Genomic DNA, 57,671 nt, shown 5'->3' with positions numbered 1-57,671 from the left:
GTCGCCGACACCGGTGATGTTGGTCATCGAGTCCCAGTTGGTGCCGATCTGCACCTTGGTGGCGCCGTTGTAGTTCGGCCCGGAGTAGCGGTACAGGTTCCCGGTCTCGGTCTCCACGGCGATGATCTCGGCCACGCCGTCACCGGTCAGGTCGCCGACGCCCACGATCGTGGAGTAGATGTTCCAGCCGTTGCCGATCTTCACCCGGCTTCCGCCGGCGTAGGAGGGGCCGGAGTAGCGGTACAGGTCGCCGGTGCTCTTCTCGACCGCGATCAGGTCGGGATGGCCGTCTCCCGTCAGGTCGCCGACACCGGTGATGTTGGTCATCGAGTCCCAGTTGGTGCCGATCTGCACCTTGGTGCCGCCGTTGTAGTTCGGCCCGGAGTAGCGGTACAGGTTCCCGTTGGTCGCGTCGACGGCGAGGATGTCCGCCACGCCGTCGCCGGTCAGGTCCCCGGCGCCGACGATGTCGCTGATCGAGCCCCAGCCGTACCCGATCTTCACCCGGCCCGAGCCGCCGGTGTAGGACGGGCCCGAGTACCGGTAGAGGTCGCCGCTCGCGGTCTCGACGGCCACGATGTCGTTCACCCCGTCACCGGTGAGGTCGCCGACCGCGGTGACGTTCGTCATCCCCTTGTCGGGCACGGTCACCGGGCTGTCGGCGACCTTGTTGTACCGGTAGGGCAGGAACCCCTTCGACGTGATGTAGCTGCGGGTGTAGGTGCTGCGCCGGGCGTCCGTGCCCGGGCGGGCGTGTTCGATGATGTTGGCGACCGTGTGGCTGGAGTCGGTCCAGCCGGCGAACAGCACCACGTGCGTGTTGATGTCGTTCAGCGCGTCGCCCGGCTGGAGGTCGTCGAGGCTGCCGAGCTTCGTGGAGTAGTTCGGCAGGGTCCAGGTGGTCGCGCTGGCCGGCAGGTGCCAGGCCATGGACACGAGTCCGGAGCAGTCCGTGCGGTACAGCCGGCCCTGCGGGTCGCGGTACGAGGCCCGCTGGCTGTACGGAACGCTCTGGTCGACCCAGTACTGCGCCCGGTCGATCATCTCGGCGCGGGCGATGGAGCCGCCGACGGAGGAGGTGGCCGTGGTCGTCGCGGCGGCCGCTGCGACGGGCGCCGGAGCGGCCTGGCTCGGGGCCGTGACGCCGAGGACGACGGCGGCGAGGGCGGCGACGGTGGCGGAGCGGACTGAAGTGCGCATGCTGAAGTTCCCCGTGTGGGTGAGTGGGTGAGGGGGTGTGGGCGAAATGGGCGGCAGGCGGACCGGGCGGGGCCGTGACGGGCCCCCGGTGGCGCCTGAGGAGGCCGGGTGCCCGGTGCGGAGGCAGGCCGCCGAGCGCGCGGGAGGGCGCGGCGGGGCGGCGCCGGAGCGCGCGGGGCGGGATGAGGGGCGGCCGCGGGGGCCGTGGTCGCTACGCGGGCAGCGAGGCGGTGAAACCGTGGGCGGCGATGGGCTCACGGGCCCGCAGCATCAGGCCCCGCGCACGGTGGAGGGCTGCCTCGTCGGAGGGGGCCGTGAGGAAGAGGACGGCCTCCATCCCGTACGGGGCGGGCCGGATGACGATGTGCTGGATCCCGTCGCCCGGCGCGGAGTGCGCCCAGAGGAGGTCGTGGATCAGGTGGGTGCCCGGGACGGTCGTCGCGGTGTCGGGTGCGCCCCTCAGGAGGGCGTGGACGATGCGCATGGTGCGTACGGATCGGGTGGCGCGGCCGGCGGGGTCAGTCCCAGCCGATGATGTCGGCCGGCTGCGCGTCCCACCCGATGACCGGGGCCGGGCCCTGGGCGATGGCCGTGCCGCCGGGGTGTACGTCCCACCCGATGCCGGATTCGGCGGCGAGGGAGCCCACGGCGAGGGCGAGAGCGGCGGCGACGACGAGGCGACGGATGGGCGTGGACATGACATGTTCCTTCCGGTGGGGCACCGCGGGGTGCCGGGGTGGGTGGGCCGTACCGCCGAGCGGGCCGGTGCCGGCTGCCTATCGGCGCCGCGTCCCTCTCGGTGGTCACCATCCTGTGCCACCCCAGGCGCGGACTGAAGGGTTCGGCCCCGTCACGAAGGTGCCTGACACCAAGGTGACACCGGCCGCACCAACACCATTCCCGGGTGCGGACGTTGCCCGGGTCAGGCGGGCCCGGCCCCGGAACCCTGAACGCGCGTCACCGCACCGCGCCGGAAGGAACGGCGGTAGGCGGCGGGCGTGGTGTGCACGGCGGGCCTCAAGGCGGCCCGCCGCGGCCGGATCTGACCAGCCGGACCCCCCCGCCGCCCGGTCACGTCGTGGCGCAGGCCGGCAGTCCGCGGCCGCCGGACGAGTCCCTCCGGCCGGTCGCCCGGCGATGGGCCGAGCGGATGAGGACGGATACCAGGGCAGCCAGGTCTGCCGCGCCGGCGGCGTCGTCCGCGTAACGCGTGGTCTGCAAAGGGCCCACCTGATCCAGCCGGACCCCCTCCAGCTCCAGGACGTAGGCGAGGACGAGCATGGCCAGGCGGGCGTTGCCGTCCGGGAAGGGGTGGAAGAAGGCCACGTCCAGGTAGGCCCTGGCCGCCCGGGAGGCCAGGGGGACTCGCGGGTCGGCGCTCTCGCGCAGACAGTGCTCGAAGTCCCGCCGGGTGTGCGGTGTGAGGGCGTAGCGTTCCCGGCCACCCTTGGCGAAGGCATCGCCCCGCCGGAACGCAACCTCAGGCACGCCGAGGACGAGCCGCTGCCATTCAGCCAGGAGCGCGCAGGTGAGGGGGCGCTCACGAGAAGCGTCCGCACGCGACTGAGCCAGTGCCGCGAGCAGTCGGTCGCCTCGCGCCGGATCCGAGTACCGGCCTCCCGCATCGCACCAGACGCCGAAGCCGTCCACGGCCGCCTCGACCGGGGCCGGTGTCTCACCGACCGCGGAAGCCCAGTCGATCCGCTTCCTGATCTGGCACCAGGCGGCCAAGGCGTCAGCGGTCACGGTACGGCTGCTCCCCGGTCAGGCCTACGGCAAGGTCTTCTCCCACGGCGCCGACCAAGGTCCGCGACGGCGTGGTCCAGCTCTTGAACCGTCCGCCGACCGCGGCGTCGACCGCTTCCTTCGCGCTCTCCGGCCCCATGCCCGTGGACGTGAGGAACCACGTCAGCACCGTGCGGCAGAGCCCGTACCAGCCGCATTCGGCACCCGTGCGGTCCACGACCACCGTCACGAGTCGGGTAGCGGCCCGTTCCAGGTGCCAGCTGCGCTCCTCGGCATCCGCCCCGGCGGGCGGCGCCAACTGCGCGAACCGCTCGGCCAGCTCCTCCAGCCAGTCGCGCCACTCCAGCAGCGAGGCGACCACCTTGGCGGCCGTCGCCGCGGACTCGCCCACGGAGTGGGAGGTGCAGCACCAGCTGGTGACGACGCCACCGCCACCGCCCTCGCCGACCGCCCAGTCCCATCCGCAGGCCCATCGGCCGTATCGCGCCGCCAGGAACGCCGTGACCTCGGTGGTGAAGCGATGTCCGTCCTCCCACCCGGCACCGGCGGCAGGAACCTTCGAGGCGATCACCGCGGCGACGTGCGAGCCCTCCTCGTCGTCCCAGTCGAAGGCGATCAGGTCGGGATCGACGGCGGACCACGGCAGCCAGGCCGGAGCGAGCTCGTAGTTGACGGCCGTGACGTTCCTCCAGAATCAGGCAGGGGCAGGACAACTGGGCGATCGTGCCAAAGGCTCACGGCTTTGTCACATGAGTTTGCGCCGACGCCACTCCCGGGGTCGGCGAAGGAAAGGGGCAGGCATGGCAGGCCGAGTGAAGGTGTCGTTGGCCGAGGCGTATCCGGAGGTCGCCGCGACGTGGCACCCGACCCGCAACCGGCCCGTGACTCCCGATCAGATCGGGACGGGCGGCGGCATGATGTGGTGGTCGTGCCCGGCGGGGCACGAATGGGAAGAGACCGTGGTCAGCCGCAGGTCCCTGCCCAAGTGGAAGGCAGGGGACATCGCCGCCTGCCGGGAGTGCTCCGGCACGGCTCCCTTCGTGCGGACGTTTCCGGGGTGCGGGTGCACGAAGAAGGTGCGCCCCGGGACCAGGGAAGCCGAGCACGGCCGGTGCCATGCCTGCCGGACCCGGGACTTCGAGACGAACGCACCGCGCGTCAAGGAGGAACTGTCGAAGGCGGCGAAGGCGGCGGCAGGGCGTGCGGGCCGGCTGCTGGACACGGTGGCGATACCGGATGACGTGCCGGCCCCCTTGCTACTGGAGTGGCGCTGGTGGGCGTCCAAACACCTCCAGGGCGCCATCGCCGCCGAACAGGTTCTGGAGCGGACGGGAAAGGTCGAGGCGGCACTGGCCCGCGCCGCTCACATGGCGCCGCGGTTGACACCGACTCCGGGCGACATCGCTGCCGCGGCGGCCCGCGACGGGGTTCTGCGCCTTCTCGAAGCCGCCCACTGGGCCGAGGGCTGGGGCCATGCCCTGTCGGGCGAGGACGCCCGCCCCGTGGACCCCGGCTTCCTGGCGGACATCGCCGCCGAGCTCTCCGCGTGGTTGTCCGACTGGGCCGAGGGCGTACGGGAAGACCGGACGGCCGGGCGCCCGGTACCGAGCGGCACGGCCGGGGTCACCCGTGCGCTGACGGGCGTGATCCAGGAATTCCTGCGGGCCGCGGTCGAACCGCACGGCCGGGTGTACCGGGAACTGAGACTGCCCGTCCTCCCGGACGGCGCCGTCCGCTACGGACGCGTGGACGTCGCCGCATGGTCGCCGACCCCCCTCCCCGACTTCGTGGTGGAGCTCGACTCCGCTCCCAACCCGTCGTCCGTGCGGAAGCTGGAGTTCGTCCGGGACGCCGGAGCGGTGCCGCTGTGGGTCCGCTTCGGAGCCGGACCGGTCGAGGACATCACCGGAGTGGGCATCGTGGACGCCCGGGACCTGGTCCGCACCGCCCTGGCATCCGACCTGCCGTGACGCCATCGCGGTCGGCGTCACGACACGTTGGGCGCACTCTCCCGGGCGGGATCCTTGACTGCCGTGTCATCCGGACCCTCGGCCGGGGCGGCGGCGGCACACAGCGCCGCTTCGACCTGGCGGTTGCTAGTCATGGACGCCGTGACGGCCGTCATCGCCAGGAGCAGGCCGGCGGCAGCGTAGAGCGGGGTGCGTACGTCGTACGCGGTGGCCAGCCAGCCGCCCAGGAAGGCGCCGAACGGGGCGGCGCACATGGAGAGCATGCGGGAGGTGGAGGCGACCCGGCCCATGAGGTGGGCCGGGACGATCGCCTGGCGGAGGGAGGGCCCCAGCACCATCGTGGTGCCCATGCCCGCCCCGCAGACGGCGAGCGCGAGCCCGGCCACGTACGGATTCGGGGCGGCGGCGAGCCCCAGGATGGCGAGTCCCTCGACCACGGTCGTGCAGGTCAGCGCGGTGCCGGTGCCGAGCCGCCGGCCGACGAAGGAGGCGATACCCGCGCCGAGCAGACCGCCCGTGGCCTCCGCCGTGAGGAGCAGGCCGTAGCCGAAGGTACCGATGCCGAGACGGTCGTGCGTGAAGAGGGCGAGTACGGTCTCCACGGCGAGGAAGGCGATGTTCCCGATCGCCGGACGGAGCGCGAGCCCGAGCAGCAACCGGTCACGGAACACGTACGCGGCCCCGGCCCGCGCCTGCCGGAGCAGCGACTCCCGAACCTCCGGAACGGGCCGGGGCAGGGCCGGCAGCGACCGGACGAGCAGTGCCGAGATCATGAACGACACCGCGTCGGCGAGCAGCGGCACCGACCGCCCCAGTACGAGCAGCGCACTGCCCGCGGGTGGCCCCGCGAAGCCGGACATGGCGGTCTGGGCGCCGCGCAAGCGGGAGTTGGCGCGCTCCAGGAGCGCGGGGTCGCGGCCGAGCAGATCCGGCAGATAGGCCGTGGCGGCCGTGTCGAAGAAGAGTCCGCCCAGGCCGAGCACGAAGGCGACGGCCGCCAGCAGCGGAATGCTCAGCACGTCGAGCGCGGCCGCTGCCGCCGGTATCGCGAGCAGCACCGCACGCGCCACGTCCGCGACCCACATCGTGCGCCGATGGTCCCAGCGGTCCACCAGCGCACCGCCGAGCACCCCGAAGAGCAGCCACGGCAGCGTTCCGGCAGCGGTGACGACGGCGAGCGCCATCGGATCCCGCGTCAGCGTCAACGCGATCAGCGGCAGCGCGGCGTGCGACACCCCGTCACCGAGCGAGGACACCGTCTGCGCGGTCCACAGCCGTCCGAACCCGGTCGGCAGCTTCCGAACGTCTGAGGTCACTTGGCGTCCCCTTCGGCCTGCTCGCCCGCTGCCGGGTGGAACAGTGCGAAAACGAGTGAGGCGTCCGGCAGCGACGGATCGGACAGTTCCCGGTACTCGTCCGCCAGCGCCTGCAGCCGCGCCCCCAGCTCCGCGAACTGCGCCTCGGTGAGCCGCAGGTGCGCCATCCGTACGTGCCGCTCGCCATCCGGGGGCGCCGCCTCCAGGTCCGCCACCGCATGCCGCATCAGCACATCGGGGCCACCCTCGCCCGGATCCGGCAGCACGATCGACCGCGCGGCCATCGCGTAGTACCGCTCGGTGACACCCCGCACCTTCCGCGTCCGTACCACCTTCACCAGGCCGGCCCGCTCCAGCAGTCGTACGTGATAGCTGGAACTGCCCTTCGCGAGCCCCACCCGCTCGGCGATCTGCGTGATCGTCGCGGGCTCGAAGCGGAGCACGGCCATGATCCGGTGGCGCGTGAGGTTGGAGACGGCGCGCAGCTGCTCGTCAGTGGTGACGTGAAACGTCTCGGGAAGATCATCCGTAGGCATGCGAGCAATGGTCAACGACTCTTGACCATTGGGCAAGGGAATTGCGGGGTTACGGGTTCCGTACGGGCACCGTGACCCCGTGGGCCGCGTACGCCTCGATGTGGGAGAGGTACTGCTCGGCGGTCAGGGTGTCGCGCTTCCAGATCGCCTGCGCGGTGTGTGTCGTGCGGGAGATGGCTGAGCGAAGCCCTCCGGGGCGTCCGGCGCGCAACTCCCCGGCACGCGGGGCGAACGCGTCACGCACCTGCTTGTTCAGCGCGCTGAACTGAGACGCGGAGAGCGCCGGCACGGTGGTGTGCCAGCAGGCGTCCGACGCCGCCGCCACGGCAGCGGCGTACCGGATCTCGTCCAGCACCGCCGCCGTCAGCCGTGACGCCTGGGTGACGAAGACCGCCACCTCGGGAGGAACAGTGGACATACGGGGCTTCCTCAAGGGGAGTTGAGCAGGCGGCCGCCCGGCCGCCCGGCCGGCCGCCGGCCACCACGCTACCCGGCGGCCCCGTCCGAGCCGGACTGTCGAACCTGCACACCCGAGGGCTCCCGAGCGCCGGCCTCCGCCCCTACCATCACGCACATGTCGATCACTTCTCCCACACCCGTTCTCCACGCCGACAAGGAAACCGTCGTGTTCGTCGAGAACGATGCGCTGCTCGTGCGCCGTCCGCACGAGCAGACGCACATCCCGCTGAAGGCCATCAGTCGTGTACGCGCCGAGGGGCAGTCCGTCACGATCGAGCTGACAGCCGCGCCGACCACGGACAAGACGCACGTCCACCGGGTCTGGGACGTGGCCGACACCGCCGCAGCCGTCGCCTTCGCCGACGCCGTGAACGCGGCTCTGCCAGAGCGCACCGAGGAGACGGAGACGATCGACGGCGCGGACCTCGTCTCGGGCGAGCGCCTGTACCAGCCGAGCTACCGGAACTGGCTTCGGGCGATGAAGCGCGGCGCGCTCGTCGCGACCCTGGTGGCCATCGGCTCATGCGTGCTCGTGGGCTTCACGCCAAGCCCTGCCGCCATGGTCCTGATCATCCCGTTGAGCTTCTTCGGGATACTGATCCTCATGCTCGGCGCGTTCCTCGCCTACGCACCGGTCGAGGAACAGTACTTGCGAAAGCACGGAGTCCGGACGGCCGCCATCCGGCTCCGGGACGAGCCCGGCCGGTACGCCTACACAGACCCGGGCGGTGTGGTCCGCACCGTGCGGCACTCCATCCCAACCTGGAGCATCGAGGCGGCGTACGACCCGCGCGACCCCGGCCGCGTCCTTCCGCTGCAGTCGCGGGGCCGGCGGATCCGGGCCGCCGTTCTGGTTGTTCTCATCCTCGCCATCGGCCTCGTCTTCGCCGGCGGGGCCGTCACGGTGGTGGTCGGCGCCTTCCTCGGCAAGTTCGACAGCCTGACCTGAGTCGCACCACGGTGACGGTGTCATCTGCGGGAACAGGCTGCCGGCCACCGCGCTCACGAGCGCGGTGGCCGGGAGGAGCCGGTGCCCACCTCACCCCTTACCCGAGGGCCGCGCCGCCCGGACGGGTCGCGACACCCGTTGGGCGGTGAACCGTACCGTCTGGGCCCGCTGGGCCGCGGGGGTCAGGGGGTCAGGCGCTGGCGAGGCTGATCTGGTCGTTGAAGACCGCCCAGTTCTGCCCGGGGTCGGCGGAGTCGCAGGCCTTGGTGGAGATGTTCGGGGTTCCCCAGGTGTTGGCGAGGCAGTAGGCCGGAGCGAAGGTGAGGGCGATGTGCTGCCCGGTGACGGTCCAGTACTGGCCCTGGTCCTTGGGGTCGCAGGGCTTGGTGGAGATGTTCGGGGTTCCCCAGGTGTTGGCGAGACAGTAGCCCCGCGCGTAGGTGAGGGAGATCTGCTGGCCCGAGACGGTCCAGTGCTGGCCCCGGTCGGCGGTGTCGCACGGCTTCGTGGAGATGTTCGGGGTGTCCCACGCGTTGGCGAGGCAGTAGATGCCGGGAGCGCGCAGTGCGGGGGCGGCGGTGTTCGCGGCCTCCGCTCCGACAGCCGGCAGGAGGGAAGCCGTCAGGGACAGCGCGGCGATGGCGAGCGTCTTGCGGAGTGCGATTGCCATGGGGGAGTCCGTTCTCGCTGAAGGGTGTGTGATGCGCGCACGACCGCGAAGTGCCTGGTGGACGCGGGTCCGGGCGCAGGGCAATTGGTAGCACCGGACGGTGGTTGGCCAACGGTTTCTGCTCGGCACGTTCATTCGAATGCGCAGAAACGAGTGATGATCGGACACGTGCCGGACCGCGAGGTGTCCGTGGCGCAGCAGAACCGTCCTCCGGCCCCGACGGCCCCGTTCAGACGGTGGAACTTTGGCGGGCACCGGGCCGGCCGGACTTCGGCCCGTCCGGATTCCGTCGCGTGAACCGCTGACCGCTGGTCAACGACCGCTCCCGTTACGGCTGTTCGACGGGCGCGCCGCCAAGTACCCCGGCTCGACACCCGAGTCGGACTGCGCCTCGCGCAGGCGGTCCGGCAGACCGAAGAGCGGGAAGAGGCGGTCGGTGTCACGGTAGGCGGTAATGCCGCTGATCCGGTCGCCGTGGAACTCGACGACCTGGAGCGCCCAGGGCACGTAGCCTCCGCCCGGGTGGGGGCGGTACTGGCCGAAGGCGGGGGAGCCGTTCGCCACGGTCGGGACCAGCCGCGAGCCACGGCAACCGATCGCTGGGCCGGTGAGCCACGCGTGGATATCGGTGAGACCGCGCATCCACTTCGCGTACGGGGGCAGGCACAGCGTGGCGTCGACGTGGAGGAGCATGTTCAGCTCCTCCACGTCGTAGCGGGAGAAGGCCGCGGCGTACCGCTCGGCCAGCACCCGGCGGACGCTGTCGTGGGAAGGCCGGGCGGCCGGCCCGTCCGTCGCGTGGCGGCGGTCGGCCAGCGTGGTGCGGGCCCGCTGCAGGGAACTGTTGGCTGAGGCGACGGTGCAGCCGTGCAGGTCGGCGACTTCGCGTGCCGAGAAACCCAGAACGTCCCGCAGGATCAGCGTCGCCCGCTGGCGCGGCGTCAGTGCTGCAGCGCGGCGACGAACGCCAACCGGACCGACTCGCCCACCGTCGCGGCCGCCTCCGGATCACCGCCGGGGCAGGGCTCCACCCACAGGACGGAATCCTGCGGGGGTGCCGGCGGGGTGCCGCCCCCGCTCGGGCCGGACAGGTCCATCGGCAGAGCCCGCCGCCTGCCCGACGCGAGGGCGTCCAGACACACGTTGGTGGCAATGCGGTACACCCACGTCCGTACTGCCGAACGGCCCTCGAAGCGGTCGATGTTCCGCCACGCCCGCACCAGAGCCTCCTGCACGGCGTCCTCGGCCTCGGCGTACGACCCCAGCATCCGGTAGCAGTACCCGATCAGCTCCCCCCGGTACTCCTCCAACCCCTCCGCCCCCGAGCCGGACGCCCCGCTTTCCCCCATGCCGCACCCCTTCGACGAGACAGTCCCAGGCCGCTGACCTGGCGCTCCACAGTAAGGGCCGGATCCATGGCCGAAGCAGGGGCCTCCTCCCCGCATCAGGCAAGCGCCTGAGCAGTGCCGGACTCCTTGGCCGGAGCCACGACCTGGGCCCCGTACCAACCATCCGCACACAGGTTTTATGGCATATTTCGGACATCCGTCCTGGCGAAAGGCACCTCATGAAGTTCGCGGTCATCGGCGGTACCGGCCTGATCGGGTCGCAGGTCGTCAAGAACCTGAACGCCGCCGGGCACGAGGCGGTACCGCACGCGCAGTCCACCGGAACCGACGTCATCAGCGGCCGGGGACTGGGCGAGGCGGTGGCGGGGGCCGACGTCGTCGTCAACCTGACGAACTCCCCGACCTTCGACGAAGCCTCCCCGGCCTTCTTCCAGACCTCGATGGACAACCTTCTGGCCGCGGCCCAGAAAGGCGGCGTGGGCCACTTCGTCATTCTCTCGATCGTCGGAGTGGACCAGGTGCCGGAGCTGGACTACTACCGGGCCAAAGTGCTCCAAGAGGACATCCTCACGGCGGGGCCGGTGCCCTACTCGATCGTCCGTGCGACGCAGTTCATGGAGTTCATGGACGCCGTCCTGTCCTGGACCGCCGACGGCGACACCGTCCGGCTGCCCGCCACGCCGATCCAGCCGATCGCCTCCAAGGACGTGGCCGACGCGGTGGCGGAAGTCGCCGCGGGCGCCCCGCTGGGCGGCATTCGCAACATCGCCGGGCCCGAGGTCTTCTCCCTGGACGAGCTGGGCCGGATCACCCTCGCCCACCAGGGCGACGGCCGCACCGTCGTCACCGACCCCACCGCCGGCATGTTCGCCGTCGTCAAGGGTGACGTCCTCACCGACGAGGACGCCCACCTCGCCCCCACCCGCTACGCCGACTGGCTCTCCTGAACCGCTCGCGGAACCGCGCCGGCCTGAGCGCCGAGCAGGCCACGGCCGCTCTCGATGTCGGTGAGCACGCGGCACGCAAGCTGACGGCCCGCTTCGGCGGTCCGAGCCGCTACCGCTGAAATGCCGCTGACCACACCCGCGGGTGGCCGGTTTCCGGGGAATCCTGCGGAGTCGGCCTTGTGATCGTTAGGGTCATGCCCAGTCCGCGCCGACATGGGTGCGCGGGTCAGGGCCGGAACCCAGAGCGCTCTGGGGCACGACCGGACCGACCATCGGCCCCCGGCATACCGCATCCTGCGGGATGCCGGGGGCCGCGTCCCCGCCCCGAGGGTCGAGCGTGGCCAATGGATCCCTTCGGAAGCCGAGCCCGAGTTCGCCCTCGGCTGGCCCCTCGCCACCCTCCAAGCCGAGAACGGGCTCCTGGCCTGGCACTCTCCACCCTGCGCTGCCCCGGGCGGACTCTTGCAGTCCACCACGTTCGATTACCTCCTCGCCCACGGCGCAAAAATCTATGCTGGCCGGAGTAGACATTGGGCTGTGGTGTGGCTATGGTTTCTCTCGTAGCCAGAGAGACCGCAAGGCCCGGCAGAGACGAACTGCCAGGCAGCAGTACAGGTAGTTGCAGTTCAGCAGTGCGGTGCGGCGGTGGAGTTCCGGAGCCAGGGTTGTCGAAGGACGGCGACGGGACTGACGGTCGGACCGGGTGGCCCGCAGGTTCAGGGGCTGCCATCAGCAGTACCGCAGTTGACGCAGTGGTGAAGTTGGCAGTACCCAGCAGTGAAGTGAGTGAGTGGTACCTCGGTGAAGGCGTCGGCTGCGGGCGCGCGCACCGGGAAGTTCGGCAGTGGGGTTCCAAGCCAGAGCAGACGCAGGATGGGCGACGGGGCTGGCTGCCGGAGCGTGGCGCTTGGACAGGTCACGAGCAGTGCCAGTGGTTGAGTGAAGGATCCCAGAGGGAAGAACGGAGGAGCCGAGCGCCATCAGGATCGCCCGGGCGGAAATTTTGGGCCCGGGTACCGCAGGACATCGATAGTGAGGTGGTCTCCGGTCAAGCAACCGCGATCCCCGCACCCCGGCCGGCGTATCGGTCGGGCTGGCGGAAACAGAAGGCCGGCGCAGTCTCAGGGCCGGCGGATGGTGTTGTAGTTCCTTCGGGGCCCTGGCGCGATAGGCGCCAGGGCCCCTCGACGCGTTTCCACCAGAGAGGTCTCATGACAGCAGAAACCCCGGCCGGCCCCCTCGGCGGCCACCTGGACGACGAAGACTTCCCCGCCTACACCATGGGCAGGGCCGCCGAAATGCTCGGCACCACCCAGGGCTTCCTCCGCGCCATCGGAGACGCCCGCCTCATCACCCCGCTCCGCTCCGCCGGCGGACACCGCCGCTACTCCCGCTACCAGCTGCGCATCGCCGCCCGCGCCCGCGAACTCGTCGACCAGGGCACCCCCGTCGAGGCCGCCTGCCGCATCATCATCCTCGAAGACCAACTGGAGGAAGCCCAGCGGATCAACGCCGAGTGCCGCCGCGCCGCCGCGGAGGCGGATCCCCGGACCGCGGCCTGAGACGGCACGGACCCGCCACCTCGAACGGACCGTGCGAGTGTGCTGCCCGTACCGCCGCCAGGCGAAGCCGCACCGGTTGCCGGACCGCCGGCCTCCTTCCGCGTCTGCCAGGCGTAAGCCCGTGATCGCCGGGGCAGGTCTGTGCGCATGCCTGAAGAACCTGCCCACCTCGTCGATGCCATCGAAGTAGCCGTGCGGGACGGGGACGATCACCGGATCGCTCTCCTGCTCGACCGGTTCAGGCACGTGGCTGATCTTTCAGACCTGATTCGGCTGAGGTGCCGGCTTACCGGCGCGACCGGCCGGCCCGACGCATGCCGGGCCTCGCGTGCCGGCGACTGTGCCTCGGATGCCGGAACGGGTGTGACGTCGGGCGGTGCCGGATCGTTCCAGCAGATGTGAATGTCAGATTCCGCTTGTCGGGGCTCAGCCCCCGTGGTCCGGCCCGCTGCCTGCCCAGCCGGTCTCCGTATCCCGCAAACAGTGCCCGCGTCCCGGTCGTGTGCGGGGAGGCGCCGTGATCGCCCGGTCCTTCTACTGGTGCCGGGCGTGCCGCCAGCCCCTCTACGCGACCAGCTCCCACTGCTTCCCGGCCGACCGGCACTGGGAGATCGACCACCAGCAGCAGTCCGGCCACTGCGCCAACAGGCACCTGATGCCCCTGACCGGCACGGCCACCACTCCCGAAGACCTCCCTAACGCCCCACGCGTCCTACGTGTGTTCGGATCCTGAGTTCACGCGGCCGCAGCTCCCTGCCCCCGGCCGCCCCTACCGACGGGCCGGGAGCGCGGCCGGTTGCGTACGGGCGGCCGGACGGCACCCCTGCGCCTCAAGCTCGCCGGCACCCGCATCTGGATCCGACGCTGACCGAAGAGGCAGGGCCTAGCCGTGCTTGGGCCAGTTGGGCCCCTGGTCGGTCCAGGTGACACCCTTGTTGCGGCAGAGGCAGAAGGGGTGGCCGATGGGGTCGGTGTAGACGCGGAAGCCGTAACCGTCGGGGTCGACGCAGTCCCGCTGCAAGGTCGCGCCGAGGATCAGGATGCGGCGCTGTTCGGCCTCGATGTCGTCGACTTCGAAGTCGAGGTGAAACTGCTTGGGGTGCTCGCTGTCGGGCCACTGCGGGGCCCGGTAGTCCTCCACCTGGATGAAGGCCAGTTCGATCTCGCCGAACCGGATACCGGCCCAGTGCGCGTTGCTGCCCTCCTTGACCGGGAGCCCCGTCACCTCGGAGTAGAAGGCCGCCAGCTTCATCGTGTCCGGGCAATCGACAATGAAATCGGTGAGTCGTAGCATCCCGTGATCTTGCCACAAGATCAAATGAGTGGGACTGCGAGACGAGCCCTGGTGCTGCCACCCGTTGGGCCCACCGGATGGCCGCCCGCTTCCGGCTGCGTGGCGCGTTTCGCTGCTTGGGTTTGTTCGAGGCCGACATGGGTGCGGGCCGGAGCGGTGACCCCGGCCCGCGCCCAGTTCCGCGCGTCAGGCCACCGCGCCGGCGACTCCGGTGCGGCCGTCGGGGACGCCGACGATCGTCACGATGACCTCCTCGCGGACGGACTCGCCGAGCACGCCGGCCAGCGCGTCGGTGGTGGTGGCGACGAGGCGGGCGGGAGCGTCCGGGACCTCGGGCAGGTGGTACGCGGCCTCGCGCATGCTGAGCGTGACGAGAGGTGCGTCGTTGCCGGTCGGGTTGCCCCCGATGCCCCGGCGGTGCTGCGGGATGCCGATCAGGTCCACCCCGACGAGGCGCCGGAACTCCTTGCCGTAGACGGCTCCGACCGCGTCGGCCAGGGCGCTGATCAGCTTCGGTTCCACCGTCCCGTCGAGGGTCTCTTCGCGGATGTGCACGCTGAAGTGCGGCATGGGGCAACTCCGTTCACGTCGGTACGTATCATGGAGAGCAGCTTGCTTTGAAAGCAAAGCCAAATAACTTTGAAGCCAAAGGTAACTGTGGAGGGGTGTGCGATGTCAAGGCCCAAGGCGTGCGACGCCGCGGACGGCGGCGAGAACGAGGTCGATGACGCCGTCCGGGCCCTGTTGCTGCTCATGCCGCGGATGGTGGGCCGGGTCAAGAAGATCCCCGTGCCCGAGGCGCTGCACTCCTTCGCGCTGGCGCCGCGCCACCTCTCGCTGCTCTCCTACCTGCTCTTCGACGGTCCGATGACCGTGAACGAGCTGGCGGCCCGACTGCAGGTCGCGCCGACGACGGTGAGCCTGCTGGTCGGCGACCTGAGCCGCAAGGGGATCCTGGAACGGCGCGAGGACGAGGCGGACCGGCGTCGTCGGATCATCGCCATCGCGGCCGACCAGCAACCCGCGATCACTGCCTGGCTCGCCCCGGGTGCGGCCGCATGGCGCAAGGCGTTGGCCCCCCTGACCCCGGACCAGCGGCGGCTGTTCGTCGACACTTTGCTCGCGTACGAAGCCGCGGTCAGCGGCGAGGAACAAGGCTGAGCCGAGCCCCCGACAGCGCCGCCCCCGACAGCGCCGCCCCCGGACAGCGCCGCCCGCGGGCAGCGGAGGTCCCACGTGGGGACGGGCCGCATGCACGGGGTGTCATGCCGCCCCGCTGTCCGGGCGTTCGCCGGCGGATGGCGGTAGCCGCTGGTCGGCAGGTGCGCGAGGGCGGGAACCGCGGCCGATATCCTGGCTTCTTTTGCTGGGAGGCATGGGCCAGATGGAGTTCCGGTTGCTCGGAGCGGTGGCAGTCGTCACCGAGGCCGGCGGTCTGCCGATGGGTCCCGTCAAACGGCGCAGCCTGCTGGCCGCCTTGCTGTTGCGCGCCAATTGCCCAGTGCCGGTCGGCCACCTTACGGCTGCTCTGTGGGAAGAGGAACCGCCGGCGCGCGCCCGCGGTGTCATCCAGGGTCACGTGTCGCAGCTGCGGGCCTCGCTGAAGGGTGCCGGCGGCGCGGCGCGCGGCGTCGAGTTGGTCACCCAGGGCGGGGCGTACGTGCTGCGGATGCCGAAGGACCTGCTGGACGTGCACCGCTTCGAGGACCTACTGGCTGGGGCCCGTGAGCAGCGCGGCCCGGCTGAGGCGGTGACGATGTACCGGCAGGCGTTGTCACTGTGGCAGGGGCCCGCACTGGCCGACGTCTGCCCGAGCCAGCCGCTGCTGGCCGCTGCGCAGGCGTTGGAGGAGCGGCGGCTGGCCGCGGTGGAGCAACTGGCGGCCGGATACGCACGGTTGGGCGAGCATGCCGGGGCCGTCACGGTCCTGTGCGCCGAGGCGAGCGCCCATCCACTGCGCGAATCGCTGGTTGCCGCGCTCATGGAGGCGCTTCAGAGGGCGGGCCGCCGCTCGGAGGCGCTCGACTGGTTCCACCGCACCCGGCGGTTGCTCGCCGACGAACTGGGCGTGGACCCGGGCCAGGAACTCGCGGACGCCTACGCCGCGGCCTTGCGCGGGGCGGAAGGCGACGCGACGCGGAACGCCGCACGGGACATGACGAGGACTGCCGCCGCGGTTCCGGTTCCGTGCCCGGCCACCCCGACAGACGTTCCGCTCCCCGCCGACGTACCGGCTGCCGTGCCGCAGCCTGAGGTGCCCGATCTGCTGCCCCGCGCGCCGCGCGGCTTCCACGGGCGGGCGGCGGAGCTCGCCGCCCTGTCCCGGGCCGCCGTGGGTGAGGCGCCGGTCTGTCTGGTCACCGGGCCCGCCGGGGTCGGCAAGACGGCCCTGGCGCTGCACTGGGCACATCAGGGCCGTGCCGGATTCCCCGACGGGTGGCTCTACGCCGACCTGCGCGGCTTCGGCGACACGGGCGAGCCGTCTCTCGTGGAGGTGTTGCGCGAGTTCCTGCTGGCGCTCGGCGTCGCGCGCCACCGCATTCCGGAGTCGGCGAACGGCGCGGCCGCGTTGTTCCGGTCGCTGGCCGCCGACCGTCGGCTGCTCGTGGTGCTGGACAACGCGCGCGACTCGGAGCAGGTCAGACCGCTGCTGCCGGGCGGTCGCCGGTGCGTCACCGTGGTCACCAGCAGGCACCGGCTGGCGGGGCTGATCGTCACCGACACCGCCCGGCCCGTGGCCGTGGACGTGCTCGGGCCGAAGGACGGCACGATGCTCCTGGCCAAGGTACTCGGCACGGAACGGGTGCGCGCGGAGCCGGTGGCCGCGCGCGTGCTGGCGGAGCTGTGCGGCGGGCTGCCGCTCGCGCTGCGGGTGGCAGCGGCCAGGCTGGCGCAACGGCCCGCTTGGTCGCTGGAGGCGATGGCCGCCGAGCTGTCCGACGAGACGCGCCGGCTGAGCCTGCTGGACGTCGAGGACACCGGCGTGCGGGCGGCGCTGCACCTGACGCTGCAACAGCTGCCCCGGAACGTCTCCCACCAGTTCGCCCATCTCGGCCGCCATCCCGGCACGCACGTCGACCGGTATGCGGCGGCGGCCCTGGCGGGCACGGATCCGGCAGCCGCCGAGCGCTGCCTGGAGCGACTGGCCGTCGCGCACCTCGTCACGGAGACGGCGTCCGGCCGCTGGACGCTGCACGATCTCGTGCGGCTCTACGCGCGGAGCCTGGACGCCGGGCCCTCTGCGCTCAAGCGCGTGCTCGACCACTACATCGCCACGGCCCTCGCGGCCATGGCGGCGGCCGAGCCCGGCAACGAGCACGACTTCCCGCTGCCGGCGGACTACCTTCCGCCCGCCGCCGTACGGGAGTTCCGCGACCGGTCCGCCGCCGTGGCCTGGTACGCGGCCGAGAGGGACGACCTCACGCTGGCGGTGGCCGCCGCACACGCCGCCGGACTGCACGCCAGGACCTGGCGGATCGTCCTGCTGCTGTGGCCGCTGATCGTGTGGCGCGTGCGGGACGGCTGGGTCCCCCTCCTGGAGACCGCGCTCGCCGCGGCCAGGGACGACGCCGATGAGCACGGCGAGTCGCGGGTACTGAACGTGCTCGGCTGGGTGCTGATCGAGGAAGGGCGCACCGCGGAGGCCCTCACCCGGCTGGGAGCCGCCTCCGCGCTCGCCTCCCGGGCGGGCGACCTGGTCGCCGAGGCGAACGCGTTGATCGTCCTGGCCGTCGCGCAATCGGCGCTCGGCAGCCCGGACGAGGCGGCGCGGGGATGCGAGCGGGCGGTGGATCTGGCCCGCACGGCCGGCAACCGGACCACCGAGCGACTGGCCATGCAGCACCTCGCCCGGCACCGGGTCGACGCCGGTCACTGGCGCCAGGCCCTCGACACGGCGAACGAGGCCCTCGCCTTCGACGACCGTTCGGGCACGGCCGACGTGCCCCGGATCCTGCTGCTCATGGCGAGGGGAGAAGCACTGCTCGGGCTCGCGGAGGAGACCGAGGGAATCCGGCAGCTCGAACTGGCGGCCCGGGAGGCGGAGTCGTCCGGCTACGAGGACGGCGCGGTACGGGCGCTCGGAGCACTGCTGCGGGTATCGGCGGATCCGGAACTCCGGACACGCTACGACGCGGCGGTCTCGCGACTCACGACGCGGATCTGAACCGTCGCCCGCGACCCACATCACCGTTCGAGGGGCCGGCACTCCCTGCGTACCGGCGGCGTGGGCGGCGCGTCAGGAATGCGTGAGCGAAGCGTGAGCGGGGAGGGGGAGTCTGGCTCCTCTGCGTCGAATCGCCGGCTCGCACCGGTATCCACCGGCCTCATGCGCGCCGCAAGGGAACGTGGCGACGTCGGCGCTCTAGCGAGGAGTTGTGTTCGGAGTGAAGAGGTTGAGGGCCGCGGTCGTCGCGGCCGCTGTTGCGGCGGGTCTTCTGGTGTCCGCTGCACCGGCTGAAGCCGCACCGTGCAAGAGAGGCGGTGGGGCTCTCTACATCTGTGAGTACGGGGTGACCGAGCACACGCTGTCCCTCGGGGAAGAAGAAGAGTTTCTGATAGGCCTCGACCATGCGGTGTGGACCCGTATGACCAGGGACGGGGAATGGGGGGCGTGGAAGTCGTTGGGCGGAGTCGCCCGGAGCGGGGTGACGTTCACGGGGACCGGCTGGGGCGTGATCTCCGTGACGGGTACGGACGGTGCGACCTGGAGCAGGCAGCGGACCCACGTATTCGGGGGCTGGACCGGCTGGTCGAAGCCTCCGTGGTCGGTCCGCGCAGCGTTGGGGGCCGCTCGGGCGGGCAACGCCGAGTGCGGTGCCACACCCGTGAGCCCCGGCAGGTGGCGCCGGGACTCACGGGCGCGGGGTGTCAGCGGTCCATCAGGACGAACACGCCCCACCCGAGGTATGCGCGCTGGTACCTGGCGTGCTGGAGAGGTCAGGGCACTGAACTGTTCGAGCGGGTCCGGCAGCGAGAGCAGGTCGTCCTTGCGGGCCAAGTGACAGCCCTCGACGACGGCTTGGTCCACCCCGGTGCCGGTCACACCGTGGTTGCCCGGTGACGGGCTGATGGCCTGCCCCAGGACGCGTGTCCATCGCGTTTCCCCGGCGCATCCGCCGCCCCCGTCGACCCGGCCGACGGGGGCAGGAGGTCACTCGTCCCCGGCGGGCTCGGCCACCCGGGCGGCCTTCCGCCTGCGGCGGACCAGCAGGCCGGCGGCGGACAGGAGCGCGAGAGCTCCCGCGAGGAGCCACGGCACTGTGAGGAAACCGTCGGATCCGGAGGCACGGGTGCTGTCCGCGGTCGCCGTGACGGTGACCTCGCCCCAGCCCGCGAACGGTGCGGCGGACCAGGATTCGGAGAGCCGCACTCGTTGCCCCGGGAGCAGCTCGGCCGGTACGTCCGCCAGCCGACGCTCTGTGGGCCCTCCCAGGAACACGCCTCCGACACGGAGGGATACCTGGGGGTCGAGCTTCACGTTGCCCGTGTTGTGCAGTATGTACGAGACGGTCGACGTGCTGTTGCCGGTTCCCGGCAGGTGCGGGGTCCGTGCCGTGAACCGTACGTCCTCGACGGCGAGACCGGGCCTTTGCGGTCCGTCGACGCGTAGGTAGATCCGGGCTCCGACACCGCGCTGGACGCCGAGGTGGGAACCGGCCCCGGCCTGGACGCGGTTGTCGACGGCCACGAGGGCCCCCACGTGGTCGCCGGGGGCGGCGTCACGGGGAATCCGCAGGGTGAGGCCGACCGTCACCGCCGAACGGGCCGGGACCGTGATGACGTCCCGTTCGGGCTTGCCCCAGGAGCCCACGTCCTGCTGGGCTTCGTCGATGCCGCGCACCGCCAGTCCGCCGTCGCGTTCCGTGTTGTGCGCGTCGGCGACGTAGAGGCGGAACGTCAGGTCTCCGTCCGTGGTGTTGGTGACGACCGCGCGGTCGGACAGCGTCGTGCCGGGGTGCGCCGGGAGCTGGAACGCCGTCCGCGGCGTGATCGCGGAGTCCGCGGGTTTGACCGACCATTCCCCGTTGTCCGCTGCTCCCGCCGGTGCGGGGGAGAGGGTCATGAGGGCGAGGAGCAGGAGGGCGGCGAACGCTGTGCGCATGGCTCGTCAGCTTTCTGGGCGTCGCGTGCCGGACGCTCGGTGTCCGGCACGCGAGCGCGGTCAGAGGAGGGTGAGGGTGAGGGTCGCGGTGTAGTTCCCGACAGGGGTGTACTTCGGGACGTCGAGGGAGACGGAGGCGTTGGCGGTGAACTCACCGCCGGTCAGGTCACCGTCGGCACCGGATGCCAGGGTTGCGCCGTTCCTTCCGATGGTTCCGGCCGTTCCTGCGGTGCAGGTGGTGGGGCTGTTGGGTGCGGTGGTGCAGGTGGGTGTCCAGGTGAGGTGGTCGGCGTCGATCTTGCCGCGGGGTGTGGTGAAGTCGGTGATTCTGCCGGTGAGTGACCAGCCCGCTGTGCCGCCGCGGAAGTCCTTGACGGTGATGGGGTTGAGGTTGCCGGTGGAGGTGCCGCCGGTGCCGAAGTCGACCGGGGGGAGCTGGACGGGATCCGTGGTGGTGGCCATGGTGAGGACGCCGGGGTTGACGGAGGTGGTGAGCTGCTGCTCGGCCGCCCCGGGGGTCGGCGGGTTGGTGGGATCGGTCGGGTCGGTGGGGGTGGTGGGGGCGCCGATCTTCCAGGCCTGGCCGGCCGATCCGTCGCATTCCGACTGGACGATCCTGGCGCCGCTGGCGGTGGATCCGTTCTGGGTGTCGAGGCACTTGCTGCTGTGTTTGGCGACGATGCGTACGTGGCCGTCGGGGAGGTTCTCGAAGCGCCAGCGCTGGTTGTCTCCCCAGCCGCAGTCGTACTGTTTGACTTCGGCTCCGTCGGCGGTGGAGTTGTCGGCGACGTCGAGGCACTTGCCGCTGTGCTGGGCGAGGACGCGGACGTAGCCGTTGTTGTTGTCGGTGAACCGCCATTGGCTGTTGAGGCCGCCGGTGCAGGTTTCCCGGGTGACGGGTGTCTGGTTGTCGGAGAGGCTGCCGGGGACGGTGACGCAGGCGCCGTTCTTGCCGGTGATCGTGTTGAGGGGGTCACCGGAGCCGGATATCCGGCCGGTCTCCGTGTCGATCGAGACCTGCGAATACCACGGGAGCACCATGGTCGTGGAGTTGGGGAACTCCAGCGGAAGCCACACGTACGTGGAGTCGTTGACGTGCTTCGGGTCGGACCACACGCCCGCCCAGCGGTCTCCCATGTAGAGGAAGGAAGTGGTGTCGCTGCCTTCCACCGGCAGGACGAACGTCGTCTGCGAATGGTGCCCGATGTGGTCGCCGACGTCCTTCATCGGTGTCCACGGACCGGCGAGGTTGCTCGCGGTGGCGTACTTCTGCTGGTTCGGGTTCCAGTAGCTGGTCCCGGAGGTGAGCATGAAGTACACGTCCCCGCGCTTGAACAGAGCGGGCGACTCCCGGTGCTGACCCGGCCAGGGGTTCGCCACCAGTTCCTTCACCTGCGTGTAGTCGTCGGTGAGTTCGTAGATGTGGAGGTCGGCGTTGTGGTTGGCGGCGGAGATCATGTAGGCCTTGCCGGCGGCCTTGTCCTCGTACACGGTGATGTCGCGGGACATGTGCTCGGTACTGGAGGCGTCCTTCGGACGGAAGGATCCCTTCCAGGTGTAGGGCCCGTCGATCGTGGAGGACACGGCCACGGCGGCGCGGGCCTCCGCGTAGGAGTCGTCGGCCTCCTTGTGCATCCACATGACGAACTGCTTGGTCTTGTCGTTGTAGAGGACCTTGGGCCGCTCGATCACCGCGGAACGGACCTCGGGGTCGGCCTCCTGGGTCAGGACGTGGCCGCGGGGTTCCCAGTTCTTCAGGTCCTTGGACCGGTAGGCGGACACGTAGCGGAACTTGTTGTCGTCGCCCCGGTCCTCACCGAACCAGTAGTAGTGGTCGCCGACCTTGATCACCCCACCCCCATGGGCCTGCACCCTTTCCCCCGTGGTGTCCGGGAACTGGGTGCCCGGTTCGGTGGTGACGGGTGCGGCCAGCGCCGCCGTCGGCGCCCCGCCGAGAACAGGCAGGAGCAGGCTCAGGCCTACCAGGACGGATCTCACTCTTCGCATGCAGATCCCTGACGTCATCGCGCACGCGATGGCACTCGTCGCAAACGAGGCGCGTCCCGCCCCCGCTTTGCACAGTAACCAACATTTCTGCGCGTGAACCAACATTTGTGCCCAGAGATTGGCCCACGAAGCGCCGCAATGTCAACAGCTCGTAAACACTTATGACATGTCGTGCATGTGGCCCTGGCGGAGCGTTACGAACGGGCGCGTTTCGAGCTTCCGGGCCCGCGCCTGCCGCCCGGCCGACGCGGGCCGGAGCCCGGCGTGCCCTCCCCGTGGGGTGGGTCAGATCCTGGTGGCCAGGGGGACGGAGACCTGCTTCAGCCATTGCCCTGCCGCGAAGTCCCGTGCCTTGATGACGACGCGGTCCCGGTGCACCTCCACCTGGAGACCCTGGTTGAAGACGCCGGGGACCGTGGTCTCGCCGCCCTGCCCGTTGTCGGTGAAACCGGTCTGCACGGCCCCGGTGTTGATCACCGAGAACCCGTCCAGGTTCGCCGTGCCGGGCACGACCCGCCGTACGTACCAGTCCGACAGGGCCAGGTTCCAGTGCGTGTGCCCGCTGAAGAAGAACACGTCGCGGTGGCGCCCCAGCAGGTCGAGGAGTGCGTCGGCCTGGAGGTAGTCACTCATGTAGAGCTTGTTGCGCGTGCCCGAGACCGTGTCCGGCAGCGGGTGGTGGGCGATCACCATGACCGGCCTGCGCCGCCGGGACCAGTACCGCAGCCGGTCGTCGAGCCACCGCAACTGGGCCTCGCTCAGCCACACTTCGTCCCACAGCTTGGGGTCGTGGTAGTGCATGTAGCGCTCGGTGCCGATGGTCAGGACGGGTATGCCGCCGAACGTCGTCTCCGCGTACACCGCGTTGCGCCCCGCGAACCGGTGGAAGCTGCGGAACAGCGAGTCCTCCGCGGTGCCGTTCGGCCAGGTGGACAGCGCGAGCGTCTGCGGATCGGAGTACTTGGGGACGTAGAACTCGTGATTGCCGATGGCCCAGGCGACCTGGCGCGGCCGCGGGCCCCGCTCCAGCACCTGCCGCACCGCCGCGTACTCGAAGTCGTAGCCGCGCGGCGTGATGTCGCCGGCGACCGCGACGCCCGAGCCGTGCGGGGCGGTCGCCGCGATGTCCTTCAGGGCGACGGCGAAGTCGCCCAGGTCTCCCTGGATGTCGCTGATGACGTTGAACGTGCACAGGGGCGCGGCGCCGAGGCCCGGCTCGCGGGCCTCGGCAGCAGCCGGGAACGCGGCGCCGAGGGCGACGGAACCGGCCGTCGCCGTGATCAGGGACCTGCGCTTCATAGAGGGTCCTCCCGTAGGGCCGGGACTCGGGTGCACGAGACCCGGATCTGGACTAGACCCGTTATGTTTACGCAATCAAAACGGCCCCCGGGTAAATGCACGGCAACGCTTCGCCTCAGGCGGAGGCAGGCGGAGGCAGGCGGAGCACGGCGTCCACGGAGCACCTGCGGCCGGTGACGGACCGCACGGGCCCGTCACCGGCCGCGCGCATCACCCGGTCGGGAACTCCTGGTTCACGCCCCCGTTGCAGGTGTACTGGACGGCGGATGCGCCGTCGGCGGCCGATGCACCGCTGACGTCCAGACACCTGCCGCTGTGCCGGGCGACCAGGCGGAAGTACCCTCCGCCCGTCGGACGCACCGACCACTGCTGGTTCGGCCCGTTGCCACAGGTGTACTGGGTGACCGGAGCGCCGTCGGCCGTGGAGCCGCCGGCCACGTCGAGGCACATGCCGCTGTGCCGGACCACGACGCTGACATGGCCGTCCGTGGTCGTGCGCAGCGACCACTGCTGGTGGGTTCCCCCGTTGCAGTTGTACTGGGTGACGGGAGCGCCCTCCGCTGTGGAAGCGCCGGTCACGTCGAGGCACTTGCCGCTGTGCCGCGCGCGCAGGGCCTGCCAGTCGGCCGGGCCCGTACGGAAGTTCCAGGTCTGGTTGCTCCCCGTGGTGGGCCGGTGGACGCCGACCGGAGCGCCGTCCGCGGTGGACGCGCCCGTGACGTCGAGGAGGGTGCCCGTCGCACTGTTGACCAGCGTGTACTGCCCGTCGCCGGTGGTGGACAGCATCCACCGCAGGGCTGCCGACGGCCCGGGAGGGGCCAGGGTGAGCGTGCCACCCACGACGCCGAGGACTTGGCCGCTCCCGACGTTCGTCACACGGTACGAGGCGGTGCTGCTCCAGTCCCCGGGCACCGTCCTGGCCAGGACCCACTGCTGCGCGGCGTCACCGTGATTCGGCACGTGCTGGACGACGGTCCCTCCGGCCGTGGCGCCGGCGAGCGCCATGCCGCTGTGGGCGTTGACGAGCAGACGGGGAGCGGCGGCGGAGACGGCGGCCGCCTCGGTGTTCACACCGGATGCGCCCGGCACGACGAGGGTCGTGACCGAGTTCGGGCCGACGGTCACGGTGAGCCGTTGGCCCGTGGTGGCGAGGTCGGCCTCGCGGTGGACGTTCTTGGTCGCGTCCGTCGTGTAGCGCTTGACCGGCTGGGGGGACACCTTCCGGAAGCCGCCGAGGTCCAGCGTCACCGTCCGGGCCGCACCGGTGGGGTTGGTGTGGACCACCACCGCGCCCTGACCGCCGGGTCGCACCGCGGCCAGGGTGGTGTCGTCGTCCGTGGAGATGACGCGGGCGCCCGGCCGGATGAACCTGCTGTACTGGGCCATCGCCCAGTACTTCTTGTTCTTGCGCAGCGGCTCCTTCGCGGCGTCGGCCGGGGTGAAGTCGGCCTGGATCAGCCCCCAGTTGCTGTTCTCGTGGGCCGGAGTCATGTTCTCGTAGTCCTCGACGGCCTGCCACAGCACCCAGGCCCGGGGTTCCAGCTCCTTGAGGTCGTCGGTGATCCGGCCGGCCAGGTCGAGGGCGGGGCTCATGTCGGTGAAGCTCTGCGGGGCCCGGCCGCCGAGGTCCACCTCCGACATCCGCAGGGGGATGCCCGAGCCCTTGGCGATGTCGCGCGGCCCCGTCCGCCCGTTCGTCCCGTAGGTGTGGGTGTTGAGCGTGCCGACGGCGGAGCGGGCCGAGACGCCGTAGGCGTCCCAGTTGGCGCGGAACAGGTCCGGGTTCGTCTCGTCCATCGCCGCGATCGGCGTGCGCAGCCCCTTCGCGTCGAGCTCCGCCCGGAGGGCCGTGATCATGCGGGTCTGCGAGTCGATCGCCCAGTGGGATCCTTCCTGGCGGCCGCCGGCGCGCCAGTAGTCGGTGCTCGGCTCGTTGACGGGCGACACGGAACCGAAGGTGACACCGGTGGAGTCCTGGACGCGTCGCAGGGCGCCGGAAAGATAGGCGGCGAAGCGTTCGTACTGGTCGGAACGGAGGTTGTCGTCGTCGGGGCTGGCCGCGCCGGACACGAGGCCGCTGTTGGTCATGAAGTACGGCGGGGAGTTCGAGAACGCCTCGAAGGTGTCCGCGCCCCGGGCCTTCGCCGCCCTGAGCCACCAGCGCTGGTTGGGGTCGGCGTCGGGCTTCCAGTGGCTCGGGTCCTCGGGGTTCCACCAGTCGGGCGTCTCGGGTCCCGGCCGGTTCCAGTGGCCGGGTACCGCGGCGCCGACGCGCATGTACGGCTCGGTCTCCGGGCTGTCACCGCCGCCGATGTTGTACCGGGCGATGGTGAAGCCCAGCCCGCCCGCGCCGTAGAGGGCGTCGGCCAGCCGGTTGCGCTGGGCTTCGGGCCAGCCGCCGGTCACGTGGCCGAACCAGGCGAGGGAGGTGCCCCAGCCCTCGAACGGCTGCTGCTGGTACCCGGGGTCGAGGCGGACGGTCACACCCGCCGGCTGGTCCGCGTCGGCCGCGGCGGGAGGTGACACCGCCCCGCCGACGAGCAGCGCCGCTGCGGTGAAGGCCGACGTACCGAGGCCGGTGCGCCTTCGGCGGGGCGAGCCGCCGGAGGTTCTTCTGATGACGGGCACAGCTGCTCTCCAGTCGTGTGGGGCGGATGGGAGGGGGCGCGGATGGGGGGGAGGGTGCTGCCAGGCCGGGGCGTGATCGCGTGCGCCGGGGGAGGGCGAACGAAGGCGATCGGGCATCCCGCCGGTCGCGGGGGAGATGGGCGGAGCCGGGCACCGTTGAGTTACGGCAGCATGTCCTCCCCCTATGTTTGCGTTAACATTGCGAGGTGGGGAGAGTCTTGAAGCGGCGTCGGGCGGTGTCAAGGAAACTGACGGGTAAGGTCGGGGGCGGCCCCTCTGGTCTGGGCCATCCTCGCCGGATTCCTCCCCTGCATCCCCATCTGTCCGATGGTCGCTCGGTGCCCGGCGCTACCATCGGCGGGGAGAACTGCCAGTCTGCTTTGAGAGCCCGGTCGGAGGTCCGGTTCACATGCCGCGCGAAGTCGGAACAAGATCACCAAGGTCCCGTCCGCAACGGCAGTCGCCCTCCATGGCCGATGTCGCCGCGATGGCGGGGGTCTCGTCGCAGACCGTCTCGCGAGTGGCCAACAACCGGGACAACGTGGACGCGTCCACCCGCGAGCGGGTGCTGGCCGCGATGAAGATGCTCGGCTACCGGCCCAATACGGCGGCGCGCGCCCTGGTCACCGGAAGGTTCGGCACGCTGGGCGTCATCAGCTTCGACATCAGCGCCTACGGCAACGCCCGGACCTTCGCCGCCATCTCCGACGCCGCCCGTGAAGCCGACCTGTTCGTGAACTTCATGGGAGCCCACGCGCAGACCGGGGCCGCGGTGCGCCAGGCGTTCCAGCAGCTGATGGTCCAGTCGGTGGACGGCATCATCCTGATCGAGTCGCAGATCCTCGACACCCCCGAACTGCGGCTGCCGTCCGCCGTCCCCGTGGTGTTCGCCGACGGGGACACCGGCCACCGCTACGCGAACGTCGACATCGACCAGGCCGAGGGGACCCGCAGCGCGGTCGCGCACCTGCTCGGGCTCGGGCACCGCACGGTCTGGCACGTCGCGGGACCCCGCGATTCCTACGCGGCGCGGCGGCGGGCCGAAGCGTGGCACCGCTCGCTCAAGGACGCCGGCGCCGTCGTCCCGCCCCTCCTGTACGGGGACTGGTCCGCGGCCTCGGGGTACGAGGCCGGACGTGCGCTGGCCGCCCGCCCGGAAGTGACGGCGGTGTTCGCCGCCAACGACCAGATGTCCCTCGGCGTGATGCGCGCACTGCACGAGGCGGGGCGGCGCGTTCCCGCCGACGTCAGCGTCATCGGATTCGACGACATCCCCGAGGCCGCGTTCTTCCCCGCCCCCCTCACGACGGTCCGTCAGGACTTCGACGCGGTGGGGAGGCAGTGCGTCGCGCTGCTCCTCGAACAGATCGGCGGGTCCGAGACCACGCGGCAGGCTTTCGTGGAGCCCGTTCTGGTGGTGCGCGAGAGCACGGCGCCACCGGCCGGCTGAAACCGGCCGGACGGCCCGTGGTGCGTCGTGCGGGCACCCGGCTCCCGCCCCGCACCGACGGGCGGCACGGCGGCGCCGCGCCTCAGGACGTCCGCGCCCGGGCCGCCCGCGCCGCGCGGCGCCCCGCCGCCACGGGACCGAAGGTCTCGCGGTCGTCGAGGAAGCCTTCGAGGGCGAACGTGGCGGCGCCGAGGGTCACGGGGTTGTCCGGCACCGTGCTCAGCCGGAGGGTGAGCGCCTCCAGCGTCGCCGGCAGCGCGTGCGCCGCGATGACGTCGCGGGTCTGTCGCAGCAGTGGCTCGCCGAGGCGGTCCGCCACCCATCCGCCCAGGACCAGGGTCTGCGGATTGAAGAGGTTGAGGAGGTCGGCCGCGGCCATGCCCAGGTAGCGGGCGGTCCGTGCCACGGCCTCGCAGGCCACGGCATCGCCTTCCGCCGCGGCCCGGGCGACCGACGTGACGACGCCCGCCTCGTCGGCGTCCAGGAGCGGGCTGTCCTCGTCCAGTTCCCGTACGGTCCGGACGATGCCGCGCGTGCTGACGTAGGCCTCCACGCAGCCCTGCCTGCCGCAGCGGCACTCCCGGCCGTCGCGGATCAGGCAGGTGTGGCCCCACTCTCCGGCGCTGTTGGTGGCGCCCCGGTACAGCGCGCCGTCGACCGCGATGCCCGCGCCGACGCCCGCGCGGAGGGTGACCACGACGAGGTCGTCCACCTCGCGTCCGGCGCCGAACCACATCTCCGCGACGGTGCCGGCCTTGAGGGGGTTGTCGAGGTACAGCGGCATGTCGAGGCGCTCGGCGAGGAGGGCGCGCAGCGGTACGTCACGCCAGGACCAGTAAGGCGAGAAGACCGACACGCCGCCTTCGCGCTCGACGAGGCCGGGAACGCTGACACCGGCTCCGAGGACGTGCGGGGGACGTCCTTCCGCGGTGTCCCACAGGCCCTCGACCGCGGCCACGATGGTTTCGACCACCTCGTCCGGCCGTACGTCGGCCCGCGGCAGGGGAAGTCGTACGCTCCGCAGCACCGTCAGCGCCAGGTCGAACAGCTCGACCTGGACGGACGTCTCCGCGACGTCGATCCCGATCAGGGCCCCGCGGTCGGCGTTGACAGCCAGCCGCGCCCGCGGGCGGCCGCCCTTCGAGTCCTCGTGGCCGGCCTCCAGGAGGACTCCGGCCTCCAGCAGCTCCGCGACGAGGTTGGCCACGGTCGCGAAGGACAGTCCCGTGGCCGCCGCGATCTCCTGCCGGCTCACCGGGCCGGGGGCGGCGAAGACGCACCGCAACGCGTCGAACCGGTTGCGTCGGCGGATGTCCTGGGCGGTGCGTTTCGGCATGGGTGCGTCCATTCGCTCGGTCGTGGCAGAGACCGGTGCTTCCGTGTGATCACCCTCGGTGTGATCGCGGCCAGCTTATTCCAGGCATTGGACGATGAATATTTACATGGGTTAGAAGAAGTCCTAGAGTTTCGCCCCGGACGTAGAGGAGCGACATCATGCAAGTGACCGCAGTGCCGTGCGCACCCGAGCCGGGGCGCCTGTCGGAAGGGCCCCTCTGGCACGCCGAGCGGGGTGAACTGCTGTGGGTGGACATCCCGGCCGGCCTGGTCCACCGGGCTCCGCTGGTGGCCCGCGACGACGGGAGCGGCCTGCCGGATCTCGGGCCCAGGACCACCCTGAGCCTGGACCGGCCCGTCGGAGCGGTCGCGCTCTGCGCGTCCGGCGGGCTCCTCGCCGCCGCCGGTACGACGTTCCTGCGCGTCGACGACACCGGTGCGTGCGGGGAGTTCGCCGCTCCCGCCCTCCCCGAGGGCGGGCCGCCCCGGCGGATGAACGACGCCAAGTGCGACCCCGCCGGGCGGCTGCTCGCCGGAACCATGGCCGAGGACGCAACTCCGGGCGCGGGCGCCCTCTACCGTCTCGACCCCAGCGGCGCCGTGACGGTGCTGCTCGACTCGGTCACCATCTCCAACGGTCTCGGCTGGAGCCCCGACGGCCGGCTGCTGTACTACGCGGACAGCCCGACGCGCCGCGTCGACGTCTTCGACCACGACCCCGTCACCGGTGAGCTCTCCGCCCGCCGCCCCTTCGCCGACACGGGCGACGCCGGAGTGCCCGACGGCCTGGCCGTCGACACCGAGGGCCGCGTCTGGGTCGCGGTGTGGGGCGCCGGCCAGGTCAGGGCGTACACCCCCGGCGGCGCACTCCACGCCGTCGTGACGGTCCCCGCCTCACACGTGTCCAGCTGCGCCTTCGCCGGGCCGGACCTGGACGTCCTGGTGATCACCACCGCGGCCGAGGAACTGTCCCCCGAGCAGCTCGCGAACGAGCCGCTCGCGGGCCGGGTCTTCGTCTGCCGGCCCGGCGCCACCGGTCTGCCGGTTGCGCCCTTCGCCGACGGCCCGGCGCACCCTCCCACCACCGCTCCTCACGACCCCCGAGGTTCCTCGTCATGACGGATCTGACCACCGCCCTCGCCGCCGCGCCGACGATAGCCATCCTGCGCTCGGGAACGCCCCGGCACTTCGCCGCCACCGCCGACGCCCTCCACGAAGCGGGCGTCCGGGCCGTCGAGTTCACGCTCACCACACCGGGCGTCCTGCCCGCGCTGCGCGAGTACGCCCAGTCCAAGCCGGCCGGACTCGCCCTCGGAGCGGGCACCGTCATGACCCCGTTCGACGCGCAGCGCGCCGTGGAGGCCGGTGCCACCTACCTCATCACCCCGGCCACGTGCCCGGACGTCATCAGGGAGGCACGCCGCCTCGGCGTCCCCGTCCTGCCCGGCGCACTGACGCCGAGCGAGATCGCGGCCGCCTGGCGGGACGGCGCCACCATGGTCAAGCTCTTCCCCGCCTCGATCGGCGGCCCGGACTACGTACGGGCCGTACGGGCGCCCCTGCCGGACATCCCGCTGGTCCCGACCGGGGGGATCGGACTCGACCAGGCCCCGGCCTACCTGGCGGCCGGTGCCACGGCCCTGGGCATGGGAAGCCCCCTGGTCGGAGACGCCTGCGAGGGCGGAGACCTGGACGCGCTGCGCGAACGGGCCGCGACCCTGCTGGACGGTCTGCGCTCATGACGGCACTCGTCACCCTCGGAGAGGTCATGGGAGTCCTGGCCGCCACACAGCCCGGCCCGCTGGCCCCCGGCGCACCGCTGCGCCTGGCGTTCGCGGGAGCGGAGGCCACCGTCGCCATCGGCGTCAGCCGCCTCGGACACCGGGCGTCCTGGACCGGACGGGTCGGCGCCGACAGCGCCGGCACGATGATCCTCGACGGACTCCGGGGCGAGGCCGTGGACGTCACCCGCGCACGCGTCGACGACACCGCGCCGACCGGCCTCATGCTGCGCGAACGCCGCACACCGGACCACACCCGCGTCACCTACTACCGACGCGGTCTCGCCGGCTCCCGCCTCGACCCCGAAGACATCGACCCGGAACTCATCGCCCGCGCAAAGGTGTTGCACGTCACCGGCGTCACCCCGGCCCTCGGCGAAGCCCCGCGCGCCGCGGTCCGCAAGGCCGTCGAACTCGCCCGCGCCGCGGGCGTCACCGTCTCCCTGGACCTCAACTACCGGGCGCTGCTGTGGTCCCGGCCGGAGGCCACGGCCGAACTGTCCCACCTCGTCAGCTACGCCGACATCGTCTTCGCCGGCCCCGACGAGGCCACGCTCCTCGTCCCCGAGGCCGGACCCGCGACCATGGCGCGCGCCCTGCTCGGGCTCGGTCCGCGCGAGGCGGTCCTCAAACTCGGCGCCCGAGGAGCCCTCGCGGTCACGGACGGCGAGGAGGAAGCCGCCCAGGACGTCGTGCCGGTCACGCTCGTGGATCCGATCGGGGCCGGGGACGCCTTCGTCGCCGGATACCTCGCCGGCCTCCTCGACGGCGCCCCCCTCACCGGCCGGCTCCGGCTCGCCGCCACCTGCGGCGCCTTCGCGGTGTCCTCACCCGGCGACTGGGAGGGCCTGCCGCGGCGCCCCGAGCTGGACCTCCTCCACGGCCAGGACGTCACCCGCTGACCGGCACCCCACCCCACGACAGCACACGAAGGACCGAGCATGAACCGATTCACAGGACGAACCGCCGTCGTCACCGGCGCCTCGTCCGGCATCGGCGCGGCCAGCGCCGTACGCCTGGCCGCCGAAGGAGCCGCGGTCGTCCTCGCCGACATCGCGGAAGAAGCCGGCACCGCACTCGCACACACGATCCGCGGCAACGGCGGACGGGCCGCGTTCGTGCGGTGCGACGTCTCCTCCGAACAGGAGTGGAGCCGTCTGAAGGACCGCACCCACACGCTGTTCGGCCCCGTGGGCATCGTGCACAGCAACGCCTTCGTCCATACCCACGCCGCGGCACACGAGTTGCCGGGCAGCGGCTGGGACCAGCAGATGGCCGTCAACCTCAAGGCGCCCTACCTCGCCGTACGCACGTTCCTCGACGACCTGCGCACCCACCGCGGTTCCTTCGTCGCCACATCCAGCGTGCACGCGCTGTGCAGCCTGCCCGGCTACCCCGCGTACGCGGCCGCCAAGGGCGGCATGTGTGCGCTGATCCGTCAGCTCGCGGTCGAATACGGACCGGAGGTCCGCTTCAACTCCGTGCTGCCCGGCCCCATCCTCACCGAGAACTGGGAGGACGTGGACGAGGAGGGTCGACTGCTCTCCGCGCGGGCCACGGCCCTCGGGCGGCTCGGCCACCCCGACGAAGTGGCGGCCGCCGTCGCCTTCCTCGCGTCCGACGACGCCTCGTACATCACCGGCACCCATCTGACCGTCGACGGCGGCTGGGCCGTGAAGAAGGAGTCCAAGTGAAGATCACCTCCCTGCGGACCTACCTGGTCGCCCCCCGCTGGTGCTTCCTGCGCGTGGATACCGACGAGGGCATCACCGGCTGGGGCGAACCGGTCGTCGAGGGCCGCGCGCACACGGTCGCGGCCGCCGTCGAGGAGCTCTCCGACTACCTCGTCGGCCAGGACCCGATGCGCATCGAGGACCACTGGCAGGTCCTCACGAAGGGCGGCTTCTACCGCGGTGGCCCCGTCCTGTCCAGCGCGGTCGCCGGCATCGACCAGGCGCTGTGGGACATCGCGGGCAAGGCACTGGGCGTGCCGGTGTGGCAGCTGCTCGGCGGCAACGTCCGCGACCGGGCACGGGTGTACAGCTGGATCGGCGGCGACCGCCCGACCGACGTCGCGGAACAGGCCGCCGCCCGCAAGGCCGAGGGTTTCACGGCGATCAAGATGAACGCCTCCCCCCAGCTGGAACTCATCGACACGCCCCGGGCCGTCCACGACATCGTCGAACGGGTGGCGGGCGTCCGTTCCGCGGTCGGCGACGACTTCGACATCGCCGTGGACTTCCACGGCAGGCTCACCCTCCCCATGGCGCGGCGGGTGCTGCCGCTGCTGGAGCCGTACCTGCCGTTCTTCGTCGAGGAACCCGTGGTGCCCGAGATGAGCGCCCACATCGGTGAGGTCGTGCGCTCCACCAGCATCCCCATCGCCACCGGGGAACGGCTCTACTCCCGCTGGGACTTCGAACCGGTGCTCCAGCAGGGGATCGCCGTGGCCCAGCCCGACCTGTCGCACGCCGGCGGGATCTCCGAGGTACGGCGGATAGCGGCGATGGCCGAGACCCACGACGTCTCCCTCGCCCCGCACTGCCCGCTCGGGCCGATCGCGCTCGCCGCCTGCCTCCAGGTGGGCTTCGCCACCCCCAACCTCCTGATCCAGGAGCAGAGTCTGGGCATCCACTACAACGCCGGGTCCGACCTGCTGGACTACCTCACCGACCGTTCCGTCTTCCGGTACGAGGACGGGCACGTCGCCCTGCTCACCGCACCCGGGCTGGGCATCGACGTCGACGAGAAGGCCGTCGAGCGCGCCGCCGAGACCGGTCACCGCTGGCGCAATCCGGTATGGCGGCGGGCAGACGGCTCCCTGGCCGAATGGTGAGAGGGGGGCGGACGGGTGGGTCCCGCCGTCCGCCCCCACCCCGCACCGCCGTTCAGCCTCGCACGGGGCGCCCTCAGGACGTCATGGACTCCAACAGCCGTCGGGTGGCCGGGCCGTAGACCCCCGGCTGGTCCCCCTGGACGCGGTGCGCCGCCTGGAAGTCCTCGACCGCGTTCTGGAGGTGCCTGTCGTAGCGTCCTCGCTGGGGGAGGCTCCACGCCCCGATCTGGGCGAGCCGGTTCTGCAGTTCGGCCACCTCGGGCCCCGCGTCGTGCCGGCGCAACGTCGGGCCCGCGGCGGTGGGCATCGGCCCGGGAGCCGATGGCGTGCTGCTCTGACCGTCAGGAAGCCGCCCGTCCGCCGACGCGGAGCCCACCCCCGGGACCGTCGGCGCGGAAGGCGGCGCGGTCCGGGCGGCCGGTGCCGACGTACCCGCCGGGCCCTGTCCGCCTGCCGGAGCGGTCCGTTGCGCGCCGCCCGGGAGCGGGCCGCGGGGCTGGGACGGCTCGGCGGCCGCGCCCGAGCCGTCGTCCACGTCGAGCACGTCCAGCCGGCTCGCCGGCGGCGGCGACGTCATCTCCCGGGTGTCCCGCTCCCGGGAGAACGCGTACGTGCCCGCGATCGCGGCGCAGCCGATCAGGGTGGCGACGGCCGCGGTGAGGGGGAGTTGCCTCCGCTCCTTCGCGGACCTGCGGGCCCGGCGGCCCGCCCCGGTCACGGCCACGGGCGGGCCGAGCACCTCGGTGTCGGGCGGCAGGTCGCTCGCCCGTACCACCCGGGGTACCACCCATGCCGCCGTGGCGGCCGGCGGCGCTTCTCCGGGTACGGCCTCGTGGAGGGCGAGGTACGGCCGGACCCACTCCTGCTCGAACTGCGCCGGAGCCGCGGGGCGGCCCGCGGCCGAGGTGTGCTGCGTCGCGGCGCAGTCACACCGGAAGTGGTCACCGCATCGGGGGCAGATAGGGCTGCTCACTGGTCTCCAGTCGGCTGTTCCGGGGCATGCCGCAGGGACCGTCGGCGCGCGGCGTCGTACAACGAGGAAAGTGTTGAGCCTGCGTCTGAACGAGCAGCCTCACGGGGTGTTCGCCGCAGGACGACCGCGCGGCGAGCGGGGAGTGACTGAACTTACTGTGTGTGGAGTGTGGAGATCCAGCCCGGCCGGGACGGAATTCGTAACGATCGGCTAAACGCGGCGCTGTACCGTGTGATGACGGCCCGTTGGCCGAGGGCGGACGCGCCACCTTCGGAAAGTACCCTCAGGGGAGTGATAACCCGCCGGGGAAATTACTTCCCATCGGGAAGTAATGGGGTGGAAAGACTGAAAGGCAGGAGAGGACCGATGGTCAAGGGCTGCACGACCCGGCGGCACGATCGGCACGACGTGTACGCGGCGCAATGCCCGTGTCGCGAAGTGCTCGATCTGCTGGCGAACAAGTGGTCCGCACTCGCGATCGGGGCCATGGAGGACGGGCCGCAGCGGTTCGGTGCTCTGGCACGCCGTCTGGAGGGGGTCAGCCCGAAGGTCCTGACCCGTACGCTGCGCCGGCTGGAGGAGAAGGGGCTCGTGGACCGGACCGTCTATCCGGCGGTTCCGCTGCACGTCGAGTACGAGCTCACCGCGCTGGGACGCGGCGTCGCGGAGCCGCTGGCGCGGCTGCGCGACTGGGTGGAGGAGCATGCCGACGAGATGCGTGACGCCCCGCCCGAGTAGGGCTGCCGCGCGTCCTCGGGGCGGACAGGTGCGTCCTGCGGCGTGGCTCCTGGAGCAAGATCGCCAGTGTTGACTTTCTTGCGTGTGTGTCTGATTCTGTTCGGCGTGGGCTGCCGCCCGGAGGCCTTCCGGCGCCCTGACGGGTCACGCGGCGAGTCCGGATGCGGCAATGCGCAGTTCCTGCGCGGAAACGTGCGGGCAGGCCGATATGCCGTGCTGAATTCCTCGTCGGGAGATCCACCGGCCGCTCTGTTCGGTGAATCTGGTTTCTCGTCAGGAATTGGCGCTCCTCCGCCGGAAATCCATCTGCATTCGCCGCGGAAAGAACTTCCGATGGAGATGTCGTGTCCTGAACAATGGGGGAACTTCATTCCCCCATCCAGAATGTTCCTCACGTGTCGACGAATCATCACTCCACTGCGAGTCGGATGACCGACCAGCAGCTGTGCGAAGCAATCCGCGTCGGAAATCCCGCCGCACCCGTGGCCGAGACCGAGCTGCGCGGGCGTCACCGCCCGCGCGTCGCCGCCTTCGCGCTGACGGTCGCCAACGACCCCGTACAGGCCCAGCACGCCGCGGACCGCACCATCGACCAGTTCGTCCTGGGCATGCGCGGCCCCGCGGCGGAAGCCCTCGACCGGCCACCCCGCCCCGCGCTCCTTGCCCTGGTGGCTCCACCCGCACCCCCCGCCCCGCCCGGGTTCGACCCGGCCCTCCATTCGCTCGTAGCCCAGGGCTTCGCCGCCCTCTCCTTCCGCAAGCAGGCGCTCCTGTGGCACTCGGTGGTGGAGCGCGAGCCGGACGACCTCGTCGCGACCGTGACCGGTGACCGGCCCGAGGCCGTACCGGTGCTGACCGAACGGGCGCTGGCCGCGTGCCGGGACGCCTGCCTGCGTGCCCATCTGAGTGCCCAGCCCACCCCGGGCTGCCGCGGGTACGCCCGCCTGCTCGACGCCGCCGCCAGTCGCTCGGACGTGCGGAGCAACCCGGATCTGACACGGCACGTCGGCGCATGCCCCGGCTGCGCGGTGGCACTGCGCGGCCTGGTCGCCCTGTGCGACAACCCCCGCCCCGTGCTGGCCGGTTCCCTGCTCGGCCCCTCCGGCGCCGCCTACCTCTCCGCGGTCGTCCCCGCGGCCACGGACAGCGGCGGGCGGGCGGGGCCGACGGCCGGTGCCCGGAGTGCCGTCGCACTCCTGAGGAGGCCGGCAGGACGGATCGCCCTCGCAGTGGCCGGCGTCCTCGTCGCCGCGACGCTGGTCGTGGTGGCCGTGCGCCCGGCGGCGGGACCACCGGTGGCCGGCGGGGCGCCGACAGCGCTGCCGCCGCGCGCCGACGGGGGCTCCCCGGCTCCGGGGCCGGGCCGGACGGGAGCCCGCCCCTCGGCATCCGCCCAACCCTCCGGGACGCGTTCCCCGGGCTCTCCCTCCCCGCAGGGATCACCCGGCACGTCGCCGTCCCCCGAGGCGTCGGCCAGTGGCCCGACCGCGTCCAGCGGCGCCACGCCGGCGGAACAGGCTTCCGCGGCCGTTCCCGTACGGCCCTTCCGGGCCTCCGACTACGGTCCGGCCGTCAATTCGGCCACCGGCCTGTGCCTGGACGTACAGGGAGGTGTCTTCGCGAACGGCGTGGACGTGGTCACCGCGCGTTGCCGGGACGGGGCCTCCGTACAGCAGTGGCGTCTGGACGAGAGGGGGCTCCTGCGCAACGCCGCCAACCCGGGCTACTGCATGGACGCGCGCGGCACCACCGGGGACGGCGTGGGCATCTGGTCCTGTTCGGCGATCGGCACCAAGACGGGGCAGAACCTGGTCTTCTCCACCGATGCCGCGGGACGCATCAAACCGCACATCGCCCCCGGCTTCGCCGTGACCTCCGGCAGCGGTGAACCCGGAGCGCCCGTCGCCTTCGGACGCGCGGGCGGGGCTGCCGAGCAGCGCTGGAACGAGTCCGCCGCTCAGCGCTAGGCGACCGGCCGGTCAATCAACACAAACCAACATTGGTTGGGGAGTCAACAGTCCCCGGGCCGCGGTGACGCGTGTGTCCGCCCGGCCGCGGAAGCTGTGCGTCCTGGGGATCAGGCGATGCCGGCCCGCAGGCAAAGGGCCCCCACGGGCAGGTCCTCCCGCCGGTCGTAGCGGGAAGCCCCTCGCGGCACGGCGGCCGTTGGCCTGAGCCCGGGGCGGAAGGTCACGGGGGCGCATCGATCGGAAACCTCAGCTTCACCCTGTTGACTTATGGCGGAAACAGCGCTTTTCTCTGTTGCATCAAGTGCGAAAGAGAACGACTGTGGCGGATTCCTCAGGCAGGGGTAATCGGTCGATCGTCCGGTCCGCCGTTGGGTCAGGTCCGAACGCGACGAGGGCCGGCCCACAGCCCCATCACCTCGCGCACCTCACTGCTCGGTCCTGTGTGACCCGTCCAAGCAAAGGGAATGACATGCTCACTCACCACAACCGCCGACCGGTGGCGGCCGCGGCCCTGGGTCTGGCCGCGATGCTCGTCCTGTCCGCGTGCTCCAGCGGCCAGGAGACGACGGCCGGGGGCGCGGAGATCGCGAAGGTCGAAGGGAAGATCTCCCTGACCTACCTTCAGAAGCAGGGCGACCAGGAGTACTTCATCGGCGAAGCCGCGGGCGCCAAGGCGAAGGCGGCCGAACTCGGCGTCGATCTGAAGGTCGTGAACCTGGGCAACGACGCCAACAAGACCGTGAGCGAGGCCCAGGCGGCCATCTCGCAGAAGAGCAACGGGTTGATCGTCGTCGTCCCCGACCCGGCCGTGGGCCCGCAGGTGGTCAAGCTGGCACAGGACGGCAAGGTGGCGCTCCTGACGTCGGACGACCAGATCTGCAGCACCGGACCGGACCCGGCCTCCTGCGGCGCCGACGCCCTCGTGCCGCGCATCGGCTTCAGCGGTGAGCAGATGGGCGGTGAGGTCGGCAAGCGAGCCGCCGAGGAGTTCAAGAAGGCCGGCTGGAACCCCGCCGAGACCCGCACGATCTCGGCCTGGAAGCAGGACGTGACGGTGTGTACCGACCGGGTGAACGCCTCGAAGAAGGCGTTCACCGAGTCCGCCGGCACCCCGGTGCAGAACATCGACGTGCCGACGGACAACTCCCCGACGGGCGCACAGGACAAGATCGCCGCGACGATCACCGGGAACCCCTCGGTGAAGCACTGGGTGGTGTGGGGCTGCAACGACGAGAACGTCCAGGGCGGGGTCACCGCGCTGGAGAACGCCGGCTTCAAGGCCGACGACGTGATCGGCGTGGGCCTCGGCGCCTACCTCGCCTGCAAGAACTGGGGCTCGGGCAAGCCGTCGGGCATGAAGGCCGCGCTCTTCATCAACGGCAAGGACGTCGGTGCGCTCGCCGTCCAGACGATGTTCGACAAGCTGAAGAACGGCAAGGACTTCCCCCAGGAAGCCTTCGCCCCCACCAAGATGGTCGACGCCTCCAACTGGAAGGACGCGGGAGTCACCTGCGGCTGAGCTCCGACCCGCCTCCAGGACGGGTACGGCCGCCGCAGCGGCTCGTACCCGTCCCGACCACCGCCGACCGGCAGCGCTGCCGGGTCGGCACACGCACCCCAGCCTGTGAGGCCCGCATGACCACAGCCGGCACAGAACCACCAGTTGCCGCCGCCCCCGCTCAGGATCCCCGCGAAGAGATCTCCGTGGAGAACGTCACCAAGCGCTTCGGCGCGGTGCAAGCGCTCAGCGGCGTCACGCTCACCTTCCCCCGCGGCCAGGTGACCGCCCTCATGGGCGAGAACGGCGCGGGCAAGTCAACACTCCTGAAGATCCTCACCGGTGACCACCAGCCCACCGAGGGAAGCATCCTGTGGGGCGGACGACCGCACCCGCTGTCGTCGCCCCAGGACGCCCACAAGGCCGGGATCCGGATCATCCCCCAGGAACCCGAGATCATCCCGCACGTCTCGGTCGCCGAGAACGTCTACGCGGGCGCCCTGCCGCGCGGCGCGGGACGCCGCCTCGACCGGGCCGCGCTGCGCCGCCGCATCACCGAAGACCTGACCCGGCTGGGTTTCGAGAAGGTCATCGACCCCGACCAGCTGGGATCGGAACTCACTCCGGCGCAACGCCAGTTGGTGGAGATCCTGCGCGCACTGACCGGTGACGCCAAGGTCATAGCCTTCGACGAGCCCACCTCCTCGCTCTCGGAGAACGAGGTGGAAGCGCTCTTCGCGCTGATCGACCGGCTCCGGGACCAGGGCATCGCCCTCATCTACGTGTCCCACCGCATGAAGGAGATCTTCCGCCTCGCCGACCGCATAGCCGTCCTGCGCGACGGCACGGTCGCCGGTGTCCTCGAAGCCGGCGACACCAACGAGGGGGAAGTGGTCCGCCTGATGGTCGGACGCGACCTGTCCACCCTGTTCGTACGGCAGGACGTCGCCCGCGACGACGTGGTCCTGGAGCTGGAGGACGTCACCACGGACGACGTCTCCGGCATCAACCTCCGCGTTCGCGCCGGAGAGGTGGTCGCCCTCGCCGGGCTCATGGGTGCCGGACGGTCCGAGCTGGCGCTCGCCCTCGCCGGCGACCGGCCGATCCGGGCGGGTCGAGTTTCCGTGAACGGCCGTCCCCTGCGCCTGCGCAGCCCCAAGGACGCGATCCGGGCGAGCATCGGGCTTGCTCCCGAGGAGCGCAAGGCCCAGGCCCTGTTCCTCCACCGTTCCATCCGGGACAACACCTCACTGGTGAGCCTGGACCGGCTGCGCCGCTGGCGGTTCGTCCAGAGGCGTCAGGAGAAGGCGGTGGCGCAGGACTTCTCCGACAGGCTGAGGGTGCGCACGCCCTCCATCGAGCAGGAGGTGCGCAATCTGTCGGGCGGCAACCAGCAGAAGGTCGTGCTCGCCCGATGGCTGCTGCGCAAGCCCAAGGTCCTCATCCTCGACGAACCCACGCGCGGCATCGACATCGGTGCCAAGGCGGAGATCTACCGCATCATCGCCGACCTCGCCCGGGAAGGGGTCGCCCTGCTGGTGATCTCCTCCGAACTGCCCGAGGTCCTGGGCCTCGCCGACCGGATCGTCGTGATGCAGAACGGTCACGTCACCGGCGAACTCAGCCGTTCGGACGCCACCGAGGAAGCCATCCTCAACCTCGCCATGGCCGACGACCTCGCTCCCGTCACCTCCGACCGACCGCACACAGACTCCGCCGATGGAGACGTTCGATGACCACCACGCAGACACCGACGACCACCGAGACGACCCCCGCTCCGGTGCGCACATCCACAGGGGCCCTGCTCGCCTCGCTCGGGGGGCAGAACCTGAGCCTGATCGGTGCCCTGGTGGTGGTCCTGGGCTTGTTCGGGGTGTTGAACGACAACTACCTGAGTTTTTCGAACCTTCAGGTGATCGCGGAGGCGGCGACGATCACGGGTCTGCTGGCGGTGGTCCAGACGGTGGTGATCATCTGCGGGGGGCTGGACATCTCGGTCGGTTCGCAGGCGGGTCTGGCGTCGGTGGTGAGTGCCATGGCGTTCACGTCGGCGGGTTCGAATCCCTACGTGGGGATCGTCGCGGCGGTGGGCGTCGGGGTGCTGGTGGGTGTGGTCAATGGTGTGGCCATCGTCTACGGGCGGGTGAATCCGACGATCGCGACGCTGGCGGGTCTGGCGGCGTACAAGGGTGTGGCGCAGCTGGTGTCGGACGGGCGGGCGCAGGGCTACGTGCTCAATGATCCGTTGTTCGTGTTCCTGGGCCGCGGCAAGATCGCGGGGGTTCCGGTGATGATCTGGATCCTGGTCGTGGTGGCGGTGGGTGTGCACGTGCTGTTGAAGTACACGGACATCGGCCGGAACGTGTACGCGATCGGCGGGAACGACACGGCCGCGCGGCTGGCGGGCATCGGTATCAACAAGTATCTGGTGGCCGTGTACGCGTTGATCGGTGTGGTGGCGGCGGTGGCGGGGATCCTGCTGACGGCGCGTACGGGTTCGGGCCAGCCGGTGTCGGGCAGCGAGGGGCTGGAGCTGAAAGCGATCACGGCCGCGGCGTTGGGCGGGTGTGCGCTCAAGGGCGGCAAGGGTGGTATCGGCGGCACCCTGCTGGCGGTCGCGTTGCTCGGGGCGTTGGAGAACGGACTGACCGTCGAAGGCATCAACACGTTCTGGCAGAACGTGGCCCAGGGCGCCCTCCTCGTCGCGGCCGTCGTCATCCAGCAGCGCCGCAGCGGCGAACGCGCCGTCGGACTACCGCACTGACGCATCGAACCGGGGCATCGGACTGAGGAATCGGACCGAGGCATCGGACTGACGCACCGCACGCGACCACACCGGTGGTCCGCCCGACGAGGTCCGTCCCGGGAGGGGACGGACCTCGTCGGGCCGTGCCCATGAACGCCCGTGGTGGGAAACGACGGTAGGGCGAGGAGTTTTCCGGACTTCAACACAATCAATCGCATTGCGCAGTCTCACGAAGCCGGCAGGTCGCCTACCGTCGCAGCTGCTCAAGCAGGTGCAAATGCAGGAAAAGCGCATTCGCACGCAGGTTTGCCTGTGACTTACTGCGCGACTCTCTTGTCCGATCGTGATGGATGCAGTGTACAATTGATCCTCGTCTGGAATTCGCTGAAGATCACCGGGTGGGATTGTGACGGAGCCGACGCCGCTAGCGGCGCAGCGGAGGGAACTGATCCTCGACATCGTGCGCCGCAAGGGGGCGGTGCGCGTAGCCGCCCTCGTGGAGCAGCTCGGGGTTTCGGACATGACGATCCGCCGTGATCTGGACGTGCTGGCCAGGGCCGGGTCCGTCGAGAAGGTGCACGGCGGGGCGGTGAGCACTTCCGCCACCACGTCCGACGAGCCCGGGTTCGAGACCAAGTTCACCCTCAAGTCGGCAGCCAAGGCGGCGGTCGCCGAAGCGGCCGCCGGCCTGGTGAAGCCCGGCAGTGTCGTGGCGATCTCCGGCGGGACGACGACGTACGCCGTCGCCCACCGGCTGCGGGACATCGCGGGGCTGACCGTGGTGACCAACTCCCTGCCCGTGGCGGAGCTGCTGAGGCCGTCCGGGGCCGAGGGGGCCCCCGCCGGCCCGACGCTGCTGGTCACGGGCGGTGCCCCCACCAAGTCGGCTTCCCTGGTCGGGCCCCTGGCGGATCAGGCGATCCGCTCCCTGCAGGTCGACTTGCTGATCGTCGGCGCCCACGGGGTGTCCGAGCGCGCCGGGGTGACCACTCCGAACCTCGCGGAGGCGGAGACCAACCGCGCGCTCATCGCCGCCGCGACTCAGGTGGCCGTGGTGGCCGACCACAGCAAGTGGGGCATCGTCGGCCTGAGCCGCTTCGCCGGCCTGTCCGAGATCGACTATTTCGTGTCCGATGACGGACTCGGCGTGCAGGCGCGCACCCTCCTCGGCGAGCAGGTGGGTCAACTGATCATCGCGAGCACGCAGGACCACTGAACCTAGCAGGACCACGGAACCAGCCCGGTGCGAGGTCCAGGACCGTCCGGGCGTCCCCGGCGGGGTGGTTGCCGCACCTGACTCCGGCGCCGCGTACCCGCGCCTGTCCCACAGGCCACGGCCAGTGCCGGCCCGATACCAGCGCCACGCAGGGGCATGGTCAACGAGGTCGACCATGCCCCGCTCTTGCCAACCCCTCGTCCGCGCCGAACGCGCCGTCATCCCACCGTCGTTCCAGGACGGCCAGGGGGACCGACGCTCGCTCAGGGGCTGGAGTGCGGCCCATCTGACCCTGCCTCAGGGTGCGTATCCAGCAAGGTCGCACATCCGATCCGCTCGGCCCACACCCTGACGTTGACTTTAGTTGGTTCCTGTTTACTCTTGTTGGCGTGTGGCTCGATAGCCGCCTACTTCGAGAGACGGGCACGTTCCGTGAAGAGAACCACGACCAAGCTCGCGGACGGCCGCGAGCTGATCTACTACGACCTCGACGACAGCGCCCAGCGCGACACGGTCGACCAGCGCCCGCTGGAGCCCGTCGAGAGCCGGCCGGAGCTGCGGCTGGACCTGGCGACCGGCGACTGGGTCACGATCGCCTCGCACCGGCAGGGGCGCATCCACCATCCGCCCACCGACGCGTGCCCCCTGTGCCCCTCCTGGGACGGACACCACAGCGAGATCCCGGCGGCGGACTACGACGTGGCCGTGTTCGAGAACCGCTTCCCCTCCCTGGCGGGCCGCGCCGGCCGGTGCGAGGTCGTGTGCTTCACGCCCGAGCACGGAGCGAGCTTCGCCGATCTGACCGAGGCCCGGGCCCGCCTCGTACTCGACGCCTGGACGGACCGTACCGAGCGGCTGTCGGCCCTGCCCGGTGTCGAGCAGGTGTACTGCTTCGAGAACCGGGGCGCGGAGATCGGCGTCACCCTCGCCCATCCCCACGGGCAGGTCTACGCCTTCCCCTTCGTGCCGCCGCGCACCGCCAAGATGATCGCCGTCGCGGAGACCCACAGGGCCGTCACCGGAGGGAACCTCTTCGAGGACCTGCTGGCCGAGGCGCGTGCCGCCACCTCGCGGGTGGTCCTCGCCGGCGAGCACTGGACCGCCTTCGTCCCGTACGCCGCCCGCTGGCCCTACGAGGTCCACCTCTATCCCCATCGCCGCGTCCCCGACCTCACCCGCCTCACGGAGCCGGAACGCGCCGAGTTCCCCGGCATCTACCTGGAACTGCTGCGCCGGTTCGACCGGCTCTTCCTCCGGGAAGGTCAGGCGGCGCCGACGCCCCCCACCCCGTACATCGCCGCCTGGCACCAGGCCCCCAAGTCAGGCGGTAGGGAACTGGCCCTGCACCTGGAGCTGTTCACGGTCCGGCGGTCGGCCGACAAGCTCAAGTTCCTCGCCGGCGTCGAATCGGGCATGGACTCCTTCGTCAACGACGTGGCTCCGGAAACGGCGGCCCTGCGGCTGCGGGAGGTCGCCTCATGAGCAGGTACCTGGTGACCGGCGGCGCCGGATACATCGGCAGCGTGGTGGCGGCCCGCCTTCTGGAAGCCGGCCACCGCGTGACGGTGCTCGACGACCTGACGACGGGAGTGTCCGAAGGCGTCCCGGACGGCGCCGATTTCGTCCGCGGCGGGGTCGCCCAGGCCGCCGCCCTCCTGGACTCCGACTACGCGGGCGTGCTGCACTTCGCCGCGTCCTCACAGGTCGCCGAGTCCGTGCGCGACCCGCAGAAGTACTGGCGCAACAACGTGTCCGGTTCGCTGGAGCTGATCACCTCCATGCGGCGGGCCGGCGTACGCACCCTGGTGTTCTCCTCCACCGCGGCCGTGTACGGAGAGCCGGAGCAGGTTCCGATCGCGGAAACCGCGCGGACCGCGCCGACCAGCCCCTACGGCGCCACCAAACTCGCCGTCGACCACCTGATCAGCGGCGAGGCCGCGGCCCACGGACTGGCCGCCGTCTCCCTCCGGTACTTCAACGTCGCCGGCGCCCACGAGCGCCACGGCGAGCGCCACGATCCCGAGTCCCACCTCATCCCGCTCGTCCTCCAAGTGGCCCTGGGACACCGCCCGCACATCGAGGTCTACGGCGACGACTACCCCACGCGCGACGGCACCTGCGTCCGCGACTACATCCACGTCACCGACCTCGCCGAGGCCCACCTCCGGGCCCTGGACGCGGCCCGTCCCGGCGAGCACCTGATCTGCAACCTGGGCAACGGCGAGGGCTTCACGGTACGGGAGGTCATCGACTCCGTCCGCCGGGTGACCGGCCGCACCATTGCGGCCGTCGTCCGCCCGCGCCGCCCCGGCGATCCGGCGGTGCTCGTCGCTTCCGCCGCCCGCGCCCACGACGTGCTCGGCTGGCGCCCCCGGCACACCGGCCTGGACTCCATCGTGGCCGACGCCTGGGCCTTCGCACGGGGGGAGAGCGCGTGAAGGAGGCCTTCCGGCGCATCTTCGGCGCGGATCCGGACGGGGTCTGGGCAGCGCCCGGCCGGGTCAACCTGATCGGCGAACACACCGACTACAACGACGGCTTCGCCCTGCCCATCGCCATCCCCCACACCACCCTGCTCGCCGTGCGGCGCCGCCGGGACGGACGGCTGAGGCTGCACAGCGCCCAGGGCGACGGCCCCCTCATCGACCTCGACGTCGCCTCCCTCGTACCCGGAGTCGTCACCACCTGGGGCGCCTACCCGGCCGGCGTCGTCTGGGCGCTCCGCGAAGCCGGCCACCGGATCGGGGGCGCCGATCTCCACGTCGACAGCACGGTGCCCACCGGTGCGGGCCTGTCGTCCTCCGCGGCGCTCGAGTGCGCGGTCGCCTTCGCGTACAACGACCTCTTCGAACTGGGCCTGAGCGCGCCCGCGCTCGCCCTCGTCGCCCAGCGGGCGGAGAACGGCTTCGCGGGCGTCCCCTGCGGGGTGATGGACCAGATGGCTTCCGCCTGCTGCACCGCCGGCACGGCCCTGCACCTGGACATCCGCGCGGCGGCCCACGAGCACGTTCCCTTCGCCCCGGAGGCACAGGGACTGCGCCTGCTGGTCATCGACACCCGCGTCAAGCACGACCTCGGGGACGGCGCGTACGCCGCCCTGCGGGCCGGGTGCGAGCGGGCGGCCCGCCGGCTCGGCCTCGCGGCGCTGCGGGACCTCGCGCCGGCGGACCTGCCCCGGGCCGGGCGGATGCTCCCCGCGGACCTCGTGCCCCTCGTTCGGCACATCGTGACCGAGAACGCACGCGTCGCCGAGGCCGTCTCCCACCTGCGGGCGGGGCGCATCGCGGCGCTGGGACCCATCCTCACCGCAGGTCACGCGTCACTGCGCGACGACTACCGGATCTCGTGTGCCGAGAGCGACCTCGTGGTGGACACGGCCCTGGACGCGGGAGCGCTGGGGGCGCGCATGACGGGCGGCGGCTTCGGCGGCTCCGTCATCGTGCTGGTGGAGGAGGACCGCGCCGACGCGCTGGCCGCCGCCGTCACCGGCGCCTTCCGTTCGGCCGGGTACCGGGCGCCGCACCTGTTCGCGGTCTCCCCGGCCCCCGGCGCCCGGCGGATCGAGTGAGAGGGCGGCGACGCCGGGACCCGCGGACGTAGCGGGCCGGTCCGTACGGGGTTGCCGTGGGCGTCAGTTCCCGGCAACCCCGCGGCCGTCCGCTGCCAAGGGCTTGCCATGTCCGCAATGTTTACGTGAACATTCAGGCGAGAGCCCAGCCGCGCATCCCGCGCATCCCGTTCAGCTGAGGAGCACGAGCGCATGCCCCTTCTCCAGATCGACGACGACGGATTCCGGCTCGACGGCGAGCCGTTCCGCATCCTTTCCGGTGGACTCCACTACTTCCGCGTCCACCCCGCCCAGTGGCGGGACCGCCTCCGCAAGGCCCGCCTGATGGGGCTCAACACGGTGGAGACGTACGTCCCGTGGAACCTCCACGAACCGCGGCCGGGCGAGTTCCGCATGGACGGTGACCTCGACCTGCCCGCCTTCCTCGACCTCGCCGCGGCCGAGGGCCTGTACGTACTCCTGCGTCCGGGCCCCTACATCTGCGCCGAGTGGGAGGGCGGCGGTCTGCCGTCGTGGCTCCTGGCCGAACCAGGCATGCGGCTGCGCAGCCGGGACCCCCGTTTCCTCGCGGCGGTCGACGACTACTTCGACCGGCTCCTGGCCCCGCTGACGACCCGGCTCGCCACCCGGGGCGGCCCGGTACTCGCGGTACAGGTGGAGAACGAGTACGGCGCGTACGGAGACGACACCGCCTACCTGGAACACCTCGCCGGCACCATCCGCCGCTGCGGCGTCGACGTGCCGCTCTTCACCTGCGACCAGCCCGCCGACCTGGAGCGGGGGGCCCTGCCGGGAGTCCTCGCGACGGCCAACTTCGGCAGCCGGCCCGCACAGAACCTCGCCACCCTGCGGGCCCTGCGGCCGTCCGGCCCACTGCTCTGCACCGAGTTCTGGATCGGCTGGTTCGACCGCTGGGGCGGCCACCACGTCGTCCGCGGCGCGGAGCAGGCCTCCCAGGAACTGGACGAGCTACTGGCCACCGGGGCCTCGGTCAACTTCTACATGTTGCACGGTGGCACGAACTTCGGCTTCACGAACGGCGCCAACGACAAGCACACCTACCGGCCGACCCTTACCTCCTACGACTACGACGCCCCCCTCGACGAGGCCGGTGACCCGACCGAGAAGTTCGGTGCCTTCCGCGCGGTCATCGCCAAATACGCCCCGGTCCCGGCGGAACTCCCGCCCGCACGGGGGGAGAAGTTCAGCCGGGAAGCGGTGGAACTGGCCGAGAGCGCCGGCCTGCTGGACTGCGCGCCGCTCCTCGGCGACGCCGTCGCGACCCGGCAGCCCCTGACGATGGAACAGCTCGGACAGGACTTCGGCTTCGTGCTGTACGAGACGGACCTGCCGGATGCCGGTCCGGCACTGCTCGTACTGGAGCGGGTGCGCGACCGAGCCCAGGTCTTCCTCGACGGCCAGCCCGTGGGAGTACTGGAGCGGGAGGCCCACGAGCAGGCCATCACCTTCTCGGTCCCGCACGCGGGCAGTGTCCTGAGCGTCCTCGTGGAGAACCAGGGCCGCGTGAACTACGGCCCCGGCATCCACGACCGCAAGGGGCTGCCGGGCGACGTCCTGCTCAACGGGGCCCGGCTCGACGGGTGGACCAGCAGGCCGTTGCCACTGACCTCGCTCGCCGACCTGCCCTTCGCCGCCGCGGCCGCCCCGCCCACCGGGCCCGCCTTCTACCGCGGCACCTTCGACGCGGCCCGGACGGCCGACACCTTCCTCCACCTCGACGGCTGGACGAAGGGCTGCGCGTGGATCAACGGGTTCGCCCTGGGCCGCTTCTGGTCGCGCGGCCCGCAGCGGTCTCTGTACGTGCCGGGTCCGGTGCTGCGCCCGGGCGCCAACGAGATCGTCGTACTCGAACTCCACGCTCCCGGCCGCGCCCGGACGGTGGACTTCCGGGACGCACCCGACCTCGGCCCCGTCGAGGAGTGACGGCCCCGGAGCCCAGGGTGGCCGTGGCCCGCGCTCTCGCGGGGCCACGGCCACCCGGCTGTGGGCGGGGGAGTGCGGGGGAGGTCAGGCCGCCGAGCGCCGCCACTTCTGGTTGTCGCCGGCGTTGCACGTCCACTGGATGAGCGGCGCGCCGTCCGTGCGGGACTGGTTGGTGACGTCGAGGCACTTCCCGCTGTGGTGGGCGACCAGCCGCATGCCGTCCGGGCCGGCCTGAGCCGTCCTCCACAGCTGGCCGGACGCGTCGCCGCAGGCGGTCTGGACGACCGCGGCGCCGTCGTCGGCGGAAGCGTCGCGCACCGCGAGGCACTTCCCGCTGTGCCGGAGCACGATCCGTACCGTGCCCGCCCCGGCACCCTGGAACCACACCTGCTGGTTGACGCTTCCGGCCGCGCAGGCCCACTGGACCAGGACGGCACCCTCCGCCACCGACCAGTCGGCCGCGTCGGCGCACTTGCCGCTGTGCGCGGCGGTCAGCGTGACCCAGTCGCCGGTGCCCCGGACGGTGCCTGCCTCCGCCGCGATGGTGATCCGGGGGAAGTAGTCCATGGACAGCGTGGTCCGGGTCGGGAACTTCAGCGGCAGCCAGATGTACTGGGAGTCGTTGACCGTGCCGCCCATCGAGTTGCCCCAGCGGTCGCCCATGTACATGTAGGTCGTGACTCCGGAGGTTCCCTCGACCGGCAGCACGTAGGCCGTCTGGGAGCCGTACGTCCTGCCGTCACCCAGGTCCCGCAGCGAGCTCCAGGTCCCGGTGACGCTGTCGGCCGTGCCGTACTTCTGCTGGTTGGGCGACCATCCGGTGGCGCCCGACGTCACGAGGAAGTACACGCCGTCGCGCTTGAACAGGGCCGGAGCCTCCCGCCACTGGCCGGCCCACAGCTTCTGCACCTGCGCCTCGACGCCGGTGTAGGCCGCGTCGAGCCGGTAGACGTGGAGGTCGGCGTTCTCGTTGGCGGCCGAGATCATGTATCCGGTGCCGTCGGTGTCGACGAACGTGGTGATGTCCCGGGACATGTGGCCCAGGGGCCGGAAGCTGCCGCGCCAGGAGTAGTCACCGTCCACCGTGGAGGAGACGGCGACGGCGGCCCGGGCCTCGCTGTAGTCGGTGGCGCTGCCTTCCTTGTGCATCCACATGACGAACTGGCCGGTGGCGCGGTTGTACACGACCTTGGGGCGCTCGATGTTGGCGGTCACCAGTTCCGGGTGGGTGGCCTGGGACAGGACGTGGTTGCGGAACTCCCACGTTTTCAAGTCGGTGGAACGGTAGGCGGACACGTACCGGAAGCTGTTGTCCGGGTTGCGGTCCTCGCCGAACCAGTAGTAGTAGCGGTCCACCTTGACGACCCCTCCGCCGTGGGCGTGGACGGGCCTGCCGGCGGGATCGGTGAACTGGGTCGCGTTGACGACGGTGACGGGAGCGGGTGAGGCCGCGGCCGTGCCGTGGCCGCCGAGGAAGCTCATGAGCAGGGCGGCCACGAGGGTGAACAGGGCCTCTGTGCGTGGGGGTTGACGTCGCATGGGTACCTCTCGTCGGCTGACGGAGCGGGTGGGGAGGTGCGTACGCGGGGCGCCGCGGTCCCGTGGCGGCAGCGGAGCCTGATGAATGCGGTGTGGCGCCCTTGTTATGTTTGCGTAAACACGCCTCGCTGGCTGTGAGTGTGGAAGCCGCCCCGGAGCCTGTCAAGCGTGAGGGCGGTAATCGCCGCCCGTCGGTTGGCCGCGGGCGGCTGGGGCTCGGGCTCCCGTCCCCGAATTCCCTTCCGTCGCCCGCACGATGCTTGACGCCCCTCAGTGGGAATGCCACCATCACGTCACGGATGATTACGTAAACATTTCTCATCAGGTCCAGCCCCACGCGGTCGATTTCCGACCCGGAGGCGTCTCTTCCCTCCTGTGCGGACCTGTCGGTCACCGACACAAGGACCCACCATGACGCTCCTGCCGTCACCGGCAAAAGCAGTGTCCCCGCCCCGAACCCGCCCCCGAACCCGCCCCCGTGCGCGCGCACGCAGGAACGCCCTCGTCGGGTGGGGCTTCGCCGGGCCGTTCGCAGCGGTATTCGGACTCGTCTTCCTGGCGCCCATCGGGTACGCGTTCTACCTCAGCCTGATGCGGGACCGGCTCATCGGCGGGACGTCCCTGGTCGGCGCGGACAATTACATCCAGGCACTGACCGATCCGCAGTTCTGGGAAGGCTCGGCCCGGGTCGGGCTGTTCCTGCTCGTCCAAGTGCCGGTCATGCTGGGCATCGCCCTGCTGGTCGCACTCGCCATCGACAGCGGCCGGCTGTACGGCAAGGCCTTCTTCCGCGTGGCGGTCTTCCTCCCCTACGCCGTCCCCGCCGTGGTGGCGAGCCTGATGTGGGGGTTCATCTACGGCACCAGGTTCGGCCTGGTGGGCAACATCAACGAGGCGCTCGGCGTCTCCCTCCCGGACCCCCTCTCACCGTCACTGGTGCTCGCCTCCATCGGCAACATCGTGACCTGGGAGTTCGTCGGCTACAACACGCTGATCTTCTACTCCGCGCTGAAAGTGGTCCCGCGCTCCCTCTACGAAGCGGCCGCGATCGACGGCGCCGGAGAGTGGCGGATCGTCACGGCGATCAAGCTGCCGGCCATCCGCAGCGCGGTCGTCATCGCGACGATCTTCTCCGTCATCGGCAGCTTCCAGCTCTTCAACGAACCGAACATCCTGCAGAACCTCGCCCCCAACGCCATCACGACCGGCTACACCCCGAACCTCTACACCTACTCGCTGGCCTTCTCCGGGCAGCAGCACAACTACGCGGCGACCGTGGCCATCGTGATGGGCGCCATCACCGCGATCATCGCCTACGCGGTCCAGCTCCGCGGCATGCGGAAGGGCTGAGCACATGATCACGAACCCCACCGGTACCTCCTCGGACACGGTGGAGCGCTCCACCCGCTCCCGCCCGGACCCGGACCCCGCCGCCGCGGTCGCGAGGACGCCGGCCCCCGCACCCCCCGAGCCGCCACGCCGTCGCAAGCGCCCCCACACCCCGCTCGACCCCCGGCCCAGCATCCCGCTGACCCTGGTCACCGGGCTGGTCCTCGTCTACACCCTGCTTCCCCTGGTGTGGCTGCTCATCAACGCGACCAAGGACCAGGGGGACCTCCTCGAATCCTTCGGGCTCTGGTTCGGCCGGGACTTCAACCTCTGGGACAACATCTCCCGCACCCTCACCTACGACGACGGCGCCTTCGTCCGCTGGACGCTGAACACCTTCCTGTACGTAGCAGCCGGAGCGGGCGGCGCGACCCTGCTCGCCGTCCTCGGCGGCTACGCGCTGGCCGTGTACGAGTTCCCCGGACGCCGCGCCGTGTTCGCCGTCGTCATCGGAGCCGTGGCCGTACCCGGCACCGCCCTCGCCGTGCCCACGTTCCTCATGTTCAGCGGCATGGGCCTGGCCAACACCCCCTGGGCCGTGATCATCCCGTCCCTCGTCTCACCCTTCGGGCTCTACCTGATGTGGGTGTTCACCGCCGAAGCCGTACCCACCGAACTGCTGGAAGCCGCCCGTATCGACGGCGCCGGTGAGCTGCGCATCTTCTTCCGCGTCGCCCTGCCGCTGCTGATGCCGGGAACCGTGACGGTACTGCTCTTCGCGATGGTCGCGACCTGGAACAACTACTTCCTTCCGCTGATCATGATCAAGGACCCGGACTGGTACCCGCTCACCCTGGGACTCAACGCGTGGAGCGCCCAGGCGCGGACCGCGGGCGGCGAGCCCGTCTTCGACCTCATCATCACCGGCTCCGTGCTCACCATCGCGCCGGTCGTCGTGATCTTCCTGCTGCTCCAGCGGTACTGGCAGTCAGGCCTGGCCGCGGGCAGCGTCAAGGAGTGACGCCACCGGCCCCCTCCCTCCCGACCCTCCTCATCCGCACACCGAATCAGGAGCTCCACCGATGAGAACGAACAGCAGCCGCCGGATCGTCGCCGCCGTCGCCGCGATGTGTGCCATGGCGCTCGGCGCCACCGCCTGCGGCTCCTCGGACCCGGCGGCCGACAGTGCCGTACAGGACGTGGCGTCAGCGCTCGAGGCGGGAGGCAAGGTGACGGTGTGGGCGTGGGAGCCCACGCTGAAGAAGGTGGTCACCGACTTCGAGAAGAAGTACCCGAAGGTGGACGTCGAGCTCGTCAACGCCGGTACGGGCGACAAGCAGTACACGGCGCTGCAGAACGCCGTTGCCGCCGGCTCGGGCGCCCCCGACGTCGCGCAGGTCGAGTACTACGCGCTCGGCCAGTTCGCCATCGGCAAGTCCCTGGAGGACCTCGCACCCTACGGCGCCTCCGGCCACGACAAGGCCTTCACCCAGGGGCCCTGGAGCGCGGTGCGCCGAGACAAGGCGGTCCACGCCCTTCCCATGGACTCCGGGCCCATGGCGCTGTTCTACAACAAGAAGGTCTTCGACCGGCACGGCGTCGCCGTCCCCACCACCTGGGACGAGTACGTGGAAGCGGCGCGCGCCCTGCACAAGGCGGATCCGAAGCTCTACATCACGAACGACACCGGGGACGCGGGCGCCACGACCAGCCTGATCTGGCAGGCGGGCGGGCGCCCGTACAAGGTCAAGGGCACCGAGGTCGGCATCGACTTCGGCGACGCCGGTACCGCGCAGTACACGAGCACCTGGCAGAAGCTCCTCGACGAACGGCTGCTCGCCCCGGTCCGCTCGTGGAGCGACGAGTGGTACAAGGGCCTGTCCGACGGCAGCATAGCCACCCTGTCCATAGGCGCCTGGATGCCCGCCAACTTCGCCTCGGGTGCTCCCGCCGCGTCGGGCGACTGGCGGGTGGCGCCGCTGCCGCAGTGGACGAAGGGCGCGAAGGCGGGTGCCGAGAACGGCGGCAGCTCCCTCGCCGTTCCGAAGGCTTCGAAGAACAAGGCCCTGGCCTACGCCTTCATCGAGTACGCGACCACCGGGGAGGGAGCCACGTCCAGGGTCTCCGAGGGAGCCTTTCCCGCCACCCGGGCAGACCTGGAGTCGAAGGCCTTCCTGGAGACCGGCTTCCCCTACTTCGGAGGTCAGCAGGCCAACCAGGTTCTCGCGGACGCGGCCCGTGACGTGGGTGCGGACTGGTCGTACCTGCCGTACCAGGTGTACGCGAACTCGATCTTCAACGACACCGTCGGCAAGGCGTACGTCTCCTCGACGACCCTGACTCAGGGGCTTGAGGCCTGGCAGAAGGCAAGTGCCAAGTACGGGACCGATCAGGGCTTCACCGTCGGCAAGTAGCAACACCCGTGCGGAGGGGGCGCCGGGCACCGGACGGGTGGCGGCGGTGACGGGGGACCGGCCGACGGGCCCGCCGGTCCGGCCGAAGACGGAGGGCAGGAGGACGAGCCCGTGCAGGCCGTACGGGTGGCTCGGCCCGCCCCGGGTCACGCCCTCCGGCCGCCGGCCCGGCGCCGATCCGCCCTGACGCGGCTGCGGAAGACGAGGACGAGGCCGGCGGCGAGCAGTGCGCTGCCGGCGGCGAGGACGATCGGAGTGCGGCTGGGGGAACCGGTCTCCGCCAGGGGTCGGGCGTCGTTGTCGGTGTCCTTGTCGGAACCAGTGTCCATGGGGATCGCGTCCGCGGCGTCGGGTGCCGAGCCCGGGGCGACCGGTCCCGTCGCCGGGGCCGACACGGATGCCTGCGCCGACGCGGATGCCTGCGCCGACGGGGATGCCGATGCGCCGGACCCGTCGGGTACGGGAGTCGCCGTGGCATTCGCGGGCGGCGTGGCCGGGGGCGGTACGGAGTCCCCGGGCGAGATGGCGGTGATGGAGACGTCGTCGTAGTAGTTCACCACGGCCGGTGTGGAGCCCGCCTTGTGTCCCTTCCAGGCCTGCCAGTTGGGCCGGTACAGACCGATCTTGTGGTAGGGGGCGGTGTCCTGGTGATAGCTGTTCGGACCGCGGTGAGATCCCACCTCGGCCCCGTCGAGCCGGGCGGTGATGGACCCGGTGGTGCTGGCGGTGGACCAGGTGATGTCGAAGGACCACTGGTTCCAGTGGCCGAGCCGTACCGGGCCGAGGTCGTACTTGACCTCGTGCGCCGGCTGGTTGCTCTCGTCCGCCTTGTCCGAACCGGTCTTCCAGTGGACGACCATCATCCAGCGGTCGCCCTTGACGGCGAGGACGACCGCGGGGTAGGTGCCGGTCCCGCCGTGCCACTGGGAGACGATGGTCTGCGCGTCGTAGCGGATCCAGTCGCCGGGCAGGTAGTTGGCGAAGGTGTACCGGTAACTTCCGTAGGGCACGCGCGCTGTGGCGATCTCGGTGCGGTAGGACTTCCCGTCGTCGGGCATGGCGAACCGGACGGCCTTGCCGCCACGCCCGCCGGGTGCGGTCTTGACGTCCACGGTGCCCGTGCCGTCGATGCCCTTGCGCGGAAACGCGGCCGTGGCTCCGGACTCGAACCCGTCCTTGAAGGGGACGGGCGTCAGCGCACGGTCGGCGACGGCCTCGGTCGCCCAGAATCCCACTACCAACACCGCGGCCAATGCTGCGCCGCCCCGACGTCTGCGGCTGTAACGCTGGAACATGAACCATCCTTGAAATGAGGGGAGATGAGGGTGAGCGAGGTGGTGACCCGCAGCGCGGCACTGTGACTGCCGTCGACTTACCGGCTGCGCACGACAGCTCACAAACAATCAGAACCAGACACGTTCGCACGTGTTGGCACATGACATCCTCCTCGGGCGGCGCAGTCAAGTCCGTGCGGAAGGACGAGATCCGCTCGTGATCTTCCGGTGTGCTCGACCTGCGAGGAGGTGTGCGCCGGTACGCCCCCGAGGGGATGGGGCATCCGCGCCCGACCGCCGTGGCGCACGGGGCATCAGGGGGTTGGTTCCGGCCGATTCGTTGATCAGCGCCGTGATGTTTACGTAAACATGCAAAACTGGGGTCAGTGAGGGCGAGCGGTCGCCCATGCCACCGCAGTGTGTCCCGTGCGGCAGTTCGCTGCCTTCCCTGCACAACCTGCTCCGCCCGGACGGACCGTGCCCGGTCCGCCTGGACCGCTCCGGCCGGCAACCGCCGGCCCCTGCGCATCAGGAGTCACGTTGAGACGTACCTTCCGTCAGGCGGCCATGACCGGCGCCCTGATGTCGAGCGCCGCGCTGATCGCGGTCGGGCTGCCTTCCACCGCTCTTGCCGTCCCGGGCGCCGTCGCCGCCCCTTCCCCCACCCGGCCCGCCACCGACGAAGCCCGTGCGGGCGCCATGAACGTTCGGCTGACCGCGGACCAGAGCGCCGCACTCCTGGCCGATGCCGCCGACCGGACGGGCACGGCGAAAGCGCTGGGACTGGGTGAACGCGAGGCGCTCGTACCCAAGTCCGTCTCCAAGGATGCCGACGGTACCCTGCATACGCGCTACGACCGCACGTTCGCCGGACTGCCCGTACTCGGGGGCGACTTGGTGGTCCACACGACACCGGTCGGCAGTGTCAAGGGCGTCACCAAGGCAAACCCCGCCGCCGTCACACCCCCCTCCACCACGGCCCGGAAGACAGCCGAGTCCGCACGGTCCCTCGCCGAGAGCCGGGCCGAGGCGGACGGCATCGAAGCCGCGGAAGCCAAGTCCCCCCGCGAGGTCATCTGGGCAGCCTCCGGCCGGCCCACCCTGGCCTGGGAAACCGTCGTCGGCGGCCGTCAGCGGGACGGCGCACCCTCCGAGCTGCACGTCATCACCGACGCGAACACCGGCACCGAGATCTTCGCGTACCAGGCGGTGATGAACGGCACCGGCCACGGACAGTACAACGGGCACGTCACGCTCGGTACCTCGGGCTCCAGCGGCAACTACCTCCTCCAGGACCACACCCGAGGGGGCAACAGAACCACCGACCTGGGCCACGCCGACGGGGACGAGGCAACCGGCTCGCTGTTCACCGACGCCGACGACGTCTGGAGCGACGGCAGCCCAGGCAACAACCAGTCGGCCGCGGTGGACGCCCACTACGGCGCCCAGCTGACCTGGGACTACTTCAACGACGTTCACGGCCGCAACGGCATCAGGAACGACGGCGTCGCCGCCTACAGCCGGGTGCACTACGGGAACGCCTACTCCAACGCGTTCTGGTGGGACCACTGCTTCTGCATGACCTACGGAGACGGCGCCTACAACACCAACCCCCTCACCTCGATCGACGTGGCCGCGCACGAGATGTCCCACGGGATCACCTCAGCCACCGCGGGCCTGCGCTACAGCGGGGAGTCCGGCGGGCTCAACGAAGCGACCTCCGACATCTTCGGCGCAGCGGTCGAGTTCTGGGCGAACAACCCCTCCGACCCCGGCGACTACTTCGAAGGCGAGGAGATCAACCTCAACGGCGACGGCACGCCCCTGCGCTACATGGACAAACCCTCCAGGGACGGCGCCTCCGCCGACCACTGGTACCCGGGCATCCACCAGATCGACGTCCACTACTCCTCCGGACCGGCCAACCACTGGTTCTACCTGTCGGCCGAAGGAAGTGGACGCAAGCTGGTCAACGGCGTGAACTACGACTCGCCGACCCATGACGGCAAGCCGGTCAACCCGATCGGCCGCGAGGCCGCCGCCAAGATCTGGTTCAGAGCCCTGACGACGTACATGACGTCGAGCACCGACTACGCGGGCGCGCGCGCCGCCACACTCGAGGCGGCCGCCGACCTGTACGGGAAGAACGGAGTCGTTTACAACAACGTCGGAAATGCCTGGGCCGCCGTCAACGTCGGACCGCGCATGGTCCAGGGAGTCACCCTGACCAACCCCGGCAACCAGGTGTCCACGACCACGGCGCCGGTCGACCTCCAGATCCAAGCCGTCACCAGCAACCCCGGGGCGGCGCTCACCTACAAGGCCACCGCCCTGCCCGTCGGCCTGACCCTCGACGCCGCGACCGGCAAGATCACCGGCACGCCCACCACGGACGGCAACATGACCATCACCCTCACCGTCGAGGACTCCACCAAAGCCCTCGACGTGGTCTCGTTCGCCTGGCTCGTCTACACCCCCGGCAACTGCGCCACCACACAACTGCTCGACAACCCGGGCTTCGAATCGGGCGCGACGGCATGGAACACCAACAGCAACCCGTCCCTGATCACCGATGACAACTCCTGGCTCCCCTCGAGAACCGGCTCGTGGAAGGCCCTGCTCGGCGGCAACGGAAGCAGGACCACGGAAACGATCACGCAGACCGTCTTCGTTCCCTACGGCTGCCAGGCCACGGTCACCTTCTGGCTACGCGTCCTCACCAACGAGGAGACCAAGACCGTCCCGTACGACCATCTGAACGTCCAGGCCAACGGCGTGCCTCTGGCCACGTACTCGAACCTGAACGCGAGCGCCGACTACGTTCAGGGGACGATCGACCTGGGCTCCGTCGCCGGCCAGTTCGTCACCCTCACCTTCACCGCCGCAGAGGACCTGGCCGCTCCGACCTACTTCCTCCTCGACGACACCGCACTCACCATGCACCCCTGAGCAGGTAAGCGGATTTCTCCGGCGGGTAGGTGAAAGATTGCGGCATCTGGGTGAAACCTGCTCGGGCTGTGCACGC

The 57,671-nt window shown here is 71.0% G+C and carries 46 protein-coding genes and 2 pseudogenes (1 of these 48 only partly in view); 28 read left to right on the top strand and 20 right to left on the bottom strand.

Going from position 1 to position 57,671, the window contains the following annotated elements; all coding sequences use genetic code 11:
• From AC07B0_RS11255 to AC07B0_RS11235, 5 genes are all read right to left on the bottom strand, one after another.
• Positions 1 to 1,200: the 5' portion of an FG-GAP repeat domain-containing protein gene (locus AC07B0_RS11255; protein WP_478897703.1), read on the bottom strand. 120 nt of this gene lie to the left of the window's left edge; only the first 1,200 of its 1,320 coding nucleotides appear in the window; the start codon lies at positions 1,198 to 1,200; its stop codon lies beyond the left edge, outside the window.
• Between the two features lie 211 nt (positions 1,201 to 1,411).
• The gene (locus AC07B0_RS11250; protein ID WP_356873872.1) at positions 1,412 to 1,684 is read right to left on the bottom strand and encodes a hypothetical protein; all 273 of its coding nucleotides are present in this window, start codon (positions 1,682 to 1,684) and stop codon (positions 1,412 to 1,414) included.
• Between the two features lie 34 nt (positions 1,685 to 1,718).
• Positions 1,719 to 1,898 (bottom strand): hypothetical protein, encoded by a 180-nt coding sequence (locus AC07B0_RS11245; protein WP_469378329.1) that lies wholly within the window; start codon positions 1,896 to 1,898, stop codon positions 1,719 to 1,721.
• 373 nt (positions 1,899 to 2,271) lie between these two features.
• Positions 2,272 to 2,946, bottom strand: a complete 675-nt coding sequence (locus tag AC07B0_RS11240) for a Fic family protein (RefSeq protein WP_478897701.1) — start codon at positions 2,944 to 2,946, stop codon at positions 2,272 to 2,274.
• Complete coding sequence (locus tag AC07B0_RS11235; protein ID WP_478897699.1) at positions 2,936 to 3,517, bottom strand: hypothetical protein; 582 nt, start codon at positions 3,515 to 3,517, stop codon at positions 2,936 to 2,938. Before AC07B0_RS11235 ends, AC07B0_RS11240 begins: the two co-directional genes overlap by 11 nt.
• Before the next feature lie 229 nt (positions 3,518 to 3,746).
• Between AC07B0_RS11235 and AC07B0_RS11230 the strand changes: the two genes are divergently transcribed.
• A complete protein-coding gene (locus tag AC07B0_RS11230) occupies positions 3,747 to 4,916 on the top strand; it encodes a zinc-ribbon domain-containing protein (RefSeq protein ID WP_478897697.1) in 1,170 nt (389 codons plus the stop codon).
• Between the two features lie 17 nt (positions 4,917 to 4,933).
• On the opposite strand, the gene AC07B0_RS11225 is transcribed toward AC07B0_RS11230, so the two are convergent.
• From AC07B0_RS11225 to AC07B0_RS11215, 3 genes are read right to left on the bottom strand one after another with little or no spacing between them, the layout of a single operon-like run.
• On the bottom strand, positions 4,934 to 6,232 hold the full coding sequence (locus tag AC07B0_RS11225; protein WP_478897696.1) for an MFS transporter: 1,299 nt from the start codon (positions 6,230 to 6,232) through the stop codon (positions 4,934 to 4,936).
• Entirely contained in the window at positions 6,229 to 6,768 is a 540-nt protein-coding gene (locus AC07B0_RS11220) for an ArsR/SmtB family transcription factor (RefSeq protein WP_469378341.1), read from the bottom strand. Before AC07B0_RS11220 ends, AC07B0_RS11225 begins: the two co-directional genes overlap by 4 nt.
• A gap of 49 nt (positions 6,769 to 6,817) precedes the next feature.
• Positions 6,818 to 7,186, bottom strand: coding sequence for a hypothetical protein (locus AC07B0_RS11215; RefSeq protein ID WP_478897693.1), 369 nt, complete (start codon positions 7,184 to 7,186; stop codon positions 6,818 to 6,820).
• A gap of 156 nt (positions 7,187 to 7,342) precedes the next feature.
• On the opposite strand from AC07B0_RS11215, the gene AC07B0_RS11210 reads away from it, so the two are divergent.
• Entirely contained in the window at positions 7,343 to 8,176 is an 834-nt protein-coding gene (locus tag AC07B0_RS11210) for a hypothetical protein (protein WP_469378345.1), read from the top strand.
• Positions 8,177 to 8,366: 190 nt separating this feature from the next.
• On the opposite strand, the gene AC07B0_RS11205 is transcribed toward AC07B0_RS11210, so the two are convergent.
• Both AC07B0_RS11205 and AC07B0_RS11200 read right to left on the bottom strand, forming a co-directional pair.
• Positions 8,367 to 8,846 (bottom strand): ricin-type beta-trefoil lectin domain protein, encoded by a 480-nt coding sequence (locus AC07B0_RS11205; RefSeq protein WP_469378347.1) that lies wholly within the window; start codon positions 8,844 to 8,846, stop codon positions 8,367 to 8,369.
• A 312-nt stretch (positions 8,847 to 9,158) separates the two neighbouring features.
• Positions 9,159 to 10,195, bottom strand: a pseudogene (locus AC07B0_RS11200) (sigma-70 family RNA polymerase sigma factor).
• 218 nt (positions 10,196 to 10,413) lie between these two features.
• On the opposite strand from AC07B0_RS11200, the gene AC07B0_RS11195 reads away from it, so the two are divergent.
• From AC07B0_RS11195 to AC07B0_RS11180, 4 genes are all read left to right on the top strand, one after another.
• On the top strand, positions 10,414 to 11,142 hold the full coding sequence (locus AC07B0_RS11195) for an SDR family oxidoreductase (protein WP_469378349.1): 729 nt from the start codon (positions 10,414 to 10,416) through the stop codon (positions 11,140 to 11,142).
• Positions 11,143 to 12,353: 1,211 nt separating this feature from the next.
• Entirely contained in the window at positions 12,354 to 12,704 is a 351-nt protein-coding gene (locus AC07B0_RS11190; protein ID WP_469378351.1) for a MerR family transcriptional regulator, read from the top strand.
• A gap of 147 nt (positions 12,705 to 12,851) precedes the next feature.
• Positions 12,852 to 13,106: a hypothetical protein gene (locus AC07B0_RS11185; RefSeq protein WP_469378353.1), complete on the top strand. Its 255-nt coding sequence runs from the start codon at positions 12,852 to 12,854 to the stop codon at positions 13,104 to 13,106.
• 115 nt (positions 13,107 to 13,221) lie between these two features.
• A complete protein-coding gene (locus AC07B0_RS11180; RefSeq protein WP_356873900.1) occupies positions 13,222 to 13,437 on the top strand; it encodes a hypothetical protein in 216 nt (71 codons plus the stop codon).
• Between the two features lie 150 nt (positions 13,438 to 13,587).
• Here the strand turns inward: AC07B0_RS11180 and AC07B0_RS11175 are convergent, their stop codons facing one another.
• Positions 13,588 to 13,998 carry a VOC family protein gene (locus tag AC07B0_RS11175; protein ID WP_469378355.1) on the bottom strand — a complete coding sequence of 137 codons (411 nt, stop codon included), beginning with the start codon at positions 13,996 to 13,998 and terminating at the stop codon, positions 13,588 to 13,590.
• A 186-nt stretch (positions 13,999 to 14,184) separates the two neighbouring features.
• Positions 14,185 to 14,568, bottom strand: a complete 384-nt coding sequence (locus AC07B0_RS11170) for a hypothetical protein (protein WP_467295342.1) — start codon at positions 14,566 to 14,568, stop codon at positions 14,185 to 14,187.
• Between the two features lie 102 nt (positions 14,569 to 14,670).
• On the opposite strand from AC07B0_RS11170, the gene AC07B0_RS11165 reads away from it, so the two are divergent.
• Complete coding sequence (locus tag AC07B0_RS11165; RefSeq protein ID WP_356881270.1) at positions 14,671 to 15,159, top strand: MarR family winged helix-turn-helix transcriptional regulator; 489 nt, start codon at positions 14,671 to 14,673, stop codon at positions 15,157 to 15,159.
• A gap of 223 nt (positions 15,160 to 15,382) precedes the next feature.
• Complete coding sequence (locus AC07B0_RS11160) at positions 15,383 to 18,163, top strand: AfsR/SARP family transcriptional regulator (RefSeq protein WP_478898169.1); 2,781 nt, start codon at positions 15,383 to 15,385, stop codon at positions 18,161 to 18,163.
• 987 nt (positions 18,164 to 19,150) lie between these two features.
• Here AC07B0_RS11160 and AC07B0_RS11155 read toward each other — a convergent pair.
• The 4 genes and pseudogenes from AC07B0_RS11155 to AC07B0_RS11140 all read right to left on the bottom strand — a co-directional run bounded on the left by AC07B0_RS11155 (position 19,151) and on the right by AC07B0_RS11140 (position 26,035).
• Positions 19,151 to 20,101 (bottom strand): LPXTG cell wall anchor domain-containing protein, encoded by a 951-nt coding sequence (locus AC07B0_RS11155; protein ID WP_478897690.1) that lies wholly within the window; start codon positions 20,099 to 20,101, stop codon positions 19,151 to 19,153.
• Between the two features lie 570 nt (positions 20,102 to 20,671).
• Positions 20,672 to 22,108: pseudogene (locus AC07B0_RS11150) on the bottom strand (RICIN domain-containing protein); the annotation flags it as partial.
• Positions 22,109 to 22,393: 285 nt separating this feature from the next.
• Positions 22,394 to 23,407 carry a metallophosphoesterase family protein gene (locus AC07B0_RS11145; RefSeq protein WP_478897688.1) on the bottom strand — a complete coding sequence of 338 codons (1,014 nt, stop codon included), beginning with the start codon at positions 23,405 to 23,407 and terminating at the stop codon, positions 22,394 to 22,396.
• A gap of 210 nt (positions 23,408 to 23,617) precedes the next feature.
• Entirely contained in the window at positions 23,618 to 26,035 is a 2,418-nt protein-coding gene (locus AC07B0_RS11140; protein WP_478897686.1) for an RICIN domain-containing protein, read from the bottom strand.
• Positions 26,036 to 26,504: 469 nt separating this feature from the next.
• Here AC07B0_RS11140 and AC07B0_RS11135 point away from each other — a divergent pair, with 469 nt between their 5' ends.
• Positions 26,505 to 27,485 (top strand): LacI family DNA-binding transcriptional regulator, encoded by a 981-nt coding sequence (locus tag AC07B0_RS11135; RefSeq protein WP_356881260.1) that lies wholly within the window; start codon positions 26,505 to 26,507, stop codon positions 27,483 to 27,485.
• 82 nt (positions 27,486 to 27,567) lie between these two features.
• Here the strand turns inward: AC07B0_RS11135 and AC07B0_RS11130 are convergent, their stop codons facing one another.
• The gene (locus AC07B0_RS11130) at positions 27,568 to 28,821 is read right to left on the bottom strand and encodes an ROK family transcriptional regulator (protein WP_478865082.1); all 1,254 of its coding nucleotides are present in this window, start codon (positions 28,819 to 28,821) and stop codon (positions 27,568 to 27,570) included.
• Positions 28,822 to 28,979: 158 nt separating this feature from the next.
• Here AC07B0_RS11130 and AC07B0_RS11125 point away from each other — a divergent pair, with 158 nt between their 5' ends.
• The 5 genes from AC07B0_RS11125 to dgoD are packed head-to-tail and all read left to right on the top strand — an operon-like array spanning position 28,980 to position 33,437.
• A complete protein-coding gene (locus AC07B0_RS11125; protein WP_356881256.1) occupies positions 28,980 to 29,939 on the top strand; it encodes an SMP-30/gluconolactonase/LRE family protein in 960 nt (319 codons plus the stop codon).
• On the top strand, positions 29,936 to 30,562 hold the full coding sequence (locus AC07B0_RS11120) for a bifunctional 4-hydroxy-2-oxoglutarate aldolase/2-dehydro-3-deoxy-phosphogluconate aldolase (RefSeq protein ID WP_356881254.1): 627 nt from the start codon (positions 29,936 to 29,938) through the stop codon (positions 30,560 to 30,562). The genes AC07B0_RS11125 and AC07B0_RS11120 overlap by 4 nt, the downstream gene beginning before the upstream one ends.
• Entirely contained in the window at positions 30,559 to 31,503 is a 945-nt protein-coding gene (locus AC07B0_RS11115; RefSeq protein WP_478897684.1) for a sugar kinase, read from the top strand. The genes AC07B0_RS11120 and AC07B0_RS11115 overlap by 4 nt, the downstream gene beginning before the upstream one ends.
• Positions 31,504 to 31,542: 39 nt before the next feature.
• The gene (locus tag AC07B0_RS11110) at positions 31,543 to 32,295 is read left to right on the top strand and encodes an SDR family NAD(P)-dependent oxidoreductase (RefSeq protein ID WP_356881250.1); all 753 of its coding nucleotides are present in this window, start codon (positions 31,543 to 31,545) and stop codon (positions 32,293 to 32,295) included.
• The gene (dgoD, locus tag AC07B0_RS11105; protein ID WP_478865078.1) at positions 32,292 to 33,437 is read left to right on the top strand and encodes a galactonate dehydratase; all 1,146 of its coding nucleotides are present in this window, start codon (positions 32,292 to 32,294) and stop codon (positions 33,435 to 33,437) included. Before AC07B0_RS11110 ends, dgoD begins: the two co-directional genes overlap by 4 nt.
• A gap of 73 nt (positions 33,438 to 33,510) precedes the next feature.
• Here the strand turns inward: dgoD and AC07B0_RS11100 are convergent, their stop codons facing one another.
• Complete coding sequence (locus AC07B0_RS11100; protein WP_469378368.1) at positions 33,511 to 34,410, bottom strand: peptidoglycan-binding domain-containing protein; 900 nt, start codon at positions 34,408 to 34,410, stop codon at positions 33,511 to 33,513.
• A gap of 438 nt (positions 34,411 to 34,848) precedes the next feature.
• Between AC07B0_RS11100 and AC07B0_RS11095 the strand changes: the two genes are divergently transcribed.
• The 10 genes from AC07B0_RS11095 to AC07B0_RS11050 all read left to right on the top strand — a co-directional run bounded on the left by AC07B0_RS11095 (position 34,849) and on the right by AC07B0_RS11050 (position 48,090).
• Entirely contained in the window at positions 34,849 to 35,148 is a 300-nt protein-coding gene (locus tag AC07B0_RS11095; RefSeq protein WP_469378370.1) for a winged helix-turn-helix transcriptional regulator, read from the top strand.
• 428 nt (positions 35,149 to 35,576) lie between these two features.
• The gene (locus tag AC07B0_RS11090; protein ID WP_478897682.1) at positions 35,577 to 37,115 is read left to right on the top strand and encodes an RICIN domain-containing protein; all 1,539 of its coding nucleotides are present in this window, start codon (positions 35,577 to 35,579) and stop codon (positions 37,113 to 37,115) included.
• 472 nt (positions 37,116 to 37,587) lie between these two features.
• A complete protein-coding gene (locus AC07B0_RS11085) occupies positions 37,588 to 38,637 on the top strand; it encodes a substrate-binding domain-containing protein (protein WP_356881240.1) in 1,050 nt (349 codons plus the stop codon).
• A 116-nt stretch (positions 38,638 to 38,753) separates the two neighbouring features.
• A complete protein-coding gene (locus AC07B0_RS11080) occupies positions 38,754 to 40,352 on the top strand; it encodes a sugar ABC transporter ATP-binding protein (RefSeq protein WP_478897680.1) in 1,599 nt (532 codons plus the stop codon).
• Positions 40,349 to 41,380 carry an ABC transporter permease gene (locus tag AC07B0_RS11075; protein ID WP_356881236.1) on the top strand — a complete coding sequence of 344 codons (1,032 nt, stop codon included), beginning with the start codon at positions 40,349 to 40,351 and terminating at the stop codon, positions 41,378 to 41,380. Before AC07B0_RS11080 ends, AC07B0_RS11075 begins: the two co-directional genes overlap by 4 nt.
• A 388-nt stretch (positions 41,381 to 41,768) precedes the next feature.
• Complete coding sequence (locus tag AC07B0_RS11070) at positions 41,769 to 42,578, top strand: DeoR/GlpR family DNA-binding transcription regulator (protein WP_356881234.1); 810 nt, start codon at positions 41,769 to 41,771, stop codon at positions 42,576 to 42,578.
• 432 nt (positions 42,579 to 43,010) lie between these two features.
• Positions 43,011 to 44,060 (top strand): galactose-1-phosphate uridylyltransferase, encoded by a 1,050-nt coding sequence (gene galT / locus AC07B0_RS11065; RefSeq protein ID WP_469378378.1) that lies wholly within the window; start codon positions 43,011 to 43,013, stop codon positions 44,058 to 44,060.
• Positions 44,057 to 45,016, top strand: coding sequence for a UDP-glucose 4-epimerase GalE (galE, locus tag AC07B0_RS11060; RefSeq protein WP_469378380.1), 960 nt, complete (start codon positions 44,057 to 44,059; stop codon positions 45,014 to 45,016). The genes galT and galE overlap by 4 nt, the downstream gene beginning before the upstream one ends.
• Entirely contained in the window at positions 45,013 to 46,146 is a 1,134-nt protein-coding gene (galK, locus tag AC07B0_RS11055) for a galactokinase (RefSeq protein WP_469378382.1), read from the top strand. Before galE ends, galK begins: the two co-directional genes overlap by 4 nt.
• Before the next feature lie 192 nt (positions 46,147 to 46,338).
• Positions 46,339 to 48,090 (top strand): glycoside hydrolase family 35 protein, encoded by a 1,752-nt coding sequence (locus tag AC07B0_RS11050; RefSeq protein ID WP_478897677.1) that lies wholly within the window; start codon positions 46,339 to 46,341, stop codon positions 48,088 to 48,090.
• Positions 48,091 to 48,174: 84 nt separating this feature from the next.
• Here AC07B0_RS11050 and AC07B0_RS11045 read toward each other — a convergent pair whose 3' ends face one another.
• Positions 48,175 to 49,629 (bottom strand): RICIN domain-containing protein, encoded by a 1,455-nt coding sequence (locus AC07B0_RS11045; protein ID WP_469378391.1) that lies wholly within the window; start codon positions 49,627 to 49,629, stop codon positions 48,175 to 48,177.
• A 411-nt stretch (positions 49,630 to 50,040) separates the two neighbouring features.
• On the opposite strand from AC07B0_RS11045, the gene AC07B0_RS11040 reads away from it, so the two are divergent.
• The 3 genes from AC07B0_RS11040 (at position 50,041) to AC07B0_RS11030 (ending at position 53,372) form a co-directional block, all read left to right on the top strand.
• Positions 50,041 to 50,979 carry a carbohydrate ABC transporter permease gene (locus AC07B0_RS11040; RefSeq protein WP_478897675.1) on the top strand — a complete coding sequence of 313 codons (939 nt, stop codon included), beginning with the start codon at positions 50,041 to 50,043 and terminating at the stop codon, positions 50,977 to 50,979.
• A gap of 4 nt (positions 50,980 to 50,983) precedes the next feature.
• Positions 50,984 to 51,979 (top strand): carbohydrate ABC transporter permease, encoded by a 996-nt coding sequence (locus AC07B0_RS11035; RefSeq protein ID WP_478897674.1) that lies wholly within the window; start codon positions 50,984 to 50,986, stop codon positions 51,977 to 51,979.
• Between the two features lie 61 nt (positions 51,980 to 52,040).
• Positions 52,041 to 53,372, top strand: a complete 1,332-nt coding sequence (locus AC07B0_RS11030) for an ABC transporter substrate-binding protein (RefSeq protein WP_478897673.1) — start codon at positions 52,041 to 52,043, stop codon at positions 53,370 to 53,372.
• A 146-nt stretch (positions 53,373 to 53,518) separates the two neighbouring features.
• Here AC07B0_RS11030 and AC07B0_RS11025 read toward each other — a convergent pair whose 3' ends face one another.
• On the bottom strand, positions 53,519 to 54,616 hold the full coding sequence (locus AC07B0_RS11025; RefSeq protein ID WP_478897671.1) for a heparin lyase I family protein: 1,098 nt from the start codon (positions 54,614 to 54,616) through the stop codon (positions 53,519 to 53,521).
• A gap of 570 nt (positions 54,617 to 55,186) precedes the next feature.
• Between AC07B0_RS11025 and AC07B0_RS11020 the strand changes: the two genes are divergently transcribed.
• Positions 55,187 to 57,595 carry a M4 family metallopeptidase gene (locus tag AC07B0_RS11020; protein ID WP_469378405.1) on the top strand — a complete coding sequence of 803 codons (2,409 nt, stop codon included), beginning with the start codon at positions 55,187 to 55,189 and terminating at the stop codon, positions 57,593 to 57,595.
• The last annotated feature ends 76 nt before the right edge of the window (positions 57,596 to 57,671 follow it).

This window comes from Streptomyces sp. NPDC044704, from assembly GCF_056433525.1.
The sequence above is the reverse complement of the archived record's forward strand: the minus strand, read 5'-3'. Positions and strand labels throughout refer to the sequence as shown.

Bases quoted from the DNA above. Each gene is read 5' to 3' on its own strand.
- AC07B0_RS11130 (WP_478865082.1), bottom strand. From the start codon at position 28,821: ATGCCGAAACGCACCGCCCAGGACATCCGCCGACGCAACCGGTTCGAC.
- AC07B0_RS11155 (WP_478897690.1), bottom strand. From the start codon at position 20,101: ATGCGCACAGCGTTCGCCGCCCTCCTGCTCCTCGCCCTCATGACCCTC.
- AC07B0_RS11110 (WP_356881250.1), top strand. From the start codon at position 31,543: ATGAACCGATTCACAGGACGAACCGCCGTCGTCACCGGCGCCTCGTCC.
- AC07B0_RS11195 (WP_469378349.1), top strand. From the start codon at position 10,414: ATGAAGTTCGCGGTCATCGGCGGTACCGGCCTGATCGGGTCGCAGGTC.
- AC07B0_RS11030 (WP_478897673.1), top strand. From the start codon at position 52,041: ATGAGAACGAACAGCAGCCGCCGGATCGTCGCCGCCGTCGCCGCGATG.
- AC07B0_RS11220 (WP_469378341.1), bottom strand. From the start codon at position 6,768: ATGCCTACGGATGATCTTCCCGAGACGTTTCACGTCACCACTGACGAG.
- AC07B0_RS11115 (WP_478897684.1), top strand. From the start codon at position 30,559: ATGACGGCACTCGTCACCCTCGGAGAGGTCATGGGAGTCCTGGCCGCC.
- AC07B0_RS11085 (WP_356881240.1), top strand. From the start codon at position 37,588: ATGCTCACTCACCACAACCGCCGACCGGTGGCGGCCGCGGCCCTGGGT.
- AC07B0_RS11250 (WP_356873872.1), bottom strand. From the start codon at position 1,684: ATGCGCATCGTCCACGCCCTCCTGAGGGGCGCACCCGACACCGCGACG.
- AC07B0_RS11160 (WP_478898169.1), top strand. From the start codon at position 15,383: ATGGAGTTCCGGTTGCTCGGAGCGGTGGCAGTCGTCACCGAGGCCGGC.
- galE (WP_469378380.1), top strand. From the start codon at position 44,057: ATGAGCAGGTACCTGGTGACCGGCGGCGCCGGATACATCGGCAGCGTG.
- AC07B0_RS11205 (WP_469378347.1), bottom strand. From the start codon at position 8,846: ATGGCAATCGCACTCCGCAAGACGCTCGCCATCGCCGCGCTGTCCCTG.
- AC07B0_RS11175 (WP_469378355.1), bottom strand. From the start codon at position 13,998: ATGCTACGACTCACCGATTTCATTGTCGATTGCCCGGACACGATGAAG.
- AC07B0_RS11075 (WP_356881236.1), top strand. From the start codon at position 40,349: ATGACCACCACGCAGACACCGACGACCACCGAGACGACCCCCGCTCCG.
- AC07B0_RS11145 (WP_478897688.1), bottom strand. From the start codon at position 23,407: ATGAAGCGCAGGTCCCTGATCACGGCGACGGCCGGTTCCGTCGCCCTC.
- AC07B0_RS11245 (WP_469378329.1), bottom strand. From the start codon at position 1,898: ATGTCCACGCCCATCCGTCGCCTCGTCGTCGCCGCCGCTCTCGCCCTC.
- AC07B0_RS11090 (WP_478897682.1), top strand. From the start codon at position 35,577: ATGACCGACCAGCAGCTGTGCGAAGCAATCCGCGTCGGAAATCCCGCC.
- AC07B0_RS11165 (WP_356881270.1), top strand. From the start codon at position 14,671: ATGTCAAGGCCCAAGGCGTGCGACGCCGCGGACGGCGGCGAGAACGAG.
- AC07B0_RS11215 (WP_478897693.1), bottom strand. From the start codon at position 7,186: ATGTCCACTGTTCCTCCCGAGGTGGCGGTCTTCGTCACCCAGGCGTCA.
- AC07B0_RS11190 (WP_469378351.1), top strand. From the start codon at position 12,354: ATGACAGCAGAAACCCCGGCCGGCCCCCTCGGCGGCCACCTGGACGAC.
- AC07B0_RS11170 (WP_467295342.1), bottom strand. From the start codon at position 14,568: ATGCCGCACTTCAGCGTGCACATCCGCGAAGAGACCCTCGACGGGACG.
- AC07B0_RS11210 (WP_469378345.1), top strand. From the start codon at position 7,343: ATGTCGATCACTTCTCCCACACCCGTTCTCCACGCCGACAAGGAAACC.
- AC07B0_RS11125 (WP_356881256.1), top strand. From the start codon at position 28,980: ATGCAAGTGACCGCAGTGCCGTGCGCACCCGAGCCGGGGCGCCTGTCG.
- AC07B0_RS11045 (WP_469378391.1), bottom strand. From the start codon at position 49,629: ATGCGACGTCAACCCCCACGCACAGAGGCCCTGTTCACCCTCGTGGCC.
- AC07B0_RS11230 (WP_478897697.1), top strand. From the start codon at position 3,747: ATGGCAGGCCGAGTGAAGGTGTCGTTGGCCGAGGCGTATCCGGAGGTC.
- AC07B0_RS11040 (WP_478897675.1), top strand. From the start codon at position 50,041: ATGACGCTCCTGCCGTCACCGGCAAAAGCAGTGTCCCCGCCCCGAACC.
- AC07B0_RS11035 (WP_478897674.1), top strand. From the start codon at position 50,984: ATGATCACGAACCCCACCGGTACCTCCTCGGACACGGTGGAGCGCTCC.
- AC07B0_RS11135 (WP_356881260.1), top strand. From the start codon at position 26,505: ATGGCCGATGTCGCCGCGATGGCGGGGGTCTCGTCGCAGACCGTCTCG.
- AC07B0_RS11050 (WP_478897677.1), top strand. From the start codon at position 46,339: ATGCCCCTTCTCCAGATCGACGACGACGGATTCCGGCTCGACGGCGAG.
- AC07B0_RS11185 (WP_469378353.1), top strand. From the start codon at position 12,852: ATGCCTGAAGAACCTGCCCACCTCGTCGATGCCATCGAAGTAGCCGTG.
- AC07B0_RS11120 (WP_356881254.1), top strand. From the start codon at position 29,936: ATGACGGATCTGACCACCGCCCTCGCCGCCGCGCCGACGATAGCCATC.
- AC07B0_RS11080 (WP_478897680.1), top strand. From the start codon at position 38,754: ATGACCACAGCCGGCACAGAACCACCAGTTGCCGCCGCCCCCGCTCAG.